We start from the raw sequence: 57671 nt of genomic DNA on the forward strand, positions 1-57671 counted from the left end.
ATGTTCATAAGAAAGGGAAACGCAACAAGCCACTGACTTCCAGAGAGCAAAAATCCAACACCAAAAAGTCGAAAGTTAGAGCGCGTGTAGAACATGTATTTGGTTCTATGACCAATGAACAAGGCGGCCTCTATTTTCGAGTTATTGGAATAGAGAGAAATGCGGTGAAGATTGGCATGATGAATATCACGTATAACATGAGACGATTTGTCACGCTATGCGGCCAACGTGCGTCTGGAATATACAAATAGGGAGAAAAAATCATCAAAAGAACGAATTTTTATCCAATATTTTTGTAAATAAATGCGTAATGATAATTATTTTCGGTAAATGTTCCGGTAGAAAAAATTAGAAAATTATCGCGCTAAAAAAACGAATTTATAGAGGTTCCCTTCAATAACTTGCCTAGTTGCTGGGGTGTCTATGTCACTATCTGTTCGGTCGGAAGATAAACGAGTGATGATCGTGCTTGATCGAATTTTTGATTTTTCTGAGGCGAAAACATTTCGTGATGCCTATGTGAAAAATGTGGCTAATGAATATGTTGTTGATTTTCGTAATACCGAATACATAGAAAGTTCTGGGCTTGGTATATTGCTGAATATGTATCGTTATTTTGAAGGAGAGAAGTTGTCATTGATGCTCGTGAATTGTCGACCACAGATAAAGCGAGTTCTTTTAATTTCTCGTTTCGAAAGTAAATTTAAAATATCTTAAAGGAGCTTTAAGTTTTTAAGTCTTCTTGCTGGGGCTTCTGGATCTAGTTGTGATGGTGAGTGTGTTTTTGGGTGTGAAAGATTTCGAAAGCAAAGAAAATAATCGGAGGCCTATTCTGTTTAATGTCTATTTATTTTGTTGGTATGAGTGAAGAGGTTTTAGAGTGCCTCTTTTCTAGTTTGAAATCAAAGGGTTTTTTTTGTCAATATCATGATAAACCCGCCGAATTTGTAAAGTCTCTTTCCTCACTTCTGTCTTCCCCTTGTGTTGTTGTGATTCACGCTGATGATCTAGAGCTTGCACTGGTTTGGTCGAAAGAAATTAAGCGATATTTTTCTCCATTGAAGGTGGCAGTTGTTTTGTTGGTGTCATCGGTGGATTCTTTGTCGATGGATTTTCTGTCAATGGAGCAATGTTTTCTGCTTGTGGATGATATTTTTGAATATCCTCTAAATGTTGAAGTGGTATCCGCAAAGCTGCAAGGTATAAGATCCAGAGTTTTAGAGAGTAATGCTTTAGTCGATCAGCTTAAAGAACTGCAATATCGCCATGATCAAGCGGATATAGAAAGAACAATCGTAGAGAATATATTTGATAATTATTTTGATAACCATATTTGTCGAACCGATAATGTTCGATTTTATTTGTCGCCTAAATCTGTATTTCATGGTGATGTTTTTCTGAGTGCTTATGGGCCTTATGGGAGTTTGTATCTTCTGGTGGGAGATGTGACTGGCCATGGTTTACCTGCTGCAGTGGGCGCTATTCCAATGTATTCTGCTTTTAAATGTATGGCGAATAAAGGCATGGCAGTAGGCTTGATTGCTCAGGAATTAAATGAATTATTGAGAAGGCTCCTGCCTGATCACATGATGTTAGCATCCACTTTGTTGGAAGTCAGTTCAGATGGTACCTGTATTACCTTATGGATGGGAGGTATGCCATCGGCCATTCTTGCAGATAAGCATGGAAAAATAAAACAGTTATTTGAGTCGAATCATTGTGCTTTATCAGTATTGTCGAAAGAAAAGTTTGATCATAGTGTTTATGTTTGTGATGTTGAAAACGATGATAGACTTTATTTGTTTACAGATGGTATTGAAGAAAGTCGAAATCAAGACTCTGAGATGTTTGGAGAGGATCGTTTGCATAATTTATTTGATGGCCTTTCTAGTAATATGTTTGAACGTATTTTAAATACGCTTTATGATTTTTCGGGTGAAGATGACCAAAGTGATGATATCACTTTGGTGGAGGTTATTTGCCACCCAACATCTGAAAATTTTATTCAAGATGGTCAGCCCCTTCATTATGAACATGCCATAGAATGGTCTTTGGATGTCACGCTTAAACCTGAAGATTATCGTAAAAGTAACCCGGTAGCGCAAATTATATTACTGCTACAAAATGCAGTTGGAGTGAATGTGCACCAGGACTTTATTTCGACTATTCTATCGGAACTTTATTCTAATGCTCTGGAGCACGGATTATTGTGTTTGAGCTCCTCGATTAAGAGTGGTGATGATGGTTTCTTGAGATACTATCAATTGCGACAAGAACGTCTGGAGCAATTAAAAGAGGGGGAGATACATATTTCTGTAGTATTTTATCGTGATGAGGGCGAGTTTTACGTGCGGTTTCGCGTAAGTGATAGCGGAAATGGTTTTTCTATAGACGAGCTACCCAAATCGGATGACTTGACCGCCAGTGGCAGAGGTATACTTATTGTGAGAGAGTTATGTGAGTCTCTACAATACTTTGATGGGGGTTCTACCGTAGAGGCCGTATATAAAACTTCATAAAATATATAAGGCTTCATAAAATATACAGGGCCTCATAATTTGATACATAGGGTTGGTATGAAAGGCAGAGTTAGGGGTAAGAGAATGAACATTAAATTAAACATGAGAAAAATAGGTTTCACTGTAGTATGGGTACTGTGCTGTAGTATTTTTACACCTTTGTCGTGCTATGCAAAAGACATTTGGAGTGTAAAATTATACTTTGGTCTTTCTATCCCGAAAGGAAATGGTGTTTCGTTAAAACAATGGGAAAGCTTTCAATCGGATGTCATTGCAAAGAATTTCAAAGGTTTTAATGTGGTTGATTCTTTGGGTTTTTATGAAGGTGAAAAAGAGCGATCAAAGGTAGTGACGATGCTTGTGATGTCTGTTTCAGACATTGAAAAGGCAAAAAAAGTGGCAGCAAATTATGCCACTGTATTTGGGCAAGAGTCGGTAATGATGACGGTGAATAAAATTGATGACTTGACCTTTGTTGGTTCGTCGACTATTGAATCATCGAGTGTAGAGAAGTAGAGTGACAAAGATAAGCAGTATTGCAGAAAATGATAAGAAGTTAATAAGAAGGTAGTTGATTAATCTAGCAGAATTAATTATTCGTGCCTATTTTAAGTATAAAGGCAAAGAGAGGATAAGGGGGAGGGATGAGAGGTTCGTCTCGAAGGCAGTTTGTAAAGTCGGGTATTGGCAGTGTGATAGGCGCATCGACGATGGCTCCAGCCTTGGTCAGAGGCAGTAGCCGCCCTCAAGTGAGCCATGGCGTTCAGTCTGGAGAGGTGGATGCTTCATCGGCTGTATTATGGGCGCGGGCAGATCGATTGGCGGTAATGCAAGTTGACATTTCCCGAGACCTCGATTTTAGTCGTTTTGAGCGTTTGCCAAAAGTTATTGCGCTGCCTGATTATGATTATGTCGCGAAGCAAAAAGTTCAACATTTGTTATCGGATACAGAGTACTTTTACCGCGTTTCCTTTATTGATATCGATAATTCTAAAATTCAATCCAAACCCGTGTTTGGAAGGTTTAAAACTGCCCCTCAGACTCATACAACCGTTCGTTTTGGGTGGGGTGGTGATACGGTTGGCCAAGGATGGGGGATAGATTTGTCTCGGGGAGGCATGTTGATGTATCAAACATTGTCACAGCAAGGGTTCGATTTCTTTATCCATTCTGGTGATACCATTTACGCCGATGGCCCTTTAAAAGAAAGTGTTACTTTGCCCGATGGTTCTCTATGGAAAAACCTCATTACAGAAGAAAAACTAAAAGTAGCAGAGAGTCAGTCTGAATTTTTTGGTCAATGGAAATACAATTTATTGGATCGTCATGTACGGAATTTTAACGCCAATGTACCGGTGTATTATCAGTGGGATGACCACGAAGTTGTCAATAATTGGTCGCCAGGAAAAGATCTATCGAGTGATGATCGATATACAGAAAAATCAGTAGCGACCTTGGCAGCACGAGCTGCCAACGCCTTTCAAGTTATGACCCCAATTGGTTATAACGTTTCTGAGCCGGGAAGAATTTATCGCAGTGTGTCTTATGGGCCTTCATTGGAAATTTTCTTTTTGGATTTACGGCGGTATCGTTCTGCCAATAATGAAGGGGTAGAAGCAACGCAGAATGAATCAAGTATTTTACTCGGACGGCGTCAAATAGAATGGTTTAAGTCTGCATTAAAGCAATCTTCCAGTACTTGGAAAATAATTGCTTCAGATATGCCTCTAGGCTTGATCATTTGGGATAATTGGAAATCGCAGTCAGGCGTGGAGGCTATCGCTAACGGCAAGCATTCAGAACCATTGGGTCGAGAATTGGAAATTGCTGAGTTATTAGAGTTTATGGCAACAGAGGATATCCGTAACACTGTTTGGTTAACAGCAGATGTGCATTATGCTGCTGCTCATTATTACAATCCAAATTCTGCAGTTTTTAAGCGTTTTTTACCTTTTTGGGAATTTGTTGCAGGGCCTCTCCATGCCGGCACATTTGCTCCTAATGCTATCGATAAAACCTTTGGGCCAGAGGTGAAATTTACCTCCGCTGCAGACCCTTCTCGTGTGAATTTATCTCCTGAGGAGGGAAAGCAATTTTTTGGTTTGGTTGAAGTGGATGGCGATTCGCAAGTGATGACGATTCAGCTCAAAAATCGGAATAATGATGTTTTGTATACCCAAGCATTAACTCCTGACTTTCCGTCTTCCCCCTCCTAATATCCTTCTATTTACCTATTACTGTTCCATTGGTAGGCGGGAGAGTAATAGGTAGCGACGTCTTACTATTGTCGAGGATACAGAAATGAAGCCTCATTCATTTTTCAGGGGTGAAGACTTTTAGGATTAGAGTAAATAAAGGAAAAAATATGCGGGTAAAGACGCTCTTGTACTTTTCTACGATCAACCCCCGGCTTATCCTTGCATAATGAAAGACCTTGCGCTTTAAATGTGTGGTCACATGTATCTAGGAAAACAAAATGCCCTTCATCGCCTTCCAGAGTGACCAATTTAGCTGTTGTGATATGTCGACTGTAAAAGCCTGCATGATGATCAAAAGGTAAGAAATCACTATTGCGTGCGCCAATAATCAGCACAGGCGTCTTAATGTTAGACAAACTCTCTTTTGTAGCGATATGACCCGCTGCGGGTTCCAATGCTACCGCACGTGCTATACGAGCATCTATATGCGAAGCATAGGCTTCTTCAGCAGGCTTGGTGGGTGCGCTATTCTTAGGCAGGTAAGAACACCCCAAATCCCCTTTCGCCTTAGCTGAATCACAGTAATTAAGCATAAGCAGCGGATTTTGTCTCCCTCCCGCCAGAGCGATTACCGTTGCGCCTCCAGAAGAAAAACCAATGGCAGTCGTGTTGGACCAATCGATATTTCGCTTAAACACTTTACCCGCACTCATTTTGTTTTTTTCTAAAAGATCCAGAGTGGCCGATACTTCTTTTGGCCTACGCCACATCTCCAATACACGACGTGCATCCACCTTGTCTTGCCCATAAGCCCAGGACTCGCCATAGTGATTAACCCCGACAGTCACAAAACCTTGTGAAGCCATAGCATAGCCTAACCAATTTAACTCGCGTGTCGATCCCATAGCACCATGAGTAAGAACAATCCCCTGATCAAAGCGTGCCTGCTTTGCAATACACAATTGTGCGCCAACACATTTGCGCTCCGTATTGTATGGATACCAGAATATTAGCTTTAGAGGCTCTTGAGTCTGAGGGTTAATAAAGTCAATTTCTTCACTTTTCACTGAAAAGCTTTTCGTGCCAGTGCTTGCACTAACAAAACTGACGGACAATAACACACTGAAGAAAACAAGAAGATTGAGGATATGTTTCATAATCGGTTCTCCATGACGTTGATGTATAGCGCTACTATAAATGACGTCAGTGAGACAGACAGGTGCCATTAGTCATCCATTTTGACTTGATAAGAAAATGACTTTTGGCACTATGGCAAACGGTTAACATTAGCTACACTTCTACCTTTGCGCTGTTCAGGGTATACAAAATGAGTACGCAGACTAATCACATAATTACGATAAGTGGCCTCGTAGCGTGCTTGTTTGCGTTTGCTGTGGACGTTAGCTTTAGCCATGCACTCATACCGTCTCTTATCGGCCTTTACAGTTACAATATTCTCGCTTTTTTAGTCGCCGTTTACTTTACAGATACAAATCAAGCCATCGCAAAAGGCGTTATTTATACGGCTGTTGCAGCTTCTTTGTTGCTGGCTGCACAAAGCTATACTGTAGTATCTCCTATTTTATTAGTTATATGGGTAACATTTTACCCTATGCTATGGCGACCCCAACAGGCATGGATGTTATTGGTGATAACAAATATCATATTTGTTGTTGTGATAATTATGGCAAAACCATTTACTCCGTTATTAATCAATACGTTTTCATTTATTGCTTTTCAATTTTTTGCGATGACAAGTACTCAAACACGCTTGCATGCACAATCACAAAAAGCCGCTTTAGAAAAAGCTCACATAGAATTACTAATGATGCAAAATATGCTAAGTGAAAAAACAAAAAGCTCAGAAAGACTGAGAATATCACGAGACTTACACGACAGCATTGGTCAAAAGCTAACAGCCATTAGTCTAAACTTAGAATATGCTAAACATAAACCTCCAGAGAGCCTATTAAACTTTATTAACGGTCTAAAGGAAGACGTCAATGATGCTTTAAAGGATGTAAGGCGAGTGGTGAGCGAATTTCGTACAAAAGAAAGTATTGATATCACTACCTATATACAAAAACTCGCGGAAAAAATCGAAGTATTAAAATTTGAGGCGAAAGACAATATTGTATTGAACAACCCAGCGCTGACGGAACAAGTGATTTTTTGCCTACAAGAAGGGATTAGTAACGCGCTAAGACACGGAAAAGCGGATACAATTATGCTATCGGCTTGCGAAAAAGACAAAAATTATTTCCACATCAATTTAGCCGACAATGGGCAATTTAAACTTAACACCTCTACGGATGAAATAGGTGGCAATGGCCTAATCGGCATGAAAGAAAGGCTAAAACCTTACGATGGTAAAGTAGCGCTACTCGCCAATACAACAGGCGGCGCAATACTTCAGCTTACTCTGAATACTCGTTATCAAAAGGCATGCATATGATCAACATAGCAATTATCGATGATCAACCTATTGTTCGTCAGGGCATTGTTGAATTGATTCATATTAACGATAATTTTAATGTAGTGTTACAGGCAAGCAATGGCGAAGAAGGCTTAAATAAGATTGCAGATCAGGCTATCGATATCATCATTACAGATATCCAAATGCCAGTGCTGAATGGCATTGCTTTTCTGACACAATTACGCGCATCAGGAAACAACACACCAGTACTCGTTTTAACGACTTTCGATGATAACGAACTTTTAGTAGAAGCGATTAAAGCTGGATGCAACGGTTTTTTGCTCAAAGATATCACCCTAGAAAAGCTAAACAACGCAATACAAGCTGTAGCCTCGGGCAGTTATCTTATTGAGCCTCAAACATCTCCATCTGTAGAAGATGTTAATAAACAGTCTATTACACTTACCGAGAGTATTACTGATACGGAAAAGCAAATATTGCGCTTAGCCGCCGCAGGGTTTAACAATAAGGAAATTGCTTCCTGTATACATTTGGCAGACGGCACTATAAAAAACTATGTAAGTAAAATTTTGGAAAAAACACATAGTCGTGATCGAACACAGGCGGTGGTTAAGGCAATTCAATGGGGTATTATTTAATAGTTAAAGTAAGGAATCTTTAAATAAACCTGAGATTAAATATGCCGACTTAAATTCTTTCAGTAGGTAAGTGTTTTTGTCTATTTATGCCAATTTCATGACGGAGCTTAAGTTTATCAATTTCTTCGCAACCATTTGAACCAAAAAATTATAGCGGCGTCTGATAAGCTGGCGATTTTATTCCATAATTTTTCGAAATTATTGAGTTCGAGATGTGCCAATTGAAATGAGTTTTTTGTCGATGTTGTTAATGGTGGCTCGTCATTTTTTGGGGCGTTCAAGCTGCCATTCCCCTATTGCTATTCAGTCGACAGACTGGGTGGCAGTGGGTATCAATATTATTGTTATTAGGCTCTCATATTCCAAATTGAATTTTGATATTCAGTTTCCGTACAGCGATTCCCCTACTGAATGTTTTACAAAGGTGCCATACAGTGGCGTTTGAATCGTTATTGGTAAAGGTAGTATATGTGATGAGAGAGAGAAATGCGTTGAATCAGCACTTTGCTTTATGTTTTCGGTCGTTATATCGCATTCCTAAAGTTTTAATAGGGGGTGGGGTTTTGATCAGTGCGCTAAATGTAAATGCCTTAGAATCTCTAGAAGGAAAAGTGACATTGTTAGAGCCAACTCAGTTACCTAAGGCGCTGAATTTCCAGTTGGATGTTGGAAACGCTCGCTGCCCAGAAAAGACATGGCTTAAGTGGTCTAATGAGAATGCGGAAAACAATATGGCCATTTACAATACCATGCTTGCCGCGTTTGTAACGGGAAGTACGGTGAGAGTGTATTTGAGTGATGGCTCAGAATGTAAAGGGCAGTATTTGCATATTATTCGTGACAAAAAATAGTGCCATGTGTGGCACATTATGAATAAAAATTGAATGAAAGCTGAGTGTATTTGAAAATTTAATCTATCGGTGAATCAGTTGATGCTCAACCTACCATGAAAGCCTATAAGGTGCGAATGCCCAATGAATTTTCTAACGCAGGAAAAAGAATTTTGATACACAAGATTCCTGGGCAATTCGTTCTCAATGCACAAAATAGGTACGGTGGTACGACGAATGGGCGATGAATAGGTGTGTAGATTGATTTGGCAGAATTTTAGAGTGAATTAATCAGTACAGCGGCTTAAGCCGCTGTTTGTGTTTCGGGTTGTCAATAATTACCCCAACACTTGTTTCTTTAATTCGCTGTGCATGGGTGCAGGTAATCTCGGGCCGAAATGCGCCACGACGGTAGATGCAGATAAACACGCTAGTTTGCCTGCTTGTTCATAGCTGTATCCGTGTGTAAGCGCGTATAAAAAGGCACCAGCAAACATATCCCCGGCACCGTTAGAGTCAATAGCCGTTACAGAGTGCGCCGGTAATTGAATGCGATTTTCTCCATCAAAAATGGTAGCGCCTTTACTGCCTTGAGTGATGGCGAAGGCTTTAGCGTATTGTTTTAATGCGTCAATGGCATCATCTAATGATTCGGTTTGGGTAAACTCCATTGCTTCTGATTCATTACAGAAGAGAAGGTCTACACCCGTGCCGATCATTTCACGTAGGGCATCGCCAAAGAATTTCACCATGGCGGGGTCTGAGAGGGTGATGGCGGTTTTGACACCGGCCTTTTCCGCTTCTTCTTTTAACGTAATCGCCGCTTTTTTACCTGGTTCTGATGAGCACAGATAACCCTCCAAATAGACGTACTGTGATTGAGCTACCGCAGGAACATGGAGTTGATCAATGCCCACCGTTTCGCTGATGCCTAAGAAGGTATTCATCGTACGTTCGGCGTCTGGGGTAATCATGACCAAACACTTTCCCGTAATGCCCTCATGTTCCCCAAATTGAGGTAAATAACCTACGCTTGCACTATCAAGATCGTTTAAGAAAAACGCACCATTTTCATCTTTGGCCACTTTACAGCTGTAAAATGTTTTGGCGCCGAAATGCGCTGCTGCCGTAATGGTATTACACGCAGAGCCACCGCTGGCGCGCTTGGAGGCTACAAGGTGGTCAGAAAGTAACTGCACTAATTCGTGTTGTCGTGCTTCATCAACTAGGGTCATTAAACCTTTGTCAACGGAGAATTGGGTTAAGTCTGCATCGGTTACTTCAATTTCTGTATCCACCAAGGCATTACCAATGCCATAGATATGGTAAGTAGACATACGGTTTCCTAAATGAGTCTTTTAGTTGATGGTCGGTTAATTTGTGAATAGTTTGATTTATACACAGATTGGTTTGTGAATAGGTGACGCAAGACGCTTGGGACATGAGCCACGCTTGCGCTGCATTATGAAGGTAATCTCCGCTGGAGTGAAATGGAACAAACGGGATTTACTTGACTCCATAAGCGGAAGATCATCGTTACCACTATGAGCATCGTTATCACTATTAGCATCGGTACGATTAACCGCTACTACTAACACTATCGTCACTACTAACACTATCGTCACTACTAATCGTCACTATTAATCGGTGGTAGGATGAGGAAGTTTTTCAATTATAGAGACAGTTGATACGCAGTCTATGACCGATAATCGCACTTCAAAAAAAACAAAATCTCCGAAAAGATCATCTCAGTCCCGCCAGTCTACTCGACGCAAGCGTGGGTCTAAAAAGACGAAACATTATGGAAAGGCTTTGGCCTGGCGGGCCCTTTTCTGGGGTAGTGGCGTATTGCTCCTTGTTAGCGCCGTATTTTTTTTGGTGCTCGATCATGTGGTAAGGGAAAAGTTTGATGGTAAGAAATGGCAGCTGGCCGCAAGGGTGTATGCGCGGCCATTAGAGTTATACACCGGTGCTTTGGTGAGCGTAGAAAGTTTACGGGCCGAGCTGAATGCACTGACTTATCGCGCAGTTAATAATGTCCGAAAACCTGGGCACATGTCCATCCGTCGAAACGAAGTAGAACTGTTTACGCGTGCTCATACGGTCGCGGGTGAGCAGGTGCAAGGGCATCATGTGCGTATCCGATTCAGTGGTCAGCAAATTACCGATCTTAGAACCGTATCGAACGGCGGCTTTTTGGGGAATGGGGTAGAAGAGATTGATTTATTGTCTCTAGAGCCACAAGAGATTGGGGCAATTTATCCGTCCAGTGGGGAAGATCGAATTCTGGTTAAATTGGAAGATGTTCCTTCTCTTTTGGGGGAAACTCTGATTGCGGTGGAAGATCGAAATTTTGCCCACCATTTTGGTTTGTCGCCTAAATCCATTGCCCGGGCTTTTTTCGCCAACGTTAAAGCCGGCGAAGTGGTTCAGGGGGGCAGTACGCTCACTCAGCAATTAGTGAAAAATTTCTATTTATCCAATGAGCGACATATCTGGCGTAAAGTTGTTGAAGCGTTTATGACCCTGTCGCTGGAGATGCACTACTCCAAAGCGGATATTCTTGAGACCTATATTAACGAAGTCTACCTTGGCCAGAGCGGTTCTCGGGCCATTCATGGTTTTGCATTAGCGTCTCAGTATTATTTTCGTAAACCATTGCAAGCCCTTGGGGAAGAGGAAATAGCCTTATTGGTTGGTTTAGTAAAAGGCGCTTCTTATTACAACCCATGGCGTAACCCAGAGCGTGCGAAAAAACGTCGTAATGTGGTGTTGGGCGTGATGGCCGAAACCGGCTTGATTTCGCAAGCGGGTCTTGAGCAACTAAAGTCTGAACCGCTGGGCGTTGTGGATAAAGCGGAAAGTCATCATGCCTACCCCGCTTTTATGGATGTGGTGAAAGCGCAATTACGTCGAGATTATCAAGACGACGATCTACAGTCTGAAGGTTTGCAAATTTACACCACCTTAGCGCCTAGTGTGCAGTGGAATGCAGAAAAGAGTTTGTCGAGTCGCTTAGAGAGCTTGGAGAGTGGTTACAAAATTCCTTCAGAGTCTTTACAGGCAGCTGCCATTATTACTGCCGTGGGCAGTGGAGAAATCTTGGCGGTAGTGGGTGATCGCAATACCCGTTTTGAAGGGTTTAATCGTGCACTCAATAGTCAACGTCCTATTGGTTCTTTGGTAAAGCCTGCCGTTTATCTTGCCGCATTGGAAAGCGAGGACTATACCTTGGCCAGTTTAATCAGTGATGGGCCTATTGAGGTGGAGAGCAAAAACGGTGACATTTGGGCTCCGCAGAATTTCACTCGAATCGATCATGGCGATGTGCCCCTCTATAAAGCATTGAGCTATTCCTATAACCAAGCTACGGCCCGTTTGGGTATGGATGTTGGCATGCGGCAAGTGGTTGGTGTGTTAGACAGGTTGGGGTTGGACCGACACGTTGCGCCATTACCTTCGGTTGCTTTGGGTGCCGTGAGTTTATCGCCTTTAGAGGTGAGCACGCTTTATCACACGCTGGCTAACGACGGGGTTTATACCCCTTTAAGAGCCATTCGCAGTGTCCACCGTGCAGGAGGGGAGAGATTAAAGCGTTACCCCTTGGCGTCGCAAGTGAGGTTTCATGATACTGACGTAGCGTTAATTGATTATGCCTTGCAAACAACCGCTCATCAGGGGACGGCAAAAAGCATTTATCAGGTGTTGCCCAAGAACTTTGCCGTTGCCGGTAAAACGGGGACGACGAATGAGCATCGTGACAGTTGGTTTGCAGGCTATACCGGCAATCATTTAGGGGTGGTGTGGGTTGGAAAAGACGATAATGGCAAGACGCCTTTAACAGGAGCGACTGGCGCATTAAGGATCTGGCGCGATATTTTTAGCCGTCTACCTACCGCGCCGATTGACAATCACCATCGTGATATTGAGTTTCATTGGGTAGATGCTTCTACGGGGGCGGCCAGTGCCGAGCATTGCCGAGGTGCGGTTATGTTGCCGTTTAAGCCGGGCAGTGCGCCCACGCAGTCGGCTTCTTGTGACTTCATCAAAAACCCCGTCAAAGTATGGTGGAGAAACCTATGGGGCTCTTGAGGCGTCCTGCCATGAGTAGAAATTGATATCAAATTGGAATATTTACAAGACGAAAGTGCCATTATTGGTTATCTTAAGAGTAGTGGAACATGATTTAGAACATGAGTAGAAGCGCATCCTGCGAGCACGTAAGAGGTGGAAATTTTGTCATGGTTGATTGGAGATGGCTGAAGTGTACTGGTATGGCGGTTTTGGTCGGTTTTTTATCCGCTTGCGCTCACTCACCTTCTGCGCCGGTAGTGAATTCTGTACCTGGTGAAGTGCAAGGCGTTGTTGAATACCCCGCCGAAAGTGATCGTAAGTCTCATGATCGCCAAACTCAGAGTGAATCAAATACTTCGGTACAAGATGCTTACGAACGCCCTACTGCCCCTCCAGTGGAGCAGCCTTCTGTTGCGCCGAGTGTCGCCCCGAAAGGCGCGGTTAAGTCTTTGTATGATCGTGCCCGGCACGCACAATCGGAGTCAAGATGGAGTGATGCTATTGCACTGGCAGAGCGTGGTTTACGGATTAATCGAAAGCAATCAGAGCTGTATTTGATCCTCAGCGAATCTTACCTTGCCCAAGGCAATGAAGATCAAGCTCGTGCTTTTGCAGAACAGGGTATGCGTTACACAGAAAAGCGTTCAGCCGTAGGGACTCGTCTACAATCCATCATTTCTAAAAATGAGTAGCTTTAAACGTCAGCAGTTCTAAAAATTAATAGTTCTAAAAGTGAATAGTTCTAAAAGCCAATATTTCAATAGTTGGTAATTCAAAAAACGGATGAGTTTAGGCTCAATATACCTTTAAGCGGTGCTGGTATTTGAAGCGGCATCGCAGCTTTATTTTAATTTATACGTAAATTCTTTTGTCATTATCGATGAAGGAAGAGCTGGGCTAAACTGATATTGTTCTGTATGTTTTGTGTTCAATGTTGACGCCGTGTTTGGCCAATGAGGTATGACTTTTGACGTAGTTGAATTATTTAAATTCCTGACTTTATGCCAGTAATGACTTATGACTAATACACCAAATTTGTCTTCAACCGAAAATTCTTCTCAGCAACAGGCGGATAAGCGATTGATTGAGCGCTTGAAAGCTTGCCAAAAATTGACATTAGAGCATGCAGAAAGCCGCTTTGGGTTTTTCTTTCGTGCGCTTGATGAGCACTTGATGCAAAAGCAACAAGATGCGGAAACCAATGCTGATGAGAGATACTTTTCAGATACCTTACGCAGCTATCGAAACCACGTTAGTGAATTTCAGCGTTATTTTTTAGGGTATCTCGGAGAAGGGTTTGTTAAGTTCAAACAAGGAACGCTGAACACACAAGGTGTGGTCAGAGAGGATGATCAGAAACTATCCTTGGTTGAGCATCATGAGTTAGAGCAATCGTTGGCTTCTACTTCAGTAGCAACACGCGTCAGTGGTGACAATGTAGAATTATTATGGGCGTTGAACAAACGTTTTTCGGTATTAAATGGTGGCGCCAAAATAAAAGATGCCACTAACCCTATTTCGCCAATTCAATATTGTGAATCGTTACGAAAAGCGTTGCAGGCAACGACTGTAGATGTGAGAGGGAGGCTGCTCGCTTTCAATATTTTTGAAACTGCTTTTCTCAATGACCTTGAAGTTCCTTTGGTGGCGGTCAATGAATACCTCATACAACATGGTATCTTGCCCAATTTATCGGTTCAGTCTTCATCTGAGGATGCTGGTCAGTCGGCTGCGGGTGACAATGCTTCTCCTCAAGACTGGGGGGATGAGGAGAATCACTCAAGCCAACTTGAAGCGGCTCAAGAAGCCGTTGCTGAGGCCATTAGCAGTGCAGAACATCAAGCACAATTGATGAGAGCAATACGAGATATTCAGACGCGTGGCGCGATGAATGTTTCAAACTCTTCTGAGGCAAAGCCCACACCTGTGGCGGAGATGCGACAAGGCTCATCACAAGCGCCACCTGTAGCGGGCAGCGTGGCGCCAGGGCCGATCACCGTTTTTTCGAATCACCAGTTGGTTGGGGCACTGCAATCGATGCAGGCGCAAATTCTAGATATTCGAGAAACCGTTGCAGACCAACTTTCTCCGCTCAATACCGCGCAAGTGACCGAAAAACTGTCGCAGCAATTGGAGAAAGAGGCGAAAAATGGGGCGGTGGACCCCAATGATATGCATACCATTGAATTGGTTGGTATGTTATTTGACTACATGCTTTCGGATGAACACCTGCCCGATAACGTTAAGGCCTTACTCAGTTATTTGCACACCCCTTATTTAAAGATTGCTTTTACTGACCCAGGTTTTTTTGAACAAAGTGAGCACCCTGCTCGTTTGTTGCTCAACAATATGGCCGAAGCGGGGGTACGTTGGGTCAGTAATGATGGCAGTAGCCAGTACGACATTTATGACAAAATAAAAAATACCGTATCGACGATATTAGAAGAGTTTGATGACGACGTTAGGTTATTGGCTGAATTGTTGTTGGATTTTAGTTCGTATACGAAAAAAATTCTCCGTCGACAGGAGTTGATGGAAAAACGTGCCATGGAGAAAGTACAAGGCGAAGAAAAGTTGCGTGAAGTGAAGGTGCGAGTGAACGATGAAGTAAGAAGTCGCACTGATGGTCAAGAGCTGCCTTCTGCCGTATTACTGTTATTGTTGCAGCCTTGGTCTGATTACATGGCCTTTGTCTTACTGCGCTATGGTGATGATTCAGACTCTTGGAATAAAGCGCTATCTGCTGTTGAGGAAGTCATTTGGAGTGTTAAGCCAAAACAATCAGCAGAAGATCGAGCAAAGCAACTTGAATTGCAAGACCCTCTGCTAGATCAACTCGAAGCCGGTATGGAAAACATTGGTTACGACCAAGGTAAATCCAAAAAACTCATCGAGACTCTGTCGTCGTTACAGCGCTCGGCATTGATGAGTAAAAACATGGAAGTGGCTCCGCAACCGATGCGCGATAAATTGGAAACCATGGCTGCCGAAAAAGCTGGGCAGCAAGCGGTAGTTACGGAGCAATTGAGCGATGAAGAAGCTCGTTTAGTTGAAAGCTTAAAAATGATTGAATTTGGTACATGGTTTGAGTTCGAAGGTGGTCGTCGTTTGAAGGTGGCTTGGTATAATTCAAAAACCTTGCATTATATGCTTGTGGATCAAATGGGTAAAAAAGTGGCCATGAAGTCGGGAGTAGAGCTGGCACGTGACATGTTAAATCATCGTGCAAAAGTAATTGCGGGAAGTACCAAACCATTTTTTGAGCGCGCTTTAGAAAATATATTTCATAGCCTCAATCAACATTCAAATGATAAAACTAATTCAGCAGTGGTTGGCGCTTAAGGGGGTTAGTGATGCACCTCGATGAACCGGATGGCAAAATGCATGGGAATCATTTAAGGCACTTTCGTCGGCATGATTTAAAACACACCGTGCATGTTATCGATGCGGTGACCAGTCAGCCGATGGGTCGCATTGCCAATATCAGTTTAGAAGGCTTGATGTTAATCGGGCAACTGGACGCAAAACCCGATCACCTCTACCAATTGACCGTGATTCTACCCGCAGTGATTGCTGGTGAGCGAGAAATTAATATTGGCGCAGATTGTTTGTGGGTAAAACACCTTACGCCAGAAGATCAAAGTATGGTGTGGGCAGGATTTCAAATTATTGACTTTGACCCAAAAGCCAAGATTGTAATAGAAGCATTAATGACTTGCTACGAGCAGGAATCTATAGGATAGCAACAGTTATCCTGGAAAATTATGCGATAGCCGATGTCGTTTATCATAAGCGTTAGAACCTTGTCGGCAGTTTAAGAAAGTTGTCTATATGAAAGTGAGTAAGCTGGTGATAAAAATCAACCCGGTATACCCTGGCCAGAAAAAAATCACAAACCGCTTGTGCAGCTTTTTTTGCTCTTCTGGTGTCTTTGCGGTGACAAAATAGCTGTGGTTTAAATACAGTAAAATGGAAATTAATCCGTATAGGACAAAATAATAATATTCTAGGTAAACAACGCCGTTTAAGTCTAAATCTTCTCGTAGTGAAAAATGTGAAAGTAAAATAATAAATAACAGTGCGCCAACGGAGTTTCTTACTTCATTAACATCGCTTTTGTGAATGGTGGCTACTGAGGCAAACAGTAAAAAAGAGATCACTACAATTGGCAGTAACTGTGTAATGAACGGAGTTAGGAACTGCCTTTGCAAAATTACATCATAATACAGTTCTGGAAAGTCGACTAATCCTTCGTAACTTTTTATGCCAAAGTTTTCATTGTAACTATGGGGGATGAAGTTAAATTGACTAGACATTAAATTCCATCCTGACAGTAAAATATCGTTTGCCACCCCCGGTCGTTTTTGAGGGGAAAGGAGCCCGTAGCCTTCTGTGTCTGGGATTAAAATAATATTTTTGTAGAACTCCTTGTGCCACATGCGTAACCAAAAATGTTGGATGTCAAAAGGGTACTTTGTATAGTCGAAAGGTTGTCTGAGTTCAGACTCGAAATACCATCCAAACGTGACTTGGTCATCTTGTTGTTTTTGTTGATAGACTTTATTGAAATTGACACTGACGGCTTCAGGAAATACCACGCCTGGAACAATTTTTTCGTTGCTTTTTTTATTGTTGTCTGTTGTGTATGTGCTTTCATCCTTTCCTTGCTCATGGATGTCTTTGCGGTTGTATTTTTGCCAGACATACCCTGTGATAAACACATTGCTCGCTGATCGAAACTCTATGGATTGAATGTGTACTCCAGTAGGAACAAATAATAGCGTTTGAAATTTTTTATCGTCAGACGCGGATTGATAGTGTCGAATAAAGGTTTGCAGATCTGTTTTATTGATGATTGCTGTAGCATTGGGTAGGCTGGTGTCGTGATACTGAAACTCGGCCCACCATACGTTAATAGTGGCAACGATAAACGCTGCGCTGTAAATAGTGCTGGTTTGAATGCCTTGTCGAGAGATGAGTGAAAGGATTGAGAGTGAGAACACCAATAATGTTGCAGATAATAACAAAAACGTTTTTTTGGCATTATTGGTATTGTTTTCAGTATGTGGTTGATTTAACGCTATGTTTTCTTCTTCAGAATAAATGCTAACCAATAACCACCCGGTTTCTGGTATCTTTTGGCAGATGGCGTATTTTATTCCATTATCAGGTTGGTTAATTTTAAACAGCGTTTTTGGTAGAGTGGTGGATGCACTGCATTGATCAATCTCTTTGAGATAGGACATTTGTGGTTGTTGGCTCAATTCTTTCAGGGTTGTTCTTCCTGTAACAAATTCTTCAACCGGATGAGCCAATAGCTGTCCTTTTTCTGAAAAAAGCATGGCGTAACCGGTTTTTCCAAGTTGAATCTTTTTAATGGAATTGGTCAGATAGTCCAGTCCGACATCTGTTGGCACAACGCCTATGGGGTTTGTCTTTTTAGTGTAATCTTCTTTATTCCGATAGATAGGGGTGGAGTAAGATACTATTAACGCTTGGCTTTCTTGGTCATAGTAGGGTTCAGTCCAAATGGCGCCTTCTATTAATGGACGTGTATACCAAGTGTAATCAGGATTTTGAGTATAATTTTTGAAAGTGTGCTGTTTATCTACACCATAGAGTCGTTCAAAGTAAGGTGCGTGTAAGGGGCTGATGTGGGGTTGAGATTCGGGTGTATATGCAACTAGCAAAGAAAAAAAGGTTTTATTTTCTTCAAACGTTTTTTTTACGTAGTTTATGGCGTCTTGATAGCTTAAAGAATGTTCACTTATGTGTTGTGCGGAGTCATTCGCTAAATCCTGAAAAATGGAAATTTTTTCAGAAATAGCGTCTTTTACTTGTGAGGTTTGTGTGATTAATAAATCAGAACGGTTTTTTATAATGGCCTGTTTAGTGTAATAGGTGTTGGTTAATAATGAAATAAACGCCAAGGCACTTAATACAGCGCATAATTTTGAAAGAATACGCCAATAGAATTTAGAGGTGATTTTATGGTGGGTGCCACTGGGTTTAATGGTTGCGGTCATGATTAGTTGGTGCAGATTTTATAAAGGGATATTTTAGCCTCCAGATATTCTAGCCTCTATATAAAAAGAATTACAGGGTGTTGGCCTTGTTCGATTCGCCTGAAATGAAGTCTTACAATTTGAACCCTTGGATGAGTTGATGAGATTCTTCCGCGATTTGTGAAAGCTCTTTACTAATGTCTGCAGTATGCTGAGTTCCTCTATTTACTTCAGATGACATTGTTTTGATGACATCAATGTTGCCAACGAGATTTTTCAGTAATTGTCGTTCAGCATTGGTAGACTCAGTAACAGTATCTGCCATGGCAGCTACGCGATCAATGTTTTCAGCCAATTCATCCATGGCTTTAGTCACTAAATCAACCAAATGAATGCCTCCGTCAGCCGATACAGCGGCACGTTCCATACGCTCTACCGATTTATCCGAAGAGGTTGTCATGATATCCACAAGTTTCGAAATTTCGTTTGCACTTTCTTGAGAGCGAGTTGCAAGCGCACGAACTTCATCAGCGACAACAGAAAAGCCTCTGCCGGCATCTCCCGCTCTGGCGGCTTCAATAGCGGCATTTAATGCCAGCAGATTGGTTTGATCAGAAATAGATGTGATGACATTGAGCATGCCGGTAATTTTCTCAACTTCGCTTTTTAACCCACCAATGACTTCACTGGAGTCTGAAATTAAGCTTACGAGCAAATGAATATTGTCTGATGCGGCGTTAGCTCTTTTTCTATTTTCTAGTAAATTCTCATGAGCAACCAAACTTTGCTGGCGAGTATCCTCTGTTGTATTTTTCACCGCATCGACCGACGTATTTAAGTCAGAAAGGGCTTGGATAACACTGTGGATTTGTTCTGATTGTTCTGTTGTCAGTCGTGAACTTTCATCGGTTACGGAGGTTAGTTTCTCAGAGGCAGACGCTGCCGTATACGCTTTTTGTTGGACTTGCTTAATGATGTGATGAATGTGAGTAATAAAATCATTAAACCCGTTGGAAATACGATCTATTTCCGGTATGCCCGATACGGAAACTTTAACTGTTAAGTCTCCTCTGCCTTCTGATAATTCACTAAAGGTATTGCCAAGGTTTCTAAGAGGCTTGATCATGAGTGAAGAAAGATAAAGCACGGAAGCTATGGCAATAATAGCAATGACGCAGGCTACAAGAATAGCATTTTGTGTTAAGTCTTGAGCCAAGTTGTAGGCGGGAGCCAGTGCTTCTGCCTCGTCAATCTCTGCCATCAGGGCGAATTTATGATTGCCAATATTGACAGGAGAATAGGCAGAAAATACGGGAACATCTCTGTAGTCTTTAATGAGCTTGAAGCCTGATTGTCCATTTAATGCTTCTTTAACGGAAGGAGATTCTACAGGTTGAATACCAATGGATGTGTTTTTCCGCTCAATATGCCGGATGATGTCTGGGTATTTTAAACTGATTGCTTTCTTATAATTCTCAAAGTCTTCAACAAAAAAACGACTTTCATTTAGCAGTAAACCCGATGCGTTTACTAGATAGGTTTCTCCTGAAGCCCCAAAACCTCTTTCTAACCACTCTTTGTTGTGAATCAATAAATTGCCAATGTGATCCATGGGCATCTGAAAGATGAGTACAGCAATAATATTTCCGTTAGAATAAATCGGAGTGCTAATAAATCCGGCTAATGCATCATAGGACGGTAAATACGGTTGAATGTCGGAAAAATAAACCATATTTGAATTAGAATTTAGCGCGGCATTAAATGCTTTTCCGATACCTGATGTCGAATAAGGACCATTGCGTAAATTTGTGGCGAAATCTAATTCTTTAAAAACACTGTAAACAATGTAGCCAGTATTGGCATCTGCAATGAATATGTCGTAGTAACCAAATTCTTGTAAGAAAAACCGAAGAGAAGGGTGGTGTTTTTCGTGAAGTGCAGAATAGGCAGTATTGTTGTTTAAGGATATAAGTTTGTCTTTTTCGCCCAAGCCATAGGTTGGGTTGGCAATAAAATCATATTGTAATAATTCACTGATTTCCGAGAGTTTATTGTAGAGTGATGTCAAATTAGGCAATGTTTTGTTATTAGCTTGTGTATATTGCTTTGAAAATTCATCGTGATAATAGCTTGCAAGGGTATCTTTATCTTCTGCGGATAAGGGGAGTCGCTCGAGGGAATAGTTATTGAAAGCGTCAATGAAGTCGGTGGCAATTTCTTTAATGCTTACATTGTTTGCTTTGCTGCGAATTTGCGATTCTATCGTGGAAAGATAGCTTTCTAGGGCGCTTTTGGTTTGAACATTTTGATTGACCAATCGAGCTTTGGCGAGATCGGTAAGTGTTTCAGTGGAAAGTTCACGAGCAGATTGTATTGTAGTGAGCATCAGCACAGTAATGGTAAAAATCAGTAATACAATACTGGAAATTAACAAACGCAACTTCAGTGACATGCTCTTTCCTCTATGAATAGTCATTAAAGGACGTTTCGACACAGCCTTTATGGAATAAATGTAATGATACGAACCAGTATAGTAATGCTGGCAGGTTTTATGTGGTTTTTTATGAGGTAAAAAAGGGCTGTGAGGATAGGCGTAAAATGATCTGATTACATGGGGGAGTTGTTATTATTAGTCTTGTTGCAAGACATAGTAACTACGGATATAGCAACTACGGATATAGCAACCGGACATAGCAACCGGATATAGCAACTACGGACACAGTAGCAATTCATATCAACAACTCATAACAATAAGCCATAAAGGCAGTACGCAGTAATAATTCTTGATAAAATTCTTAGCAGTCATCGTAAAGCGATAACTTATTTTTTCGCTTTACGATGGTTGATCGTTGATTGCCTTAGTTATTCAGTTTTCATAATGATGAGAAGACTTTTTCTGCTGCATCGAGCGTGAATTGAATGTCTTTCTCCGTATGAGCTGCAGACATGAAACCCGCTTCGTAACTGGCAGGCGCCAGATAAACCCCTTCTTGCAACATACCGTGAAAGAATTTGTTAAAGCGCTCTATGTTGCAATCCATCACTTGCTGATAGTTCGTAATGTGTGGTGCATCGGTAAAGAAAAAGCCAAACATGCTACCAACGTGATTGGTTGTAAATGGAATGTTGGCCGCATTGGCCCTGTCTTGTAAGCCTTCAACTAATAGTGTGGTTTTTTGGGAAAGGCTCTCGTAAAACCCTTCTTCCTGTACCAATCGTAAATTGGTCAAGCCTGCTGCCATTGCGACAGGGTTACCCGATAAGGTGCCGGCTTGGTATACCGGTCCCAGTGGTGCAATGTGTTCCATGACTTCTCGGCGTCCGCCAAAAGCACCCACTGGCATACCGCCTCCCATGACCTTCCCGAGAGTGGTAATGTCAGCAGTTACGCCATAGTGACCTTGTGCGCCGGTAAGGCTAACTCGAAAGCCGGTCATGACTTCATCAATCACTAACAGTGCGCCACTTTTGTCGCACTCTTCACGAAGGGTTTCCAAAAATCCGGGAATAGGGGGCACGCAGTTCATGTTGCCACAAACGGGTTCGGCAATGACGCACGCAATTTGATCGCCCATTTCTTGGAATGCTTTTTTAACGCCTTCAATATCATTGTAGGTGAGGGTAACGGTATGCTGTGCTAAAGCGGCAGGTACCCCTGGGCTGCTCGGTACGCCTAGGGTAAGGGCGCCAGAACCTGCTTTGATGAGTAATGAATCGGAATGACCGTGATAGCAGCCTTCAAATTTGATGATGGTGTCACGGCCTGTAAATCCACGAGCCAAGCGAATGGCGCTCATAGTGGCTTCGGTACCCGAACTTACAAAGCGCACTAAATCCATACCCGGCATAATTTGGCAAAGCTCATCAGCAAGGGTGGTTTCTATTTCAGTCGGGGCGCCAAAGCTTAATCCGTGTTGGACTTTCTCCACTACTGCGGCAATCACTTCAGGGTGGGCGTGACCTAACACCATAGGCCCCCAAGACTGTACGTAATCTACATACTGTTTTCCGTCTGCGTCGTAAATGTAGGCGCCTTTGGCTTTTTCAAAAAATACTGGTGTTCCGCCAACGGCACGAAAAGCGCGCACGGGAGAGTTTACGCCGCCGGGAATGTGTTTTTGAGCGTCTTGAAAAAGTTGTTCTGAGCGATTCATGAAGTAAAATCCTTACTGACAATTGACTTGCTGCCGTGATCTGGTGTCGATGACAATGTTATCGTGGGTAATGTCATCGTGAATAATGTTCTTGTTGATAATAATGCTACCGTTGACGATGTTATACGGATCAAGAAGAAGATTATGACGATTCGTACGCGAACCTCAAAGGGCCAATGAGTGAAAGACAAGGGAATCGTAAAGAGATTGGGGAATTGAAGGGATACTTTGTGTGTGAAAGTATCCTTCGAATATAGGATCAAGCTTGAATCAAAAGCGAGTGGTGTTGTTTTGCTGGGGCGAAAATTAGCGCTTATTGGCCCAGTGTAAACGGTTGGGTGTTTGTTGTCCCATGCCCACTCGACGGCTGGCGTTAAGGTTGTCCCAAGTAAATTGTTGGCCTTGTTCGATGCAATCTCCCACAGACAAACCGTGTGCGGTATAGGCGGCAATACTGGCCGATAAAGTCGAGCCACAACCATGGCTGTGCTTTTGAATTCTAGGCCAGTCAAAGGTTCTGACTAGGCCACGATGATTAAACCACTTGCTGATATAGCTGGTTTGGCTACGTTCACACCCACTGATTAACAAATGTTGGCAGCCGTTTTCTAAAATCTCCGCAGCGCAGGCATCGAGTGTGTCTGCTGACTGCGATAGGGTGTGTGCTTCAATTAAATCTGGCGTTGTAATAGTGGCCCTGGGAAGTAAAAGCGTTTTTACCGCCTGTACCAGGTTATTAATGTGGGTTTCGCTGGCGCCCGTATGAGGGGAAAGGATACAAGGCTCCAAAATTAATGGGACATCAGGGTAGTCATTTAAAATAGAATGCAGGACTTCAACATTATCCACAGAGCCTAAGAACCCTATTTTTACTGCGTGAATTGGCATGTCTTCAAATGTCATTCTCACCTGTTCGATAAGCAAGCTGGATGACATTGGGATAATGTCGTGAACTTCTCGGGTATCTTTTGACAGGACGGTCGAGATGACTGTAGCACAATGTACACCAAGGCTTGCGCAAGTTTCGATGTCGGCTTGTATACCAGAGCAACCGCTGGGGTCATGATAATTAATGCTCAGTACAACGGGGGTATCACCGGTGGTATTCATACGAATCTTGCCTCTATCTAACCCTGTGAACAGCGAACAAAACACGTGAAAAGTATATTTTCATTGTTATCGTGTTGTGTGGAATTATTGTGCTTTCGGCCTTTACATCCAGTTGGCACTTACTATGTTTTTACGTCTGCCAGCTGAACAGTCAAAAGTTTTTATGTTTAACTCGGTGTTTATTTTCCTATCTTATTAATCCGTTTAACTCAGCAAAAAGTTGTTTTACTGATTACTATCTGTCCTTGGGTGTGTGAGAACTTAACATAGGTATTGCGTATTTCTCAATCTCGTGGGACAAGGTAGGAGTTCTTTAAATATTGCGCAATTACACGCTATTTCATATTTGAATCTTTAATCGAACAATTTGTGCTTTCACTATCCCGCCCTAATTAATTGCGTCTGCTCATTGGCTATTGCTGCTTGTAATTAGCAAGACAGGTTTTAGTGTAGTTCAGACTTTCAAATTATTGGTAGGTACTGTGGGTTAAATATTTTTTGAGTTAATGAAAAGGCTTATATCTGTTTGTGTGTGCCGTTATGAACAGCACACACAATGCCAGAGGCAACAAGGAGAACGAGTGTCTTGCAAACGTATTGGAGACGGTGAATCTTTCGTCGTGTCTGAATTTGTTGGCGCAAAAATCGTTTTTTGAGATTTTGATTTGCTATGTTGAGTTTAAAACGGCTTAACCACCACTAAAATGACGATACCTAGTAAAAAAATGACGGGTACTTCATTGAACCATCGGTAAAACACATGTGAGCGAGTATTTTCGTCGCGAGCGAATCGCTTCACCATGGCCCCACACATGTGGTGGTAGCCTATGAGAAGAACAACCAGTGTTAATTTGGCATGAAACCATCCTGATGAAAAATAGTAACTGGGACTGGCGCTCACTAACCACCCCCCGAAGATGATAGTGGCAATGATCGATGGTGTACCGATACCGCGATACAATTTTTTCTCCATAATTTTAAAGCGTTCTTTTCCCGCTTCGTCTTCTGTGTTGGCGTGGTAGACAAACAAACGTGGAAGATAAAACAACACGGCAAACCAACTGACCATTGAAACAATATGAAGCGCTTTTACCCAAAGCATGAAGACTCCTTAATAAGTGAAGTGGTTTAATCACCATGATTATGGTTTCGATTATATAGGTTTGGTTTCTTGTACCGATTAAACTGTAATCGGGGTTAATACGATTGTACTGAATTTTATGTCGCCAATAGAAACGTCACCAATACAAACAATGTGATTATTGCGGTAGTGGCCTGTGTGCAGTGACCTGTGTTTTGATTCTCTTTTTCCAACGGAGAGATCTTTCATGAGGTGTCTTTTAGGTAATGATGAGCCTTTCTGTAAGAGCCCTCCTGAAAATGTGTTACTAGAAATGCCTACCTAGAAATGTGCTACTATGCGCCCAATTTCATTCATTACCAGTTAGGTAGAACGGTTTATGCATTGCCCTTTTTGCGGAGCCGAGGATACAAAGGTCATTGATTCACGTTTGGTGGCCGAAGGTGACCAGGTGCGTCGTCGACGCGAATGTCAGTCTTGTAAGGAGCGTTTTACCACCTATGAGGTGGCAGAGCTGTTAATGCCTCGGGTCATTAAGCAAGATGGCACGAGAGAGCCGTTTGATGAGACTAAACTACGCTCTGGCTTGCATCGTGCGCTTGAAAAACGGCCAGTCAGCACAGAGTCTATCGAAAAAGCAGTTTCTCAAATTAAACATTACCTTCAGGCCACAGGTGAGCGAGAGATTAAATCTCGTGTGGTTGGTGAACAAGTTATGAGCATGTTGCGCCAATTGGATGAGGTGGCCTATGTACGGTTTGCATCGGTATATCGTCGCTTTAAAGATCTTAATGAATTTCGCCAAGAGATTGATCGTTTAAAAAGTGAAGATGTTCAAGAGTAATCCGATGCACGCTTTCTTGTTGCGGTTTTCCCCTTCATAGCACTTCTTATTATTCTGCTTGGGTTGTTTTATTCATGACTTCATCGGTGTCTTTTCAGTTTTCAACTTTAGATTGCCAGTATATGGCGCGAGCACTACGGCTTGCCGAGAAAGGGTGGTATAGCACCATGCCTAATCCTCGGGTGGGGTGTGTTCTCGTAAAAGATGAAAAGGTGATCGGTGAAGGGTATCACCAGCGTGCGGGGCAAGCCCATGCTGAAATTAATGCCTTAAATAGTGTGGCTAACCTCAATGACATTAAAGGGGCGACCGCCTATGTCACCCTAGAGCCTTGTAGTCATTATGGCCGGACCGGGCCTTGTTCAGATGCATTAATCAACGCGGGTGTTAAGCGTGTGGTGTATGCCATGGCAGACCCTAATCCGAAAGTGGCACACCATGAGCAGGGCAGTGGTATTGAGAGGATGCGGCGGGCCGGTTTGGTAGTAGAGGGGCCGTTGATGGAAGCCCAAGCAGAGGCATTAAACCGGGGTTTTTTGCATCGAATGCGCACAGGTCGACCACGCGTGGTGTGTAAATTGGCGATGAGTTTGGATGGTCGTACGGCGATGGCATCAGGGGAAAGTCAGTGGATTACCGGCCCAGATGCGCGTAAAGAGGTGCAAACATTACGTGCACAAAGCTGTGCCATCGTGACAGGTTGGTCTACCGTGAAAGTGGATGGTGCACGTATGACGGTGCGTTCTAATGAACTTCCATCGAATGTCGCGATGTCCGTTGGTGATCGTCAGCCGCTACGTGTGGTGCTCGACAGCCAAACACAGCTACAAGGGGATGAACCCTTGTTTCAAGCCGAAGGCCCCGTGCTTTGGGTGAGCGGCTTACTTGAGCCAGTGAGCCAAGTGGCGACATCGCGCTCTACGCTCCCTACGCTCCGTTCTACTGTCGAACACATGAGCGTTCCTCTGCACGATGGGCACATCAATCTTATTCGAATGTTAGAAGAACTGGGCCGTCGAGAATGCAATAACGTATTGGTGGAGGCGGGCTCAACGCTAGCGGGTGCTTTTGTGCAGGCGGGGCTGGTGGATGAGCTCAGGGTTTACATGGCGCCCACGCTGATGGGCAGTACCGCGCAGCCATTACTGACGTTGCCTATTGCCTCAATGTCAGATCAGCGGCCTTTAAACATTGAGTCGATTACTGCGATTGGGAAAGACTGGCGCATCATTGCGATGCCGTCATGACATTGCCGTCATGACATTGCGATACCCGCATAAATGAACGGTAACACCCGCATGATTGAAAAGTCGGTTGTGTTGAACAAAAAATTTAAAAGGAGCATGAAGTAACCATGTTTACCGGTATCGTGGAAGCTGTGGGCGAGATTATGGCCACTGAGCCAAAAGATGGTGATTTACGCGTGCGTGTAAAAACCCATGGGCTGGACTTAACAGATGTGGCCATGGGGGATTCTATTGCTACGAATGGGGTGTGTTTGACGGTGGTTGGTTTACCCGGAGATGGTTATTGGGCCGATGTATCGGTTGAAACCATAGGGTTAACCACCGTTAAACATTGGAAGGTGGGCTCAAGAGTCAATTTGGAAAAAGCATTAACGCCCCAATCTCGTCTGGGAGGACATATTGTCAGTGGGCACGTGGATGGTATTGGTCGTGTTGTGAGCCGTCATTCGGATGCTCGAGCCGAGCGTTTTCGGCTAAAAGCTCCCGACTCGCTGGCAAAATACATTGCCCATAAAGGGTCGATTACGATTGATGGCACCAGCTTGACGGTGAATGCAGTAGATGGTGCGGAATTTGAGTTGGCCATTGTACCGCACACCCTTTCTGAAACCATTATTGGTCAATACCAGACTGGCACCGAAGTGAACTTGGAGGTAGATCTCATCTCTCGATATTTAGAACGTTTGTTGTTGGGAGAGGCAGCAGCGCAGCCAGGTGTTTCGAGTCATGCGATTACGGAAGGCTTTTTGGCGGAACACGGTTTTACCGGAAAACGTTAGCGTGTCGTGGTGCTCGTAACCACTTAATAACATAGCCACTTAATAACATAGAAATTTATATAACGACTCAATCACCACTTTATTAATCACTACCTCAGTAATTACTGAATAACTATTGAATAACAACTTTAATAACAACTTAGCTTATAACTACTTAATAACTACGAGCCTGAATGGGTCATTTATGCAACTAAACACTATTGAAGAGATTATCGACGATATTCGCCAAGGTAAGATGGTCATTTTGATGGATGATGAAGACCGTGAAAACGAAGGTGATTTAATTATGGCGGCGGATCATGTTCGCCCCGATGATATTAATTTTATGGCGACCCATGCTCGTGGACTGATTTGTCTGACGCTTACCGAAGACCGTTGTCGTAAACTCGATCTCCCATTGATGGTTCGGGACAATCGTGCACAGCACTCCACCAATTTCACAGTCTCTATTGAAGCGGCTGAAGGCGTGACTACGGGTATTTCTGCGGCGGATCGTGCTCGCACAATTCAGGCTGCGGTTTCGCCGGATGCGCAGCCCCAGGATATTGTTCAACCTGGTCATATCTTTCCATTGATGGCTCAAGCTGGTGGTGTGCTGAGCCGTGCAGGGCATACTGAAGCCGGTTGCGATTTAGCGAGGCTGGCCGGACGCGAACCAGCAGCGGTGATTGTGGAAATCATGAATCAGGACGGCAGTATGGCTCGTCGCCCTGATTTAGAAGCGTTTGCCCAAGAGCATGACTTAAAAATTGGCACCATCGCAGACCTCATTCATTATCGTTCTGTAAAAGAAAAAACGGTTGAGCGTGTGAATGAACGCAATGTGGATACCGTTTTTGGTAACTTTGATTTGTTCACTTATCGCGACCTTGCCACCCGTGACCTGCATTTTGTGTTATCCAAAGGTCACATTGATGGAGACACCCCTGTACCTGTGAGGGTTCACGTATTGGATATTGCTCGTGATGTACTTGCCATTCTGAGGGAGTCGGATAAAAAGATTAAACCTTGGAGCTTTCATGAAGCCCTGAAATATGTGGAAAAAGAAGGTGCCGGAGTGGTGGTATTAATTTGCCACAATCAGGCTTCCAGTGAAGTGGAAGATGCGATCGACTGGCTGCTATCGGGCAAACAACCCCAAGCCAGCCCAGATGTGGTCTATCGTCAAATCGGTACTGGGGCGCAAATGTTGCGCGATGTGGGGGTGCGAAAAATGAAAGTGATGTCGGCACCGTTAAAATTCTCTGCCGTTTCGGGCTTTGAGCTGGAAATGACAGAGCGATTAGACTGCCCAACCGATAGCGAATAACTACAGGGCGAAAGAGCGGTAAGAAAACTGCATCGCAGGGAAACAAATCCGCTAGAATACGCGTTTTTTAAAAATCAGATTTTGGGAAAAAAGATGTCAAATATTACTGTGGTAGAAGGCGATTTTCGCTCAGTAACGGGGAAATATGCCCTGATTGTCAGCCGTTGGAATAGCTTTGTGGTAGAAAGCTTGAAAGAGGGGGCGCTGGATACATTGCGCCGTCATGGTGTGGATGACAGTAATATCACCATTTATTACGTTCCGGGTGCATTTGAGTTTCCGTTGGCAGCACAACGCATTGCCGCAAAAGGTGAATTTGATGCCATTATTGCGTTGGGTGCGGTCATTCGTGGTGGTACACCACACTTTGACTATGTGGCTGGTGAGTGTACGAAGGGCTTAGCTCAGGTATCACTGTCTGCCGATGTACCCGTCACCTTTGGTGTTCTTACTGTCGATTCCATTGAGCAGGCCATTGAGCGTTCGGGCACGAAAGCCGGAAATAAAGGTGAAGAAGCAGCCAAAACGGCATTAGAAATGGTGTCGCTGCTGTCACAGGTGTAAGCCCTTAGAGAAAGCGGGTTTCATACGCGTCATCAGCGATTTCATAGAAGCCCGTTATTTCTCGTTTTGTTTTTGTAAATCGTTTTTTGTAAACCGTTCTTTGTAAATTGAGTGATAAATTCATGAGTGTTTCTCCAGCTGCGCGTCGTAAAGCGCGGCATTATGCTATGCAAGCCCTGTATCAATGGCACATGACCGGTGCTGCGCTAAACATCATTGAGGCCGAGTTTCGTACCGACTACGACATGAAGCCAGTGGATGTTGTCTACTTCAGGGAGCTTCTGCATCGCATTCCTGCCAATGTGTCTGATATCGATAGCCAGTATAAAGACTTCCTTCAGGGGCGCAGTCTCGAAGAGTTAGACCCGGTGACTTTAGCTTTATTGCGCATGGCCACCTACGAGCTGAAAGAGCGTATTGATGTTCCCTACAAAGTCGTCATCAACGAGGCGGTGTCTCTGGCGAAAAAATTTGGTGCGACGGATGCACACAAGTTTATTAACGGTGTACTGGATAAAGCGGCACAAAAACTGCGTGGCGCCGAAGTGAATGCGGGATGAAGCGAGTGTCGGATGAAGTAAATATAGGATGAGGTGAACATAGGACGGTGTCAGAGTTGTTTGATGTTTCATCCGATGACATCACCGCGTTTGGCGATATAACGAAACAGTAGTAACAAACGGCATAACGACTAAGGGGAAGCAGAGTGTCGGTGGGTGAGTTTCAGCTAATTCAAGAGTACTTTGCAAAAGAATTGAGCGCTTTTGGGGTCAATTTGGGTATTGGCGATGACTGTGCGTTGTTGACGGTACCGGAGGGGCGCCAATTGGCCGTGTCAATGGATACCCTTGTTGGGGGTGTTCACTTTCCCAAAAACGCCGACCCAGAGCTGATCGCAGAGCGTGCTGTCCGTGTGTGTGTTAGTGATTTGGCGGCCATGGGTGCTGAGCCGTTATGGTTTACTCTAGGCCTTACCATGCCCAGCAGTGAGAGCAATTGGCTTTCAGGGTTTAGCCGAGGCTTATTCAAAGCGGCATCCGAGTACAATATTAGCTTAGTGGGAGGAGACACCACGAGCGGGCCTTTGGCCATTACACTCCAGGTACATGGCTCGGTCTTACCCGATAAGGCACTCCAACGTTGCAATGCCCGAGTTGGTGACGTTATTTTCGTCACTGGTAATCTAGGCGATGGTGCAGCGGCGCTGGCGGTCATTAAAAAAGAGTTTGAGGTAGGCAAGTCCGCTTTTGCCTATTTAATGAGCCGCTATTACACCCCTAAGGCTCGAATCCGTGAAGGCCAGTTGTTGACCAAAATTGGACATGCCGCGATAGATGTCTCAGATGGTTTATTGGCAGACCTTGGCCATATTTGCAAAGCCAGTGGTGTGGCCGCCGTGATTGAGGCCGAGCGCCTCCCTATTTCTGACCCCGTCAAAAAGCTTTGTGACCCTGATACTGCCATGACGTGGGCGTTGACCGGAGGGGATGATTATGAACTCTGTTTTACCATTCCACCAAGTCGTTTGAGGGTGTTTGAAGACCTTCAGGCCAAATACAACTTTGATTGCACGGCAATCGGGGAGATTGTGTCAGGTGATGGTGTGTCGTGTCTTAGTGAAGGACGAGTAGTACTTCCCCCCAAGTCGGCAGGTTATGAGCATTTTTAATCTTTAAGATGGGTAGCGTTTGGTTTTGGTGAAGTGAGGTGTGTGAGCCAGATGTGAGCGAGTAAAGTACTCTGGGCCAAATCCGGGCTATTCAGTTTTAGATGTTCTTCCTAATAACCATTAGATCTTAACCATTAGATCTTAACCATTAGATCTTAACCATTAGATCTTAACCATTAGATCTTAGCCATTACAGCAAAGAGCGAAATAGAAACGCCCCAGCAGTATTTGGGATGTGAGTGTTGTATTTTATGTCTGCATCGAAAAAATCCATCAATACCCCCTCATTCAAACAGATATTGACTAACCCTTGGCATTTTTTTGCTTTTGGGTTTGGTAGTGGTTTATCTCCCAAAGCACCCGGTACGGTAGGCACACTTGCGGCAATTCCCTTATGGTGGGCAATGCAGTCGCTACCTTTTGGTGTGTTGGTAGGCATTATTACCGTCAGTTTCGTATTAGGGGTGTGGGTCTGTGCGCAATCTTCACGCCAGTTGCAAGTCCATGACCACCCAGGCATTGTGTGGGATGAATTTGTAGGCTATTGGATTACGATGTTAGCCGCTCCTAAAGAGTGGTGGTGGATAATCGTCGGCTTTGGCCTTTTCCGTTTTTTCGACATTATAAAGCCTTGGCCCATTGGTTGGGTCGATCGGCGTGTTAAAGGCGGGTTTGGCATTATGGTGGATGATGCCATTGCCGGTATTTTAGCGGCTCTCGTGCTTTATATGTTGACTTTGTTGGTTGTGTAAGAGTATTTGAATACAAGAGTGTTTGAACAAACAAGGATAGAGAGGTTGATTTATGAAAGGCGTAACACGCTTATGGGGAGTGGTCGGAGTGTGGCTGTTGGCAATGTTGATGTCTGCTGGGGCCATTGCCAATAAAATTACGGTGAAAGGGTTGTTTGCAGGCAGTGCGGTGCTAGAAATAAATGGACAACAGCGCTTGTTGAAGCAAGGCAAAACCAGCCCAGAGGGCGTTAAGTTGATTTCGGCTAACAGTAAAATGGCGGTGGTGGAAGTGAGTGGCCAGCGTCATACCCTTAAGTTGAGCCAGGGTATTGCGGGTGCTTATAAGGCTCCCGAGAAAAAAGACGTGAGAATCCTGTCTAGCCAGGGCGGGCACTTCTATACCAATGGGAATATCAATGGTCAATCGGTTAACTTTTTGGTGGATACCGGGGCAACCTTTATTTCCATGAATCAATCCACTGCAGATCGATTGAATATTGATTATCGCTCGGGCAGGCGTGCTCAGTCCCATACCGCCAATGGTATGGCGCAAATTTACGTGGTTAGCCTTCGGGCCGTTGAGATTGGAGGATTGGTGGTGAACAATGTCCAAGCATCTGTGCATTTAGGATCATCACCAGAAACCGTTTTGTTGGGAAATAGCTTCCTCAGCAAAATGAATATGAAGACCGAAGGTAACGTTCTGATTTTGAGCAGTAAAATATAAAATACAATGAGTTACCGATGGCAGTTTCTTGAGTTGAGAATTGAGGTTTTTGAGTGACGGTTAAATTTATTGAATCCTGTAAGTTGCCTACACCGTTTGGCATTTTTGATATGCATGGCTTTCAGGATGAGCAAGACCCAACAAAAGAGCATGTTGTGTTAACGATGGGGGACATTAAACTCGATGAGCCTGTGTTGGCACGAGTGCATTCAGAGTGTTTAACCGGAGATGGGTTGTTCAGCTTACGTTGCGACTGCGGTGCGCAGTTGCAGGCCGCGATGCATAAAATTTCACAAGAAGGGCGTGGTGTAATCTTTTACTTGCGGCAAGAGGGGCGAGGCATTGGTTTATTAAATAAAATCCGTGCTTACCATTTGCAAGATGCCGGGGCCGATACCGTTGAGGCTAACGAGCGTTTAGGCTTTGGGGCAGATATGCGTGACTATCGTATGCTTCGCCCTATGCTAGATCACTTTGGTATACGACAGTTACGGTTAATGACGAATAACCCAAGAAAAGTGAATGCTTTAACAGACTTGGGAATTGATGTGGTTGAGCGTATGCCTCATGAAACTGGGCGTAACCCTCATAATGCCGACTATTTAAGAACGAAAAAAGGAAAGTTAGGTCATTTGTTAGATGAGTAAGCAGAGTTACCTGAATTTGTTGAGACAGTAACGACTAATAAGGCCAGAGAGTGCGGCAAAAATTTTGAGGTTGTTCAAAATGTTACAGTCTTTCAGGCTATTTGCTTTATAAATTAGATTTATAAGCAACCCTTCTTATGACGACTGGTGTGTAGAGAGTCTTTCCCTAGTCGTTTTTCACCTTTGATTTTTTATATTAATTTTCTAGTCTTCTTTTTTCTTTATTATTTCCACTCGTAATACATGTTTTTATTGCCATTAATTATGGTGCCAATCGAACTTTGTTGTATGGTTAATGAAGATTTTGGCGAGAGATAGTGAATGCTGTCACCAAAAACTTCTAATTATCGTATTTAGTTTCCACTGATTCATTGCGTTCAAACTGTTTAGAGTAATTGCAGATAGATCTCATAATTCTTGGGTATAATCAATGGATACAGATGCGCTCATTTACGGATGGCACATGAATCCCCAATTCAAAGATCGGCGAAAACAGTTACATCTTACACACCTGCGTAAACGTCAATGGTTGGTGATTTGTGTCGTCTATATCTTTTCTATGATCTGTTTTTCGGAGTTTATCTACCGTATGGGGGCGGCAAAAATTCTCGATATGGTTGATTCTCGTATGGATACACTTGCTGCCGTCGTACCTTTAGTACTGGGGGAGCGTTATTTTGATAGTTTGAGTTTCGATCCCAGTTTGTATTTGGATGAGCGTACTTTTGATCAAGGTCGGGATGCACTAAATGTTTTATTGGATTCATCCACATCGGAAATGATCAATGTAGAGGCGTTGTTTGTTGTCGTAGAATATGAGAGGAAAGTGTATGTAGTGGCAACCTCTCGAAAAAAGCACCCTCTCAGTGGTAATCGCGTTAAGCCTTTTGTTAATTGGGCATTAACCAATAATGCATTGATGTCGTCGTTTCAATCATCTAAGCCACACTATGTGAATGCTAATCGCTCTTTTGGCCAATATCGTAGCCTTTATCTACCCTATGAGTTTGCCAATGGGCTACGCACGGTAGTGGGTGTCGAGGTCAGTGCCAGTGAGGTGGCACGTATTCATTCTCTGATGAGGTGGCTGGCATTATTTTCTGTTGGGTTTTTGGCATTTTTGGGTCTGCCATTTATCTTATTCTCTCGATCCAGTTTGAAAAATGAAATCATTGCATTAACCACGGATTCATTAGTGGGATTACCAAATCGTATGGCCTTGATGAGTGACATTGGGCGTTTTAATGAAGCCACAGTGGCGATGATCAATATCAATGGTTTTTCAAAAATCAATTTTAGCTATGGATCTGCGGCAGCAGACAATATTCTCTCTCAAGTAGCCCAATCAATACAGTCATATTTTTCTGATGAAAATGATATCCGAGTTTATCGTTTAGCGGCAGATCGATTTGGTGTGTTGGTACCTCGTTGTGTTTCTAATTTTGAAATGAACAGCTTATTTCGTACTTTGGCTGACCAGTTACATGCTCAATCCTTTTCGTTTCCAGGAAAAGCCACAGGCAGTTTGAGGTTTGTGATTGGCGTTGCCAATTCTAATGCTGGGCCAGTGCTAAATTTATTAACCTATGCCAATTTGGCGATTATCGAAGCGAATATCGAGCAAGTAGAATTTAAGGTGCTTAGTGAGTACCAACAATTGCCGAATGTTTTTCAGCGAGAATTGCGCATTACTCAAAAAGCGGTGGAATCACTAAAAAACAATGGTGTAACACCCTATTTTCAGCCAGTGTTTCGAGCAGAAGACTTTACGGTTGTGCACTATGAAGTGTTATTGCGCATTGAAGATAATATGGGAAAGTCCATCGCTCGTCCCGATGAAATGCTAACGTTACTCAGACAGCAACGCTTGGAATTGACGGTCACAAAGCAGTTGTTGGAAAAATCATTGAAGATTGCTCATAGGCATAACTTGTGTTGCTCGTTTAATTTATCTCCTTCGTTATTACAACAAGATCCCGCCTTAGAAATGCTTGCCTCTTACATGCGAAACTACAGCAAGCATATGATGTTTGAATTGGCAGAAAACGAAGCATTGTTATACCGTGATGTGACTCAAGATTTTTTTCGTGAAGCAAAAAAAATAGGTGTGCCTATTGGCATTGATGAATTTGGAAAGCAGTTTTCAAATGTAGACCGGCTTATTTCCTTGCAGGTGGATTTTATCAAAATTGACGGACGATTGGTTTCTAGAATCACGCAAAATCAGGGTGTTCATAATACTGTAAAGGGTTTGATTGAGCTGGCCAACCAGCAAGGTATTGATACTGTTGCACAGCATTGCGAAAGTGAGCATGTGGTAGATGCCGTTAAACAGCTTGATGTGGTCTATTTGCAGGGGTTTTATCTCTGCCAGCCCATGAATCAAGAGGCGTTGGAGCAGTTTCTCCTCCGCCAAAATGAACAAGTCAATGAGTTGGATATAAAAGACCCTAGTATAAATAAAGGATGAATGCTTATTTCTATTTTTTGTAGGCGTTTTTTACTGGCGTTTTTACAGACGTTTTTACAGAAAAGCTCTTGTAAAGAGCCACTGCTAGTGTGGAAAGAAAATATGGTAGAGTAATAAAAAGATTTAAGGGTTTGCAAAAAAGAAAAGCATCAGCATCCTTGCCGATTTTTCTAAGAGAGAGTGTTTAGAATTTATATGCCATGCTGGCTTGGAAATGACGAGGCAATTCCGGTAATACAATTTGGCTACCAAACAGGTTAGGGAAGTTTGCACGATAATAGCGTTCATCGGTTAGGTTTTTTCCGGTTAGGCTGAACGACCAATCTTCGTACTCGTAAAATAAACCTGCATTCACTAATGTATAAGCCGGTAATTCAACTGCTTGCGAGTAGCCAGAATAAACGGAATCGGCACGGACCACGCTGGTATTTACCGCAAGGCCATTGTTAAAGTCATAAGTTCCGGTGAAAGAGTAAACGTTTTCTGGGATGCCGGCTTTACGAGCGTCGCTTTCACTTGATGCAGGTGGAAAACCACTAATATTACCGCCATACATTAATGTTGGGTCGATATCTAAATCTTCGGCACCATAAAAGCTGAAGCGGCCATCATTTTCAACCGTATTTAAATTAACCACTTCAACATTAGTATAACCAGCGGTTAATACTAAGCTTTCGTTCACAACCCAGCGTAATTCTGCTTCAAGTCCTTCTGTTCGGTCAGCTGAGTTTGTTACGATAGATTGTGCACTGAAGTCAGTACGTTCTTGTTCGTATACCGAGACGGCAAAATATAAACTGTCGTCAAGGAAGCTACCTTTTACACCGACTTCTTTCAATGTGGAAACATCCATGGCTGTGCCATCTTCAATATTTCCAACCGTTAACTCAGCCCCTTGCCCGGCAACCGTCGTCGCTTGCTCAGAAAAAGTGACATAAGGAATTAAACCAATAGAAGTGTCGTAGCTTAAGCTCACTGTCCATGAAACACCTTCATCAGTGTCAGAAGCGCTGTCAGATTCATCTTCGTCTAATGGGAATAACAGTTTATCAACAGGAATGCTGCTTTCCATATCAATAGTGTCATAACGCAACCCAATTAAGGTTGATAAACCAGAGTCAAATGTAAAGTCGGCTAAAAAAGCCATTCCTAAGTTGAGATAATTACCTTCTGAATAAGTGGTGTAGTCATCGTCAATTTGAGTTGCCAGTAATCGACGGTCTAATGCAGACGACTCCATGGTTAAATCACGACGGTTAAAAAACTCATTAATAAAGTCATCACCATGCTCGAATTCTGTATAGCGAATAGAGGGTGATGCTTGTAAAGAGGCTGTCATGCCGTCAGCATCAATGGATTTGGAGAAGACTAACTTATTTTCGATCACAGAAGAGTCATGAAACTGAGAAAACCCATAGGCATTTTCATTTAGGTTATCGTAAGTTTCATAAAATAACTGGTTTTTAATTTCCAAGTCACTTTCAGTGGTATAAATGGTGTCGAAATAAAGGGTGATGACTTCATTCGTGAGAAGGTCGTCTTCTGAAACTAAGACTTGATTGCCATCCAGTTGAGTCGTGCCCACATTCTGTAAAGCCATGTTAGGTGTGACGGTAGACTCGCTTACACCGCCCGGGCGAAATGAAAATTGATCGACATCAGCGGCACCATATTCCTGATGAGATATAAATCCGTCACCGTTGGTATCCAGTGGTATGGCTGTGCCTGTTATATAAGTCCCATTATCCACAAGCTCTTGGGTTAAGCGGTTCCAGCCCGCCACTTGGTTACCATCAAAATCATGATACATCCCGCCAAATTGAAAACGCAGGTTATCGTTTGCGTCCACATCAAAAGAGGCTTGTAAAATGGTTTGTTCGGTATTGGTATTGTCGTAATAACTGCCAGAATCTTCGACTTCCCCATAAAGGTAATACCCAACGTTATCGGCTAATGGCCCACCAACTTCTGCGGTAGCGATATTTTTATCCCAACTGCCTGTGGTGTAAGAAAACTCCCCTTCGTGGTTTTCTAAATATTGGCCACCATCCGCGCGGGCAGATTTCGGGTTGAAGTTTAAGTAGCCGCCAATTTTTGATGGGCCGTAAATAGGTGACGCGGGGCCCCGCACAATATCAATACGATCTGAGGCACCAATAGGCGTTGGATAGTTGCCTGGATTGTCTAATCGGCGTACCCCACGAAAATAGGTTTCACCCGGTGTGCCACGTACATCCAGTGAGCCGGCAACACCAAAGAAAGATTGAGTAAAGGTCCCTGGTGCAAAGGCCACCAGCTCATCAATATCACCTACATTAAATCGTTCTAATTGTTCAGAACTGATTGTAGAAGCAGAACGTGGTGTTTCTAAAATAGATTTTCCGAAACCAAAAATTTCGACATCCTCACCAGGAAGACTGCCCAGAGAGCCTTGGACAACCACCTCTTCAATTTTTGCTTCTTGTGATAAGGCGTGAGTGGAAATGGTTAACGCTGTAATTGCTCCCAGTGTTGCAAAGCACAGCGGTTTTTTCAGAAATAGTGGGGATGCTTTCCACTCGATAGTTTTCATAGACGCCTCGGCATTTTCAACATTTGTACAGGTTTGTCAGTGGTACAGGTTGTAAAAACTGTAATGGGTAATGACAGGTCATCAGTCGTGAGGATTAGTGCTATTTACGTTGTCCTCAAAAACGAATGAGACGACTTTGCTGAGCATGAACGATGCCAACTTACTTGTCGGAGTGGTCAGGAAAGTAAAAAGGTTAATTTTTGTAAAAACTCCTCTTTTTGAAAACGTTTACTGCATGGCTGGTCATCTTGAAAAAAACTTATGGTGCACTTGAATAAAAAGGTGGTTCTTATTGGTGCGTTATTTCTGTATTTGTAACGGGTTTTGATTTGTTGTTGAGGTGAATAATAGGAGAGGTGAGTGGTCGAGGGATGAGTGGTCGAGAGGTGAATAGTCGGTAGATAAATTCTGTTACATGTAATATTTGTCATTTCACATGTAATAGTCTAGATTATCCCCATGAATAGAAAATCATCAGCTCATTATCAGCGTGAGTATCGTCGACGTCTGCGTGAGCAGGGTCTAGTCAAAAAAGAAGTGTGGATACTGCCTGAAAACGCACAGCAGCTAAGTGTTGAAGAAAAGCGCTTACGAGAGCCTATGGCAGCCTCCTTAGAGTTGAGCAATTCGGCTGGTATGGCAGCGGCTTGCCATCGCCCTTCTTGGACAACCGAGCGCCTTTTTCAAGCGCTTCAACAAAGCGAGCTCGCAAGCAGAGTGGCGTTAGAGCACCTTGAGGGAAACATCTCCGTCCTGTTGATTGTGATGAATGAGTTTGGTGGGTTGCCGTTGTTTCTCAGTATTGTGGGTGAGCAAATGTTGGTGGAAGGTTTTTTATGGTCTGCGAATGATGTGAAAGACGTGGCTGCCTTTAATACGGCCATTTTAAAAACCCACAAGTATTTCCCTTTATCTACTATTAGTCTTGACCCGGTGGATGGCCAAGGTGACTGCTACCATATGTTCGGTGCCTTGAGTGCTACCTCGTTGCTTGAGAATGTCATTTTAGAAATTGAAGTACTGGCGGCAAATATTATTCAGGCAACGGAAGCCTACAGTGAGTTTTTAACCACTTGATGGCAAGGTATTTCGATAACCCGTTATGACGATATTAATGTTTTCGATAGCAGCGTTTTAGATAACAGCGTTTTTAGATATCAATGTCTTGATAAAAAGGTAGAAGTGTCTGTGAATATTTGGGCTCAGATGGTGAAGTCGTTACGTGAAGACGTATCGAGTTCATCTGAAGATAAGCTACAACAGATTTTGGAACACTTAGGGAGCGCTATTCGTGAAACCCAAGATAAGCTTATCAACCTTCAACAAATGTTGTTAGATTTGAGTACATCCAAAGGTGCATCGCACGACGAGGCCGAATACAAGCACAATTTGGAAGAAACCTTACACAAAACACAGTTACAGCTAAAACGCTTAAAACAACAAATGGATACCGTCAAAGCGGCCGATGCAGTACAGCGCGCTCAAGCAGCGATGGCAGAACGACGCAGCCAGCAAGCCAGTATGATCAGCGGGTTACCGACAGCGGTAGAAGTTCTAAAACGTTTTCAAGATTGATTTTTATTCATTTCAATCCGTCAGAGTGACGTTATTAGGCAATCAATTTTCAACACCATGGAGGTATCTTATGTTCGTCTTTCTTTTTTCTGAGAGTATGGCGCCGTTCTTTCACATTATTGCCTCTTTCCCGACGTTAATTTTTACCAGCTTGCTTGTCTTTGTTGTGCTGTATTGGCTAATTGCCATGTTGGGTTTGGTGGATATTGATGTACTGGACCTGCCTGAAGCCGATATGGATGCGGGAGTGGATGGTAATTCCGTAATGGCAGGCTTATTACTTAAATTTGGTTTAGAAGGGGTGCCGGTTACGCTCATTATTTCTATCATTACCATCTTGGGCTGGTTTATTTCTTTTTTATTAACCTATTTTGCTATGCCATTAATGGGCAATACCATGATGGCATTATTGATTGGAAGTGGAATTTTTATCGCCGCTTTTTATGGCAGCGTCATGGCAACGGCTTATGCGATTCGTCCATTACGCCCTTTATTTAAAAACGCCACGGCGGATGTACAAAAAGACATTATTGGCCAAGTGGCTATTGTGCGTACCTCTCGGGTGGACGAAGAGTTTGGTGAGGCTGATTTTAATGACGGTGGTGCAGGCTTGATTTTAAAAATTCGGGCAGCAGCGGAAGACAAGTTAACCAGGGGGGATAAAGTCATTTTAATGGAGTATGTAAAAGAAAATGGATTCTTCCGGGTAATATCAGAAAAAGAATTTACACAATAAAACATATTTGTTTCATCATTTTACTTAATAAGTAGGGAGAGCAACAATGCCAGATCCAGTATTGTTAACCGGAATTGGTCTTACCATAGGCGCGGTAATATTTGTCATTATTGTATTTGCTTTAATCTTTAAAGCCTTTTATATCAAGGTGGAGCAGGGCACGGCACTCATTGTGAATGACATGAGCCCAACACCGAAAGTCAGTTTTACCGGTAAGCTGGTTTACCCGGTGATCTATAAAAAAGAATTAATGAAAATTTCACTCATTACCTTAGAAATAGATCGGCGCGGCAATGATGGGTTGATTTGTGCTGATAATATGAGAGCCGATATTACCGTTGCTTTCTATCTTCGCGTGAATGAAACCGCAGAAGATGTACTTAAAGTCGCCAAATCATTAGGTGCGGATCGTGCCTCAGACAAGCAAGCGGTGAATGAACTCTTTAATGCGAAATTTTCTGAAGCGTTAAAAACGGTGGGTAAGCAAATTGAGTTTGTGAAATTGTTTGAAGATCGGCTTCAATTCCGTGAAAAAATTGTGGAAGTGATTGGTAACGATCTTAATGGGTATGTATTGGAAGATGTGGCCATTGATTACCTTGAGCAAACTCCGCGATCGGCCCTAGACCCGAATAACATTTTGGATTCAGAGGGGATTAAAAAAATCACCGAATTAACCGCAGCTCAAAATGTAATTACTAATACGCTAGAGCGCGATGAAGAACTGGCGATTAAGAAAAAGAATGTAGAAACCAAAGAGGCGATGTTGTCATTAGAGCGTCAGCAGGCGGATGCGGAAGCCCGTCAAGAACGTGAAGTGGCTACCATTCGTGCTCGTGAAGAAGCAGAAACGTTAAAAATTCAGGAAGAAGAGCGCCGTAAATCAGAAACCACCCGCATTGAAGTAGAGCGCGATTTGGCGGTGCAGCAAGAGAATCAAAAGCGCGAAGTAGAAGTGGCGGAACAAAATCGCCAGCGTGCTGTGGTCATTGAAGTGGAAAAGGTCACGCGTGCACGGGATTTGGAAGTGGTTGCTCGTGAGCGTGAAGTAGAAATTCAAAAAATTGAAGCGGAAAAAGCCGTTGAAGTGGAGCGCAAAGAAATTGCCAACGTGGTACGCGAGCGTGTCATGGTGGATAAAACCGTTGCGGTAGAAGAAGAACGCATTAAAGAAGTGCGTGAAGTGTCGGAAGCCGATCGTGCAAAACAAACACGTGTACTGGCTGCAGAGGCGGAAGCCGAAGAAGAAAAAGTGAAGCAAGTCAAAGCGGCGGAAGCGGAAGAATTAGCCGCGAAGCATCATGCGATTGAAGTAACGACTCGTGCTCAAGCGGAGTTAGAAGCGTCTGGAAAAGAAGCCGATGCGAAGAAAAAATTGGCCGAAGGCATTCAGGCAGAGCGTGCCGCACCCGGTTTGGCAGATGCCAAAGTGCAAGAAGCGCGAGCGGATGCTTTAGAAAAAGAAGGGATGGCCGAAGCTACCGTTATTCGTGCTAAAGGGGATGCTGAAGCCGATGCTTTATTGGGTACGGGTAAAGCCGAAGCCGAGGTGGTGAGTGCGAAAAGTGATGCCCTCGCGAAGCAAGAGCGTGAAGTGGGATTGGCACAAGCTGAAGTGACTCGTGCTCAGTTTAAAGCAGAGGCAGAAGGGTTGGTGGATAAATTCGATGCGATGAATTCCATGAGTGCCGATGCAAGAGCACACGAAGAATTCCGCATGAGTTTGGAAACTGCGTTGAAAGAAGCCATGGCTTCAATTGATGCCGGTAAAGATATCGCGAAAGAAAATGCGGAAGTCTTGGCGACGGCTTTACAGAGAGCGAAAATTGATATCGTGGGTGGAGAAGATCACTTCTTTAATAACTTCGCGAAGTCGTTATCCATTGGTAAGGCCGTTGATGGTTTAGCGGAAAAAAGCGGGACGATTGGTGCATTAATTCAACGTTTTGCCCCTCAAGCTGCGCCGATGATTGAATCGGTTATGCAATCGGCTCAAGCCAGTTCAGAGCCCTCTGAATCGAAGCCATCAGAAAAGCAGGATTAACGCAATTTGATTCTTTATTGTTAGAGATAGCAATGGACCAGTAGCAAAATTCATGTGATCTATTACAGAATGATACAACCGAATTGAGCTATTGGTCTGTTGTGTGACCTCACTAAGACTTGAATTAATACAGACCGTTTTCACAGGGAACTATCATGGCACCAACTGCCTCATCATCAGAGCAAAGTCATTCAGATGTACGTAATGATAAAGTACGTAACGATGAAGTACGTAACGATAATGTAGATCAAGCCGTTGCAGAAGGGGGGGCTTATGAAGTAATTCGTAAGCGCTTAACGGAACAAGGCGCTGCATTAACCTCGTTAGTGGAATCATTGAATCAAGCTCGTATGGCGGAGTTTGGTGGTTCTGATATGTCGGTACTGGGTCGTGTGCGTGTTAGAACGGAAAATAATTGTATTGCTCGCGATATTGTTCAGGTCGGTGAAACACTATTATTTGGATACAATGTGTATATTGGTTTGAAAAAAGAAACCAAAATAGACGATGTATTTGCCTTATTTTCGTTAACCGAGAAAGACGGTCATTATGATATAGAACCGGTTGCGGCATCGGGCACCTTTTTGTCTGAACCCGGTTTTGTTAATGACTTTGATGAGCTGTATCGCTATTACAAAAATACTCAGTTAATTCAACTGACGGTAAAAGATGGAAAACTACTTGCAGCATTTCAAATTGGTGATCGCTTAGATGACTTGCGAGTGTTTCGATGGGCGATTTCCCCAGACGGCAAAACACTGCAATACATTGATAATCGTGGTGAGCGCGATATTCAGTTACCGCCTGCCCATGATTTTGAGTGGATAGTAACAACGCGGGAAGACAGTGTTCATGGAAAGCATCCACACATTAATATTCTTGACACCGTTTTTGTGGAAACCATTAACGGCGATCTCACCATTAAAATTGAAAACAATACCGAAGATGGACTCGGCATTTATCGTGAACCGGTTGAAGACAAAACCCAGTCTTTGGATGATGCACAAATTGAATATGCCCGTTTAGGTGGTTTAATTCTAATTAAGATTCGTCCCTATCGAGAAGAAACTTGGCGGTATTTTATTTTCAATACGATGACAGAAACGGTCCATCGCATTGATGCTATTGGCCAGTCTTGTGTGCAATTACCCGAAGATCACGGTGTGGTTTTCCCCGGTGGTTATTATCTTCAAGATGGCGAAACCAAATCCTTTGCTGAAGATGTACCAGGGTTGCGATTTAAGCGTGTTATTAAGTCCCCTAATGGGGAAGATGTCCTCTTTGTTTTTTATGAACCCGTTGCCGGTGTGGTGGCCTTATTTGCATACAATTTAATTGCAAAAAGCTTGCAAAATCCGATTTATGGTCATGGTTATGCCTTAGCGGAAAATGGTCAAATTGTGATTTTCTCTGCCGAAGAAGAGCCTACCCGTGTCCACCCTATGCAAATATGGCAGACGCCTTATGAAAGCGCAGAATACGCCAGTCAAGCACCGGCCAGTCAAACTTTCTATGGGCGAATTGGTAATGCCGAATTAGTTCGTGGTATTTCAGATATTTTTTCTGTTATTCGGTTTGTTAATAATCAACAAGCCTCGTCAAAGTTATACGAAGAGTTAACCCAATCGGCCCGCAAACTCAGTGATGATTATTATTGGCTAGCAGAAGACGAAATGTCTGGTATTCAACAAGCCATTAATGAAGTGATTGAAACATCCGAGTTGGTAATTGATGAATTCGAAAAAGTAAAAAGTATTCGTCATCATTCTGCTAAAGCCATGGCTGATGCAGAGCAACAGCAAACACAATTAGAGCAGTCTATTCAGCCAGAAAATTGGCATTCGGCTGAAGAGTATGTGCAGGCGCTGGGAAACATTCGTCGACAGCGAGGCCATCTGATTACCTTAAAAGAGTTACGATACATTGATGTCGATCGTATTGGAGAATTGGATGAATCCCTTCAGGCATTAGATCAAGAACTCAGTGAATCTACAGTTGAATTTCTGTCCTCAGAAACCGCATTGGACCCTTATCAGGATAAAATTAAGCAGCTAAATAGCGATATTGAGGCAGCCACTACGGTCTCTTTGCTGGAGCCAGTCACCGAAGTCATTGAAGCAACCACACAGGGGCTTGATTTACTGTCTGAATTGATGGGAACACTAAAGGTAAAAGATGCCACTGTTCGTACTGCCATTATTGATGCGGTTTCTCAGGTATATGCACAGTTAAATCAATGCAAGGCATCCGCGAAACATAAGCAGAAAAGTTTAGGTTCAGAAGAGGCTATTGCACAGTTTAGTGCGCAATTTAAATTGTTTTCGCAAAGCATTGCCAATGCGCTCAGCCAAGCGACGACACCGGATAAATGCGACGAACAACTCTCTCGTTTATTGGTGCAACTGGAAGAACTGGAAAGTCAATTCAGTGAATTTGATCAATTTCTTTCCGATATTATGGATAAGCGGGAAGAAGTGTATGAATCTTTTGAAAGTCATAAACAGCAGTTAGTGGACGAGCAACAACGCAGAGCACAATCGTTATCAGATGCGGCAGACCGAATTCTAAAAAGCATTGATAAACGTGTTTTAAAATTCACCGAAGCTGACCAGCTCAATACGTTTTTTGCCTCCGACCCGCTCACGATGAAAGTGAGAGAGCTTACTGAACAATTGCGCGAGCTTGATAGTGCTGTTAAAGCGGATGATATCGAGGCGCGCTACAAAGCCATTAAAGAACAAGGTTTACGAAGCCTGAGAGACAAAACCGACATATTTGAAGACGGTGGAAAAATCATTAAATTGGGGCCGCGTCATAAATTCTCGGTGAATACTCAGGAGTTAGATTTAACGCTATTGCCACGAGATGGAAAACTTAATATTCATCTTACCGGGACAGACTTCTTTGAACCCATCGAAAATGATGAATTAATCGCTCAAAAGGCGTATTGGGACATGTCGATAGTGTCCGAAACACCGGATGTGTATCGTGCGGAATTTCTGGCGTATTCCATCTTGGAGGCGGCGGAAAGGGGTGAGAGTGATCTTTCCATCAAAGTTTTGCATGAAGCGGCCTTGGAAGAAGAGGCGTTGCAAAAATTGGTTCAAACCTATGCCAATCCACGTTATAAAGAAGGTTATCAAAAAGGCATTCATGATTTTGATGCCACCCAACTATTAAAACAGTTATTACCCACACTAGAGTCTGCAGACTTACTTAAGTTTAACCCAACGGCTCGTGCTTTGGCGCGAATTTTTTGGGCGAATGTGGCTCATCAAGTGAAGCCTCGGGCACGAGTGCACCATTCAGAAGGCGAGTTGGCCACAGAACAGGCAGCATTATCGTTTGATACTTGGCCGGAAAGGGCGCGATCGGCCTCTCATATGCAGCAGCATTTTTCCAGTGTGAATGCTCGACAATTACTGTCTCAAGAAGTGGCAACAGCAATTACCGCATTTGTTGAGCAACATGGCATGCCGTTTGTGGCCTTGGATATCGAGCAGGCGGCGGATTATTTAGTGGCGGAGCTATCCACAGAAAAATTGGAATTTATTCAATCCGCAAAAGCGCAAACGCTCAGTGATGAGTTACGCCACTCTATGGATGACAATACTTGGCGTCAATTTCAAGCCGCTTTAGAAAAAATGAAAGGTTGGCCAGGTGAGCGTTGGAAGCTTACTCATGCCTGGTTTGTTGCTTTGGTGGAAAGTAAGCAGCTCACTCAATTAGAGCGATACATTCCCGAAGCAACGGCGCTTATTAATGCGGAGTCTCGTTTAAGTTATCGAACCACTCAAGTGGATACCGAACTGGTTGTGAATGGATTAATGGGTGAGCATGTTCGTATCCAAAATCGAACGCTTCAGTTTTCTCTAGATGAATTTTTGCAGCGGTTAAGCCATCATCAATCCGTAGTGATACCCACTTATCATCGTTATCTAGAACTTCGACAAGAGGTGATTCACTCAGAGCGCGAGAATCTTCGTTTAGAAGAATTTAAACCGCGCCCACTCAGCTCGTTTGTTCGTAACCGCTTAATTAATGAATCCTACTTGCCTATCATTGGTGACAACTTGGCCAAGCAAATGGGAACGGTGGGTGAAGATAAGCGTACAGACTTAATGGGTTTGTTGATGATGATATCGCCACCGGGTTACGGTAAAACCACATTAATGGAGTATGTGGCCAGTCGTCTCGGATTAATTTTTATGAAAATTAATTGCCCTTCCATCGGTCATGATGTTATTTCGCTCGACCCAGAGCAAGCCAATAACGCGACGGCCAGGCAAGAGCTGATTAAACTAAACTTGGCGTTAGAAATGGGCAATAACGTCATGTTGTACTTGGATGATATTCAGCATACTAATCCTGAATTTTTACAAAAATTCATTTCGTTGTGTGACGGTACTCGACGAGTAGATGGTATTTGGAAAGGAAAATCAAAAACCTATGATATGCGTGGGCGAAAATTCTGTGTTGTCATGGCGGGTAACCCTTACACAGAAACCGGTGAAGCGTTTAAAATACCCGATATGTTAGCCAACCGTGCTGATATTTATAATTTGGGGGATATTCTCGGGGGGATGGAAGAACAATTTGCATTGAGTTACATCGAGAATGCGTTAACGTCAAACCCAGTACTTGCGCCACTTGCGTTACGAGATATGAATGATGTCTATCGCTTGGTGGAAATGGCACAAGGCAAAAACGTGCCAACAACAGATTTAAAGCATCAATACAGTGGTGCTGAAATTAAAGAAATTATTGATGTCCTGAAAAAGCTTTTCCGTATCCGTGATGTTGTTTTAAAAATTAATCAACAATACATTGCGTCAGCCGCTATGAATGATAAATATCGAACCGAGCCATCATTCAAATTGCAGGGCAGTTATCGCAACATGAATAAAATGACAGAGAAGGTAACGGCTGTCATGAATGAAGACGAACTGTTACAAATGATTGCGGATCATTATTTAGGGGAATCCCAATTGCTTACCACTGGGGCAGAAGATAACTTGCTCAAGTTGGCTGAATTACGCGGTAACATTACCGATGATCAGCAAGCTCGTTGGAATGCGATTAAAGCAGATTTCTTAAGAAATAAGGCCATGGGAGGCGATGGTGCAGATGGCGCCACTCGTGTAACGGCACAATTGAATGATATTGTCGGTGCGGTATCAAACATTACCGAAGCATTACAGGCCCAAGCGGAGTTAAGCAAAAATCAGCACACGGATCGCTTGAAGTTAGAGCTGAAGCTCCAGGAGCGTCAAGAGAAATTACAAGCGCGACAAGAGCAATCAGATCAAGAACGCATTCAACAACGCACTCAACAACAAGAAGCGAAATTGACATCACAGGAAACAGATGCTAATCACACCACCACACAGGTTTTAACCGCATTAACAAAAATTGCACATTCTTTGGAAAAATCCAAGCCCGAAATCAATGTGGTAAATCAGCCCGTGCCCGGCTTAGATAAAATTTTAACCGTATTAGCCGATACCATCGAGAACAGTATTTTCCCGCTGGTACGCTCTATGGATAAAAAACTTGAAATTGATTTGGGTACTCATGATCGTATGAAAGATATTTCACAACAATTGCGTCAGCTCAAGGTGTTAGGGGCTGATGTGACCACCAAAAACACACAGTGATCTTGCACGAAAAACGATTAACTCTCCGATAAGAGGAAACAAGAAATGGAAAGTAGAGACTATTTAGAAATTACTTTTAGATCCATTAATTGCTTCGCCGATGATGGCAAGTTGGACGTTAAAGAATTGGATTCGTTGGTATGTATTGCACTACGAGATGGTGTGGTCGATGAAAATGAAAAGAGGGTACTGCGTAATATCATTGAACGTTTATCGCCACAAGAATTAACGATAGAAATGCAAGCGAAAATTACCGAATTGAAAGAGCAATTTGATATCTAAACCCCATTGTTTCTATCCATATATTCACAATCGATTGGTCATGCTGATTAATTGATTGTGAACTCTTGATCGTCATTTTCTCTTAACTCATGCTTCATAAAAGTATGACCCTCTCTCGTTATTCTTGACTTGCTTTTTGAAACTACTGTCCGTTCGTCGATTATTAAAAATCGATTCAGCGAATGGCGATATAAAAATGGTGAGTTAACAAAATCAACTGCGGAGGCGCTTAATTGCGAAGCCTGTTATGAGGATACCATCTTGTCATTTGTCGTCTAAATATTTATTTTTAGGAGTATTGTTGATTTTATCTGGTTGTAATATTGATGTGATCGTAGAGGGAAAAGGTACGGTTATTTCTGATCCTGATTACATTCAGTGCAGAAGTGATTCTGGAGTATGTCGTGTAGAAGATTATCAAGACCTTGATTTGGATATCGAAGACTCTATTGTCACATTCCGAGCGATTGCCGATGAGGGTTATGTACTCGATCGTTGGTCGGGTGACTGCGATCAAACGATTGCTAATAAGTGTCGCGTCGTTTTAGGGGATGACGTGGAAGTAAATGCATATTTTCGTCCAATTCCTTTTGCAGAGGGTGATGGAAATACTAACAAATCAGTGCGTTTTATTGCATTGGGGGATACAGGTGAAGGCAATCGAAAACAATATCAGGTTGGCACTGCCATCAAAGCATGGTGTGATGCCAATGGTTGTGATTTTGCATTGGGGTTAGGTGATAACTTTTACGATGGTACGCCTACTCATATTTACGATGAACAGTTTGATACGAAGTTTGAGTTGCCTTACCAAGCCCTTAATTTTCCTTTTTACGTGGTGCTAGGCAATCACGATACTGGCCGTTTTGATGATGGTGATGGCGGTAATCAGGCACTGGGCAATGTACAGGTTCAGTATCATTATCGTTCTGATCGTCTTACTGAAAAATGGCAGATGCCTAGCCGTTATTATACGGTATTGCCTCAAGGCGATAGTGAAAGCCCATTGGTTCAATTATTCGCGTTAGATTCTGCGCCATTTGTTGGAATTATTGATCCAAATAATGAATACAATCCAGAGCGTTATGCGAGTGGTCAAGGTGCATGGTTTCGCAGTGTCGTAGATAATAGTCAAGCGGATTGGAAAATTGCTTTTACGCATCACCCTTATGTGTCTAATGGTCGTCATGGGAATGCAAGAAATTATGATCGAACCATTCCAGGTGGGGCATTGTTAGACAAAGTCAGCGGAAAGATTTTTAAAGACTTTATGGATGATTATGTGTGTAATCGGGTGGATATACTGTTTTCTGGCCATGACCATAATTTGCAGGCCCTAAAGCCTGTGGCAGAATGTGGTTTAACAGAATTTGTGGTTTCTGGTGCGGGTGCTAAAGCGAATGGATTAGAACGCCCGAATGACAATGCGGTTTATTTTCAACATGAACGCATAGAAGGGTTTATGTATGTAATTATCAGAGGTAATACACTGACTTTGCAATCCATCGGGGTGGATATTGATACCGCGTTGCCAAGGGTGTTGGCCACCACAACGATAAAGCGCAAAATATTGCCTAATTAAAGCACGGCCTAATCATTCTGTTTTTCACAAAAAATCACCGGAATAGCTTAGGCTATTCCGGTTGATGCATTTTTTTGACGAAAATAACCTTAATCAATGAAATTTATCGGGTATTCCCCTGTCTATGGCCAGTGTGAAAATTCTTTTTCTTATATTTAGATGACAGATTATATTAGATGAGAGGTGATATGTTTCGTTCGTTAATACTGTCTGTTTTTGTAATGTTATCCATTTCGATGACGTCTATTTCTGTATTTGCGGTAGAGGTCGGCCTCGATGCTTCGAGTCAGCTCATGCTTGAAAAGCAGCGTATTGCACGGGCAGCGTTAGATTATATTGAATCACAGCACTCGAGCAATTCATTGCAAATGCAGCGATCATTGGATGAAAAGCTTGCCAAGCGTACTTATTGGCAGGATAAAGAAGATAACGAATTTGTGATGGAGACCGACCGTAATATCATGTTAGAGATTGCTAAATCTTATAATGCAAACGGTGACAAGTTTCCAAAAATACCGAAGAAGCAGGTGACGGTATTGGACGTAGAAGGGCGTGTGGCCTCAGTGAAGTTAGAGGCCGATGACTGGATTGATTATATGCATTTGTATAAAAATGCTGATGGGGATTGGAAAATTATCAATGTGTTGTGGCAGTTTAAGGATCAATCCAAGCATAGTGATAAAAAACAAACGAATTAAACTGTTTGTTTTTCTGCCGGAGCAATAAAACTAAAACCCGATGGGTATTCATGAAGCCCGTCGAAATCCCCTTTTCCAAGTTCCACGCCATTCGCTCTAGCGATTGCGTAGACCATGCTAATATGGAAGTAAAAATTTGGCAGAATGTAGAGGTGAATAAATTCGGGTTCCGGTAATTTTATTTCTCGATTACCAGCATTTTCTGAGTGAAACTTGTGCTGATTTAAACATTCAATATCCGGCAGTTCGGTTAAATGTTGGGCAGCATCATTTATATGATAGAGTACATCAGTTTTAGAGAAACCAGGTACGCTCTCATGTGGGATAGAACGATTGACCACTGGGCAATATCCGCGCAGAGCAAAATTAGCGGCCACCTTGCCATGCACACCAAGAGGTAGCATTTTCTCATCCAGCGATTTAGAGAATAAACCCTCTGGTGTTTTCTTTAAAATCCCTTTTAATTGATCTAGGTATTTTAATAGATTTTTTTTTAGATTCATATTTTCTCCTCTTAACAATTTTTTCTTTTTATAAGGCATAGAACCAATGAATTCCTGTGTAAATGCAGCTTAAACACAGTATCGATTTTTTTGTAGTTGAGCCACCTCTTAAAGTTGGAGTATTCTAAGGATTATTGAAAATAAGAATGCATAATGAGTGATTTATTTTGTTTAGAATACCAAAGCAGAGAAATAAAAAGGAATGTACTAACCATAAAGTCAAATGGATCATCCTTGCGCTATGTGCAATAAGCGTGCAAGCAAGCGCGCTGGATTGTGTTATTTTACTGCATGGTTTGGCTAAAAGTGAGCGAGACATGGCCAAACTGGAAAAGGTATTGGCCGCCGAACAACTTCACCCGGTTAATTATAAATACCCATCCCGTTCGGCCCCGATTGAAGTGCTCGCGACAGAAACCATTCCCGCTGCTGTTTCCAAGTGCCCAAAATACGACCAAGTGCATTTTGTTACCCACTCTATGGGCGGCATTTTGGTACGACAATATTTACATGACCACACGCTAGAAAAGCTCGGCCGTGTTGTGATGCTTGGCCCACCCAACCAAGGCAGTGAAGTGGTCGATTCTTATCAACATGTACCCGGCTTTACTCTGTTTGGCGGGCCTGCAGGCTTTCAATTGGGTACGGGTGAGGCAAGCGTGCCCGGCCATTTAGGCCCGGTCAATTTTGAATTGGGTGTTATCGCCGGATCACGAAGTATTAACTTGATTCTTTCTTTATTTTTACCCGGAAAAGACGATGGCAAGGTCACCATCGAGAGTACAAAAGTGGAAGGCATGACCGATCACATTACCCTACCGGTGACTCACCCATTCATGATGAAGAATAAAAAAGTCATCCAGCAAGTGTTGCAGTTTTTAGAGCACGGAGCGTTTCAATCACCAGAAACGACTGAGGCTCAGCCCCCCGCAAAAACGTAACCTTCTTCCAACAAACACATCAACACAAAAAGCATATCACGCTGTGGCGCAAAATTTTTCATTCAATGACACGCTTTTACCCGAATAATGATGAGTGTTATATTATAACAATAACGTCAATACTGAATAATTTTTAGACGTTTTTAGCGTTTGAGCAACCGAAATAGCAATTTAATTAAGTAGCTATCTAATTAGCAGTAGCCATCTAATGTAAGTGGCTATCTAAGATTAAGTACCTACCCGGTCAGACTTCAGGTAGCTCAACTACGTGAATGAAATGAAGAGTCCCCACAAGGGCATATAGCCGGCATCAGGCAAAAACGCTTTTTTACTGGCCTCAACAAACCTAACAATAGAGAGAAACGGTAATGCTTAAATACGCAAACCCATTTCGAACCTCACTCCTCGCCCTTACCATGGCGATTTCCTTAGCAGGGTGCTCCCAGAAACAAGAATCGGAAAGTACAGCAGAACAGTCCGTCACCAAGAGCGATTCACACTCCATTGACGACGGCCAAGCATCAACACAGACTAATCCGTTTTTTTCAGAATACCAAACGCCTTTTCAAATCCCGCCCTTCGATAAAATCCACAATGAACACTATATGCCGGCCTTCGAGCAAGGCATGACAGATCATCTTGCAGAAATCGAGGCCATTACCAGCAACCCCGACGCGCCCACCTTCGAAAATACCCTAGAAGCCCTAGAGCGAAGCGGTAAATTGCTCACGAAATCGCTACGCGTGTTTTTTAACCTGGCTAGTTCCGATACCAACCCCGAAATACAAAAAATTCAGCGTGAAATCAGCCCGGTTTTGGCCGCGCATCAAGACAAGATCAACCTCAACCCAGATTTATTTAAACGCGTAGAAGCGATCTGGAAGGTTCGAGACACACTGGAACTGAATGAAGAACAACTAAAATTACTTGATGACCAATATAAAGACTTTGTTCGCAATGGCGCATTGCTCGATAAAACACAAAAAGAAAAGCTCACTGCCATTAATGCCGAGCTGTCTACTTTAGCAACCTCATTTGGGCAAAACTTGTTAGCAGAAACCAACGGGTTTGAGTTGATTCTCGATAAAAACCAATTAAACGGACTTGCCGAAGGCACCATTAGCGCAGCAGCGAATACCGCAAAGCAAAAAATGGAAAAAGTGGAATCAGAAGAAGAGAAAGCGCGCTACCAAGACAAATACGTTTTCACTCCGCACCGCAGCAGCATGTACCCCTTTTTAACCGAATCTACCGAGCGAGACTTAAGAAAACAGTTGTATTCGGCCTACATCAATCGTGGTAGTAATAATAACGAAACCGATAATAACGCTATTGTTGCGAAGATTGCGAAATTACGGGCGCAACGGGCGCAAATACTCGGTTACGATAGCCATGCCGATTTTCAGCTAGAAGAACGGATGCTAAAAACACCCGCCGAAGTGTATGCCTTGTTAATGAAACTCTGGAAACCGGCATTGGCCAGAGCAAAAGTTGAAGTCGCCGACATGCAAGCCATGGTTAAAACCGAAGGCCATGATTTCAAACTCGAAGCGTGGGATTGGTGGCACTATTCCGAAAAAGTCCGTAAAGCCAAATACGACATAGATGAAACCTCATTAAAACCGTATTTAACCTTAGATAATGTTCTTCAAGGCGCTTTCCAAACCTCCGAAAAATTATGGGGGCTGAGCTTTACCGAATTGTTTGATATTGATGTCTATCATCCCGATGTGCGTGTATGGGAAGTCAAAGACAAAGACGGTAGCCACCTGGGTATTTTTATGGGTGACTTCTTTACCCGCTCCACCAAACGTGGCGGCGCTTGGATGAGCAATTTTAAAGGCCAGTCGAATTTAGACGGAAGAGAACGTCCGGTGGTTGTCAATGTATTAAACATTTCTCCACCCGTTGGCGACGCTCCCGCGCTTCTCACTTTCGAAAATGTAATTACGCTCTTCCACGAATTTGGCCATGGGCTCCACGGGTTACTCACCAACACCACCTATAGCAGTCTTTCTGGCATCTCCGGGCCTCGTGATTTCACAGAATTTCCTGCGCAAATTTATGAGCACTGGGCGAAAGAGCCTGAGGTGTTAAAAACCTTTGCCAAGCATTATCAAACCGGTGAAGTAATCCCAGATGAATTAATTGATAAGCTATTGAAAGCCTCTAAATTTAACCAGGGTTTTGCGAATACAGAATATTTAGCGGCGTCATTGCTGGATATGGACTGGCACACCATTAAAGCCGATGAAGACCTCAAAGACACGAATCGTTTTGAAAAAGCGTCTTTAGAGCGTATTGGGTTAATTGGTGAAATCGCCCCTCGTTATCGCTCTACCTATTTCTCTCATATTTTTGCGGGTGGATATGCCGCAGGCTACTACGGCTATATTCATTCAGCCGTTTTAGATTCCGATGGATTTGCCGCATTTAAAGAGACGGGTGATATCTTTAATCAAGAGCTTGCGCAAAAATACCGCACGAATGTATTAGAAAAAGGCTCTACCGAAGAAGCCATGACGTTATACAAGAAATTTCGTGGACGTGAGCCAAAAATTGATGCGCTGTTAAAAGTTCGCGGGCTAGACAACCCTTCAGAAACCACAAACCAACAAGTCTCGCGCTAGCGAGACCGGTTGTTTTTTAAGGTAGTCGTATCGAATGCCGATAATCTTATTTCAATGGTCTCGATGGCTTCTTGCTGTTGGTTTACTTTTGGTCGCCTGTTTTACCTCCGCTCATCCTCAAGATGACGTCATTATTTCGGATATCGAAATGGGCCCATTACAATTTCAGTCAACTTTAGCAGAAGCCGAGTATCAAGCGGCACTAAAACGACAACAACAGCGAAAGCGAAACGCCATGCCTTGGCAACAGAAGTTTCTTCTTTATACCAAGGCAGGCGTAGAGCATATTATTCCCAAGGGGCTAGACCACATTTTATTTGTACTGGGTCTGTTTTTTTCAACGTTAGCGTTAGCGTCTTTACTCTGGCAGGTATCCGCATTTACCCTTGCGCATTCTCTTACCTTAGTTATGGCGGCCCTTGGCGTTGTTTCTGTACCCGCAAACATTATCGAACCCTTGATTGCGCTGTCTATCGTTTGGGTTGCCATAGAAAATTGCGTTTTTAAGCAAAGTACTCGCTGGCGCCCAATCGTGGTTTTTGCCTTTGGTTTATTGCATGGTTTAGGTTTTGCCTCGGTATTAAGCGAATATGGTTTGCCCAAAAACGATTTTTTGGTATCTCTGCTGGCGTTTAATATTGGGGTAGAAATAGGCCAAATTGCGATTTTGTTGGGGGCCGCTATTTTGGTTTGGCTCATTAAAAATAAGAGCTGGTACCGATTCGCGATTCAAATCCCCGCTTCGGTTTTTATTGCGACGGTGGGAGTGTATTGGTTTGCTGAGCGAACGGTGTTGTAGCAAAACTGAGATGTAATATGAAACTTCCTGCTTAGATACAGAGAAGAAAGTCTCTAAGCAGGAAGTACTATGTCAAAAAAAGATGCCCTAGTTCAGAATACTAAGAATAGGAATCAACCAACTTACCGTACAAGTGCGATCCTCTTCATTTACGGGGTAAGGATTAACATAACAAGGTTGATAAGGATAATCACTCTTCAACACTGAATTCATTCCAATTAATTCTGGTGAATCTATCCCCGGCGATAGAGGTCCAATAAATAAGCTACGAAAGAGCTTTTTTCTTAGCGATTCTTTCCAGGGTAAGAAGCCTTGATCCGTATGGTATACCTGAGGCCCCAAATCAACCCCCTTCTCGTAATCAAATTGATAATGATAAGGAGCGCCTTTGGAGTTTGGCCTTGGAGGCGCATGATCCATCCATTGGTGATTGCCATCAATATTCGTAAAAGCGGTCGCTACTAAGTTGTGTGTTTGAGTTAGTTGACCTGGTGCATTAACGGCATTTTCTAGCACCCTAAGACCATCTTCATCTAAAAGAGCGAGCTTTGCCAAAACAATGGCATTACGGATAGGTGCAAACGCCTCTGGATTGAGCAGGCCATTAGTAACATGCATTTCAGCATTTACTCGTGAAGACATATCAGGAATCATCACAAGATTTTTGATCACTTCACCATATTCCGCCCTAGAAAATTCTGAATTTAAGATTCTGGCATCAATTTTAGTATCTACTAATTCAATCATCTCCTGGACTTCTGGAGGAATAAAGTCTTCAATCTCTTCAGCTACGTACTCTCTCAGCTCTTGAACTAAACGCTCCCTTATATCTCTTTGTAGTTCAAGAATTTCATCTTGGTAATCGGGCAATCCAGGAGGAGATGCATTAGAACTCGCGAGAAACAAGATGTCTTCAATAGCCGTTAAGAGATTACTTAAACTTTCCCTAAATTCGCATGAAGAAACAGTACCATTAATTCCTAACAAAGTACCCATGTGACAATTAAACCAAGTTTCCATTGGTTCTATTGCAGAAACATCCTCAGACGAATCGATTGTATTAAGCATAGATTGGCTTGCGGCAATGGTATAATTCAAGATAGCCTGATCCAAATCATCCCTCCACGCTCTTAAATACGATTGAAAAGCGGAAACATCGCCAGAAGCGTTTTGCGAAAGGTTGATGATAGCATTCAATACATTTTCTGCTTCCGCTTCTGCAATCAGAAGTTGAACTTCTAATTCATTTACATTTTCCAAAGTTTGGGTTTGTTCTTTTATAAGTTCTTCTTCAAGTTTGTGCTTTATATGTAGGGATCTTATGACTTCCTCTTGAAGAACAGCAGCAGCATCACATAAAATAAAATCAGATTCAGTACTAATTCCTGAGTGATTATAGTTAGAATCATATATTGAAATCAAAGAGTTTTCTGTTGCGCTATTAATTGCATTGTAAATTGAATATGTTCTTTTTACATGTGAAGTATTCCCTTCACCACCTATTCGTAATCGTATATTTGCTTGAGTTCCATAAGCATCAATATTGGAGACCCCCCAATCATTAAATTGCCGCAGAAGTTCCCTTTCCCAATCATTTTTTGTTCTAGTTTCTATTT

Annotated in this window: 44 protein-coding genes (1 of these 44 running past the window's edge); 34 read left to right on the forward strand and 10 right to left on the reverse strand. The window is 42.9% G+C overall.

Translation table 11 applies throughout. The annotated features are described in order from the left end of the window. The 5 genes from LU351_RS15940 to LU351_RS15960 all read left to right on the forward strand — a co-directional run. On the forward strand, positions 1–251 hold a 251-nt coding region (locus LU351_RS15940; RefSeq protein WP_232592179.1), incomplete at its 5' end, for a transposase. 172 nt (positions 252–423) lie between these two features. Then, positions 424–717, forward strand: a complete 294-nt coding sequence (locus LU351_RS15945) for an STAS domain-containing protein (protein WP_232595085.1) — start codon at positions 424–426, stop codon at positions 715–717. A gap of 122 nt (positions 718–839) precedes the next feature. Continuing rightward, positions 840–2519, forward strand: a complete 1680-nt coding sequence (locus tag LU351_RS15950; protein ID WP_232595086.1) for an ATP-binding SpoIIE family protein phosphatase — start codon at positions 840–842, stop codon at positions 2517–2519. 84 nt (positions 2520–2603) lie between these two features. Beyond that, positions 2604–3035, forward strand: coding sequence for a DUF3574 domain-containing protein (locus LU351_RS15955; protein WP_232595087.1), 432 nt, complete (start codon positions 2604–2606; stop codon positions 3033–3035). A gap of 128 nt (positions 3036–3163) precedes the next feature. Beyond that, complete coding sequence (locus tag LU351_RS15960; RefSeq protein WP_232595088.1) at positions 3164–4735, forward strand: alkaline phosphatase D family protein; 1572 nt, start codon at positions 3164–3166, stop codon at positions 4733–4735. 104 nt (positions 4736–4839) lie between these two features. On the opposite strand, the gene LU351_RS15965 is transcribed toward LU351_RS15960, so the two are convergent. Next, positions 4840–5874, reverse strand: coding sequence for an alpha/beta hydrolase family protein (locus LU351_RS15965; RefSeq protein ID WP_232595089.1), 1035 nt, complete (start codon positions 5872–5874; stop codon positions 4840–4842). A gap of 236 nt (positions 5875–6110) precedes the next feature. Here LU351_RS15965 and LU351_RS20970 point away from each other — a divergent pair, with 236 nt between their 5' ends. From LU351_RS20970 to LU351_RS15980, 3 genes are all read left to right on the forward strand, one after another. Then, positions 6111–7172, forward strand: a complete 1062-nt coding sequence (locus LU351_RS20970) for a sensor histidine kinase (RefSeq protein WP_232595090.1) — start codon at positions 6111–6113, stop codon at positions 7170–7172. After that, positions 7169–7792, forward strand: a complete 624-nt coding sequence (locus LU351_RS15975; protein WP_232595091.1) for a response regulator — start codon at positions 7169–7171, stop codon at positions 7790–7792. Before LU351_RS20970 ends, LU351_RS15975 begins: the two co-directional genes overlap by 4 nt. Before the next feature lie 563 nt (positions 7793–8355). Further along, a complete protein-coding gene (locus LU351_RS15980) occupies positions 8356–8643 on the forward strand; it encodes a hypothetical protein (protein WP_232595092.1) in 288 nt (95 codons plus the stop codon). Between the two features lie 317 nt (positions 8644–8960). Here LU351_RS15980 and LU351_RS15985 read toward each other — a convergent pair whose 3' ends face one another. Further along, positions 8961–9959, reverse strand: a complete 999-nt coding sequence (locus LU351_RS15985) for an adenosine kinase (RefSeq protein WP_232595093.1) — start codon at positions 9957–9959, stop codon at positions 8961–8963. A 475-nt stretch (positions 9960–10434) separates the two neighbouring features. Between LU351_RS15985 and mrcB the strand changes: the two genes are divergently transcribed. From mrcB to LU351_RS16005, 4 genes are all read left to right on the forward strand, one after another. Continuing rightward, complete coding sequence (gene mrcB / locus LU351_RS15990) at positions 10435–12714, forward strand: penicillin-binding protein 1B (RefSeq protein ID WP_232595094.1); 2280 nt, start codon at positions 10435–10437, stop codon at positions 12712–12714. Between the two features lie 149 nt (positions 12715–12863). Continuing rightward, on the forward strand, positions 12864–13388 hold the full coding sequence (locus LU351_RS15995) for a tetratricopeptide repeat protein (protein ID WP_232595095.1): 525 nt from the start codon (positions 12864–12866) through the stop codon (positions 13386–13388). 325 nt (positions 13389–13713) lie between these two features. Then, positions 13714–16038: a DUF1631 family protein gene (locus LU351_RS16000; RefSeq protein ID WP_232595096.1), complete on the forward strand. Its 2325-nt coding sequence runs from the start codon at positions 13714–13716 to the stop codon at positions 16036–16038. A gap of 11 nt (positions 16039–16049) precedes the next feature. Continuing rightward, positions 16050–16439 (forward strand): PilZ domain-containing protein, encoded by a 390-nt coding sequence (locus tag LU351_RS16005; protein WP_232595097.1) that lies wholly within the window; start codon positions 16050–16052, stop codon positions 16437–16439. An 84-nt stretch (positions 16440–16523) separates the two neighbouring features. Here LU351_RS16005 and LU351_RS16010 read toward each other — a convergent pair whose 3' ends face one another. From LU351_RS16010 to hemJ, 5 genes are all read right to left on the reverse strand, one after another. Continuing rightward, positions 16524–18722 (reverse strand): cache domain-containing protein, encoded by a 2199-nt coding sequence (locus tag LU351_RS16010; protein ID WP_232595098.1) that lies wholly within the window; start codon positions 18720–18722, stop codon positions 16524–16526. A 112-nt stretch (positions 18723–18834) separates the two neighbouring features. Continuing rightward, complete coding sequence (locus LU351_RS16015) at positions 18835–21153, reverse strand: methyl-accepting chemotaxis protein (protein ID WP_232595099.1); 2319 nt, start codon at positions 21151–21153, stop codon at positions 18835–18837. Positions 21154–21574: 421 nt separating this feature from the next. Continuing rightward, positions 21575–22855: a glutamate-1-semialdehyde 2,1-aminomutase gene (gene hemL / locus LU351_RS16020; RefSeq protein WP_232595100.1), complete on the reverse strand. Its 1281-nt coding sequence runs from the start codon at positions 22853–22855 to the stop codon at positions 21575–21577. Between the two features lie 306 nt (positions 22856–23161). Then, a complete protein-coding gene (gene thiD, locus LU351_RS16025; RefSeq protein WP_232595101.1) occupies positions 23162–23965 on the reverse strand; it encodes a bifunctional hydroxymethylpyrimidine kinase/phosphomethylpyrimidine kinase in 804 nt (267 codons plus the stop codon). Positions 23966–24644: 679 nt separating this feature from the next. Then, entirely contained in the window at positions 24645–25067 is a 423-nt protein-coding gene (gene hemJ, locus LU351_RS16030) for a protoporphyrinogen oxidase HemJ (RefSeq protein WP_232595102.1), read from the reverse strand. Between the two features lie 358 nt (positions 25068–25425). Here hemJ and nrdR point away from each other — a divergent pair, with 358 nt between their 5' ends. The 11 genes from nrdR (at position 25426) to LU351_RS16085 (ending at position 36036) form a co-directional block, all read left to right on the forward strand. Beyond that, the gene (nrdR, locus tag LU351_RS16035) at positions 25426–25890 is read left to right on the forward strand and encodes a transcriptional regulator NrdR (RefSeq protein WP_232595103.1); all 465 of its coding nucleotides are present in this window, start codon (positions 25426–25428) and stop codon (positions 25888–25890) included. 74 nt (positions 25891–25964) lie between these two features. Beyond that, positions 25965–27137: a bifunctional diaminohydroxyphosphoribosylaminopyrimidine deaminase/5-amino-6-(5-phosphoribosylamino)uracil reductase RibD gene (gene ribD, locus LU351_RS16040; protein WP_232595104.1), complete on the forward strand. Its 1173-nt coding sequence runs from the start codon at positions 25965–25967 to the stop codon at positions 27135–27137. Between the two features lie 107 nt (positions 27138–27244). Further along, positions 27245–27916 (forward strand): riboflavin synthase, encoded by a 672-nt coding sequence (locus LU351_RS16045; RefSeq protein WP_232595105.1) that lies wholly within the window; start codon positions 27245–27247, stop codon positions 27914–27916. Between the two features lie 184 nt (positions 27917–28100). Then, the gene (gene ribBA / locus LU351_RS16050; protein ID WP_232595106.1) at positions 28101–29225 is read left to right on the forward strand and encodes a bifunctional 3,4-dihydroxy-2-butanone-4-phosphate synthase/GTP cyclohydrolase II; all 1125 of its coding nucleotides are present in this window, start codon (positions 28101–28103) and stop codon (positions 29223–29225) included. 93 nt (positions 29226–29318) lie between these two features. Continuing rightward, the gene (ribH, locus tag LU351_RS16055) at positions 29319–29789 is read left to right on the forward strand and encodes a 6,7-dimethyl-8-ribityllumazine synthase (protein WP_232595107.1); all 471 of its coding nucleotides are present in this window, start codon (positions 29319–29321) and stop codon (positions 29787–29789) included. A gap of 122 nt (positions 29790–29911) precedes the next feature. Beyond that, positions 29912–30349, forward strand: coding sequence for a transcription antitermination factor NusB (gene nusB / locus LU351_RS16060; RefSeq protein WP_232595108.1), 438 nt, complete (start codon positions 29912–29914; stop codon positions 30347–30349). Between the two features lie 146 nt (positions 30350–30495). After that, positions 30496–31458, forward strand: a complete 963-nt coding sequence (gene thiL, locus LU351_RS16065) for a thiamine-phosphate kinase (protein WP_232595109.1) — start codon at positions 30496–30498, stop codon at positions 31456–31458. Positions 31459–31709: 251 nt separating this feature from the next. Beyond that, the gene (locus tag LU351_RS16070) at positions 31710–32210 is read left to right on the forward strand and encodes a phosphatidylglycerophosphatase A family protein (protein ID WP_232595110.1); all 501 of its coding nucleotides are present in this window, start codon (positions 31710–31712) and stop codon (positions 32208–32210) included. A gap of 52 nt (positions 32211–32262) precedes the next feature. Next, entirely contained in the window at positions 32263–32919 is a 657-nt protein-coding gene (locus LU351_RS16075; RefSeq protein WP_232595111.1) for a retropepsin-like aspartic protease family protein, read from the forward strand. Between the two features lie 53 nt (positions 32920–32972). Further along, positions 32973–33566, forward strand: a complete 594-nt coding sequence (ribA, locus tag LU351_RS16080) for a GTP cyclohydrolase II (protein ID WP_232595112.1) — start codon at positions 32973–32975, stop codon at positions 33564–33566. A gap of 463 nt (positions 33567–34029) precedes the next feature. Beyond that, positions 34030–36036: an EAL domain-containing protein gene (locus LU351_RS16085; protein WP_232595113.1), complete on the forward strand. Its 2007-nt coding sequence runs from the start codon at positions 34030–34032 to the stop codon at positions 36034–36036. A gap of 184 nt (positions 36037–36220) precedes the next feature. Here LU351_RS16085 and LU351_RS16090 read toward each other — a convergent pair whose 3' ends face one another. Further along, positions 36221–38608, reverse strand: a complete 2388-nt coding sequence (locus tag LU351_RS16090; protein ID WP_232595114.1) for a TonB-dependent siderophore receptor — start codon at positions 38606–38608, stop codon at positions 36221–36223. A gap of 459 nt (positions 38609–39067) precedes the next feature. Between LU351_RS16090 and LU351_RS16095 the strand changes: the two genes are divergently transcribed. From LU351_RS16095 to LU351_RS16130, 8 genes are all read left to right on the forward strand, one after another. Beyond that, positions 39068–39685 carry a YjfI family protein gene (locus LU351_RS16095; protein ID WP_232595115.1) on the forward strand — a complete coding sequence of 206 codons (618 nt, stop codon included), beginning with the start codon at positions 39068–39070 and terminating at the stop codon, positions 39683–39685. 111 nt (positions 39686–39796) lie between these two features. Continuing rightward, positions 39797–40183, forward strand: a complete 387-nt coding sequence (locus LU351_RS16100; protein ID WP_232595116.1) for a hypothetical protein — start codon at positions 39797–39799, stop codon at positions 40181–40183. 70 nt (positions 40184–40253) lie between these two features. After that, complete coding sequence (locus tag LU351_RS16105) at positions 40254–40919, forward strand: DUF1449 domain-containing protein (protein WP_232595117.1); 666 nt, start codon at positions 40254–40256, stop codon at positions 40917–40919. 46 nt (positions 40920–40965) lie between these two features. Next, on the forward strand, positions 40966–42963 hold the full coding sequence (locus tag LU351_RS16110) for a flotillin family protein (RefSeq protein ID WP_232595118.1): 1998 nt from the start codon (positions 40966–40968) through the stop codon (positions 42961–42963). A gap of 155 nt (positions 42964–43118) precedes the next feature. After that, positions 43119–48620, forward strand: a complete 5502-nt coding sequence (locus tag LU351_RS16115) for a DNA repair ATPase (RefSeq protein WP_232595119.1) — start codon at positions 43119–43121, stop codon at positions 48618–48620. A gap of 45 nt (positions 48621–48665) precedes the next feature. Next, entirely contained in the window at positions 48666–48902 is a 237-nt protein-coding gene (locus LU351_RS16120; RefSeq protein WP_232595120.1) for a hypothetical protein, read from the forward strand. Positions 48903–49203: 301 nt separating this feature from the next. Continuing rightward, positions 49204–50484, forward strand: coding sequence for a metallophosphoesterase (locus LU351_RS16125; RefSeq protein ID WP_232595121.1), 1281 nt, complete (start codon positions 49204–49206; stop codon positions 50482–50484). Between the two features lie 188 nt (positions 50485–50672). Beyond that, positions 50673–51182, forward strand: a complete 510-nt coding sequence (locus LU351_RS16130) for a nuclear transport factor 2 family protein (RefSeq protein WP_232595122.1) — start codon at positions 50673–50675, stop codon at positions 51180–51182. On the opposite strand, the gene LU351_RS16135 is transcribed toward LU351_RS16130, so the two are convergent. Beyond that, positions 51179–51724 carry a DUF1993 family protein gene (locus LU351_RS16135; protein WP_232595123.1) on the reverse strand — a complete coding sequence of 182 codons (546 nt, stop codon included), beginning with the start codon at positions 51722–51724 and terminating at the stop codon, positions 51179–51181. The genes LU351_RS16130 and LU351_RS16135 overlap by 4 nt on opposite strands. A 215-nt stretch (positions 51725–51939) precedes the next feature. Between LU351_RS16135 and LU351_RS16140 the strand changes: the two genes are divergently transcribed. The 3 genes from LU351_RS16140 to LU351_RS16150 all read left to right on the forward strand — a co-directional run bounded on the left by LU351_RS16140 (position 51940) and on the right by LU351_RS16150 (position 56055). Then, positions 51940–52626, forward strand: coding sequence for an esterase/lipase family protein (locus LU351_RS16140; protein ID WP_232595124.1), 687 nt, complete (start codon positions 51940–51942; stop codon positions 52624–52626). Between the two features lie 368 nt (positions 52627–52994). Beyond that, positions 52995–55256 carry a M3 family metallopeptidase gene (locus LU351_RS16145; RefSeq protein ID WP_232595125.1) on the forward strand — a complete coding sequence of 754 codons (2262 nt, stop codon included), beginning with the start codon at positions 52995–52997 and terminating at the stop codon, positions 55254–55256. Positions 55257–55290: 34 nt separating this feature from the next. Continuing rightward, entirely contained in the window at positions 55291–56055 is a 765-nt protein-coding gene (locus LU351_RS16150; protein ID WP_232595126.1) for a HupE/UreJ family protein, read from the forward strand. A gap of 87 nt (positions 56056–56142) precedes the next feature. Here the strand turns inward: LU351_RS16150 and LU351_RS16155 are convergent, their stop codons facing one another. Then, positions 56143–57671, reverse strand: partial view of a zinc dependent phospholipase C family protein gene (locus tag LU351_RS16155; RefSeq protein ID WP_232595127.1) — the 3' portion only. 1255 nt of this gene lie beyond the right edge of the window; 1529 of the gene's 2784 nt are visible here — the last part of the coding sequence; its start codon lies beyond the right edge, outside the window — the gene reads right to left on this strand; its stop codon occupies positions 56143–56145.

It is taken from the genome of Marinibactrum halimedae (assembly GCF_021234875.1).
Lineage (GTDB): Bacteria > Pseudomonadota > Gammaproteobacteria > Pseudomonadales > Cellvibrionaceae > Marinibactrum > Marinibactrum halimedae.

Bases quoted from the DNA above. Each gene is read 5' to 3' on its own strand.
- LU351_RS15945 (WP_232595085.1), top strand. From the start codon at position 424: ATGTCACTATCTGTTCGGTCGGAAGATAAACGAGTGATGATCGTGCTT.
- LU351_RS15950 (WP_232595086.1), top strand. From the start codon at position 840: ATGTCTATTTATTTTGTTGGTATGAGTGAAGAGGTTTTAGAGTGCCTC.
- LU351_RS15955 (WP_232595087.1), top strand. From the start codon at position 2,604: ATGAACATTAAATTAAACATGAGAAAAATAGGTTTCACTGTAGTATGG.
- LU351_RS15960 (WP_232595088.1), top strand. From the start codon at position 3,164: ATGAGAGGTTCGTCTCGAAGGCAGTTTGTAAAGTCGGGTATTGGCAGT.
- LU351_RS15965 (WP_232595089.1), bottom strand. From the start codon at position 5,874: ATGAAACATATCCTCAATCTTCTTGTTTTCTTCAGTGTGTTATTGTCC.
- LU351_RS15975 (WP_232595091.1), top strand. From the start codon at position 7,169: ATGATCAACATAGCAATTATCGATGATCAACCTATTGTTCGTCAGGGC.
- LU351_RS15985 (WP_232595093.1), bottom strand. From the start codon at position 9,959: ATGTCTACTTACCATATCTATGGCATTGGTAATGCCTTGGTGGATACA.
- LU351_RS15995 (WP_232595095.1), top strand. From the start codon at position 12,864: ATGGTTGATTGGAGATGGCTGAAGTGTACTGGTATGGCGGTTTTGGTC.
- LU351_RS16000 (WP_232595096.1), top strand. From the start codon at position 13,714: ATGACTAATACACCAAATTTGTCTTCAACCGAAAATTCTTCTCAGCAA.
- LU351_RS16005 (WP_232595097.1), top strand. From the start codon at position 16,050: ATGCACCTCGATGAACCGGATGGCAAAATGCATGGGAATCATTTAAGG.
- LU351_RS16010 (WP_232595098.1), bottom strand. From the start codon at position 18,722: ATGACCGCAACCATTAAACCCAGTGGCACCCACCATAAAATCACCTCT.
- LU351_RS16015 (WP_232595099.1), bottom strand. From the start codon at position 21,153: ATGTCACTGAAGTTGCGTTTGTTAATTTCCAGTATTGTATTACTGATT.
- hemL (WP_232595100.1), bottom strand. From the start codon at position 22,855: ATGAATCGCTCAGAACAACTTTTTCAAGACGCTCAAAAACACATTCCC.
- thiD (WP_232595101.1), bottom strand. From the start codon at position 23,965: ATGAATACCACCGGTGATACCCCCGTTGTACTGAGCATTAATTATCAT.
- hemJ (WP_232595102.1), bottom strand. From the start codon at position 25,067: ATGCTTTGGGTAAAAGCGCTTCATATTGTTTCAATGGTCAGTTGGTTT.
- nrdR (WP_232595103.1), top strand. From the start codon at position 25,426: ATGCATTGCCCTTTTTGCGGAGCCGAGGATACAAAGGTCATTGATTCA.
- ribD (WP_232595104.1), top strand. From the start codon at position 25,965: ATGACTTCATCGGTGTCTTTTCAGTTTTCAACTTTAGATTGCCAGTAT.
- LU351_RS16045 (WP_232595105.1), top strand. From the start codon at position 27,245: ATGTTTACCGGTATCGTGGAAGCTGTGGGCGAGATTATGGCCACTGAG.
- ribBA (WP_232595106.1), top strand. From the start codon at position 28,101: ATGCAACTAAACACTATTGAAGAGATTATCGACGATATTCGCCAAGGT.
- ribH (WP_232595107.1), top strand. From the start codon at position 29,319: ATGTCAAATATTACTGTGGTAGAAGGCGATTTTCGCTCAGTAACGGGG.
- nusB (WP_232595108.1), top strand. From the start codon at position 29,912: ATGAGTGTTTCTCCAGCTGCGCGTCGTAAAGCGCGGCATTATGCTATG.
- LU351_RS16070 (WP_232595110.1), top strand. From the start codon at position 31,710: ATGTCTGCATCGAAAAAATCCATCAATACCCCCTCATTCAAACAGATA.
- LU351_RS16075 (WP_232595111.1), top strand. From the start codon at position 32,263: ATGAAAGGCGTAACACGCTTATGGGGAGTGGTCGGAGTGTGGCTGTTG.
- LU351_RS16085 (WP_232595113.1), top strand. From the start codon at position 34,030: ATGAATCCCCAATTCAAAGATCGGCGAAAACAGTTACATCTTACACAC.
- LU351_RS16090 (WP_232595114.1), bottom strand. From the start codon at position 38,608: ATGAAAACTATCGAGTGGAAAGCATCCCCACTATTTCTGAAAAAACCG.
- LU351_RS16095 (WP_232595115.1), top strand. From the start codon at position 39,068: ATGAATAGAAAATCATCAGCTCATTATCAGCGTGAGTATCGTCGACGT.
- LU351_RS16105 (WP_232595117.1), top strand. From the start codon at position 40,254: ATGTTCGTCTTTCTTTTTTCTGAGAGTATGGCGCCGTTCTTTCACATT.
- LU351_RS16110 (WP_232595118.1), top strand. From the start codon at position 40,966: ATGCCAGATCCAGTATTGTTAACCGGAATTGGTCTTACCATAGGCGCG.
- LU351_RS16115 (WP_232595119.1), top strand. From the start codon at position 43,119: ATGGCACCAACTGCCTCATCATCAGAGCAAAGTCATTCAGATGTACGT.
- LU351_RS16120 (WP_232595120.1), top strand. From the start codon at position 48,666: ATGGAAAGTAGAGACTATTTAGAAATTACTTTTAGATCCATTAATTGC.
- LU351_RS16130 (WP_232595122.1), top strand. From the start codon at position 50,673: ATGTTTCGTTCGTTAATACTGTCTGTTTTTGTAATGTTATCCATTTCG.
- LU351_RS16135 (WP_232595123.1), bottom strand. From the start codon at position 51,724: ATGCCTTATAAAAAGAAAAAATTGTTAAGAGGAGAAAATATGAATCTA.
- LU351_RS16145 (WP_232595125.1), top strand. From the start codon at position 52,995: ATGCTTAAATACGCAAACCCATTTCGAACCTCACTCCTCGCCCTTACC.
- LU351_RS16150 (WP_232595126.1), top strand. From the start codon at position 55,291: ATGCCGATAATCTTATTTCAATGGTCTCGATGGCTTCTTGCTGTTGGT.